Raw genomic sequence first — 54,345 nt, 5'->3', positions numbered from 1 at the left:
GAGGCCATCGCAGCCCACGACCCGGTGGCGGCCCGGCTGCATGCGAACGAACACCTGATCCGCGGGGAACAGCGGCTGGTCGAGGGCGGCGTCATCGACGGCCGGCGTCGCCAGGCCGCCATCCGGTCGGCGCGCACCGTCCCCCCCGCACCCATCCGAAAAGCAAAGCACTGAAGGAGACTGCAATGAAACTGATGATCACCGGCGGCGGCGGCTTCGTGGGGGCCCGCCTCGCACGCACGCTGCTCGCACGAGGCACCCTGGCCGGCCAGCGCATCGAGCGCATGGTGCTGACCGATATCGCGCCACCGCCGGCCGACCTGCTGGCCGACCCGCGGGTCGAGGCCCGCACCGGTCCGCTGCTGGCCCAGACGGAAGCGCTGCGCGAAGAAGCCTTCGACGGCATCTTCCACCTCGCCTCGGCCGTGTCGGGCGAATGCGAGCTCGACTTCGATCTCGGCCTGCGATCGAACCTCGACAGCACGCGGGCGCTGCTCGATGCATTGCGGGCCCGCGTGAACGGCGGCGGCAAGGTCGCGCGGCTGGTGTTCTCGAGTTCGGTCGCGGTCTTCGGACCCGACCCCGCCGTGCCGCTGCCCGCCCTCGTGGCCGACGACACGCTGCCGACGCCGCAGACCTCCTACGGCACGCAGAAGCTGATCTGCGAGCACCTGGTCGCCGACTACACGCGCAAGGGCTATGTCGACGGCCGCGCCGCACGCCTCATGACCGTCACCGTGCGGCCTGGCCGGCCCAACGGCGCGGCCTCGTCCTTCTTCAGCGGCATCATCCGCGAGCCGCTCGCGGGCGTGGAGGCGATCTGCCCGGTGTCGCCCGATGTGTCGCACCCGATGTCCTCGCCGACGCGCACGGTCGACGGCCTGATCGCGGTCTACGAAGCCAGCCGCGAGGCCTTCTGCGGCCGCACCGCGCTGAACCTGCCGGGGCTCAACGTGCGCGTGGCCGACATGCTCGACGCCCTCGAACAGGTGGCGGGCCCCAAGGTGCGCGCCCTGGTGCGCTTCGAGCGCGACGAGCGCATCGCGGGTATCGTCGCCAACTGGCCCGGTGGCGCGACCGCCGCCCGCGCCGCGCGCCTGGGCCTGCTGCCGCACGAGAATTTCGCCGAGATCATCCGGCAGTACATCGACGACTGCGCCGCCCTGCCCGATGCTGACCAGACCTTGAAGGGAATGTCCTGATGAAAGCCCCCACGAAGAAGCGAAGCAAGCCGGCGAAACCGAAGGCCCTCGCGCTGCGCTCCCAGGCCTGGTTCGACAACCCGGCCAACGCCGACATGACCGCGCTCTACCTCGAGCGCACCATGAACTTCGGACTCGGCTTCGACGAGCTGCAATCGGGCCGGCCGATCATCGGCATCGCCCAGACCGGCTCGGACATCGCGCCGTGCAACCGCCATCACCTGGTGCTTGCCGAGCGGGTGCGCGAGGGCATCCGCGACGCCGGCGGCATCGCCTTCGAGTTCCCGATCCACCCGATCCAGGAGACCTGCAAGCGCCCCACCGCGGCGCTCGACCGCAACCTGCAATACCTCTCGCTGGTCGAGGTGCTGTACGGCTACCCGATCGACGGCGTGGTGCTGACCACGGGCTGCGACAAGACCACGCCGGCCCAGCTGATGGCGGCCGCCACGGTCGACATTCCGGCGATCGCGCTCAACTCGGGGCCGATGCTCAACGGCTGGTACAAGGGCGAACGCACGGGCTCGGGGACGATCGTCTGGCGCGCGCGCGAGATGATGGCCGCGGGCGAGATCGGCTACCAGGAATTCCTGAAGCTGGTCGCCTCCTCGGCCCCGTCGACCGGCCACTGCAACACGATGGGCACGGCCTCGACCATGAACTCGCTGGCCGAAGCGCTGGGCATGACGCTGCCGGGCAGCGCCGCCATTCCGGCGCCCTACCGCGACCGGCAGGAGATGGCCTACCTCACGGGCAAGCGCATCGTCGAGATGGTGCGCGAGAACCTGAAGCCTTCCGACATCCTCACGCGCGCCGCCTTCGAGAACGCGATCGTCGTCAACTCGGCGCTCGGCGGCTCGACCAACGCGCCGGTGCACCTGAACGCCATCGCACGCCACATCGGCGTCGAGCTGAGCACCGACGACTGGGAAAAGATCGGCTACAAGATCCCGCTGATCGTCAACCTGCAGCCCGCGGGCGAGTACCTCGGCGAGGACTACTACCACGCCGGCGGCGTGCCCGCGGTGGTCGCCGAGCTGATCGCCAAGGGCAAGATCCAGCCGGCGCTCACGGCCAACGGCAAGACCCTGATCGAGAACTGCGAAGGCAAGTTCACCAGCGACCGCAAGGTGATCTTTCCCTACGCCAAGCCGATGAAGAAGAACGCCGGATTCCTGAATCTCAAGGGCAACCTGTTCGACTCCGCGATCATGAAGACCAGCGTGATCACGCCCGAATTCCATGCCCGCTACCTCGAGGATCCGAACGACCCGATGGCCTTCGAGGGCACGGCCGTGGTCTTCGACGGCCCCGAGGACTACCACCACCGGATCGACGACCCGAAGATGAAGATCGGCCCCCACAGCGTGCTGTTCATGCGCGGCGTCGGCCCGGTCGGCTATCCCGGCGCGGCCGAGGTGGTCAACATGCGCGCGCCCTCGTACCTGCTCAAGAAGGGCATCACCGCCCTGCCCTGCGTCGGCGACGGGCGCCAGTCGGGCACCTCGGGCTCGCCCTCGATCCTCAACGCCTCGCCCGAGGCCGCGACCGGCGGCGGGCTGGCGCTGGTGAAGACCGGCGACCGCGTGCGCATCGACCTCAAGAAGCGCACCGCGAACATGCTGGTGTCCGACGAGGAACTGGAAAAGCGACGCGCCGCACTGGCCGCGGCCGGCGGCTACAAGTTCCCTGCAAGCCAGACGCCGTGGCAGGAGATCCAGCGCGGCATCGTCGACGAACTGTCCGAAGGCATGGTGCTCAAGCCGGCGGTCAAGTACCAGAAGATCCACGCGACCTTCGGCATCCCAAGAGATAACCATTGACCACCCCCAGGTTGCCCGCACTTCGTGTCGGGCGCCCACCCCCTCGCCGGGGGCAATACCAGCGGCCCGGCAAAGCCGGTTCCGCGGTATTCCTGGAAGGGAATGCGCTGCTTACTTCGAGCCGGGGGGGAATGCGGCGAACATCTTGTCGAGCGCGGCTTGCAACAGGGCATTCATCTTCGCGGGATCTTCCTGCACCGTGCCGCTCGCGGTGCCGCGCCACGCCGAACGCTTGGTCTGCGCATTGACCATGTCGACCACCAGCGTGCCGACCTCGAAGGTCTCGGCCGGCATCGCGCTGTTGGGTGCCGGCGGACCGAATCCGCCCCAGCCGAGGTAGCCGACTCGCGTGTAGTAGCTCTTGAGGTTTTCCTTCTCCGACGCCGTGACATGCGCCGACACATGGATGTCGCCGTTGGGCGCCAGCTTCCAGCCCCTGGCCTGCAGCCGGGAATCGATACCGTCGACGATGCGCTGCTGCATCAGCGGCGTGCCGCCGTCGGGCCGCGCCACCCAGCTGTAGGTGCGCACGCCCGAAAAGTTCGCGGCCGGGTCGACATCGATCTTGACCGCGGGGCCGCCGACGCTCGCGCAGGCCGAGAGCAGCAGCGCGAAAGCCAGTGCAGCGAAACGTCCGATCATGTTGACTCCAATGCGTGTGTGAGAGGGATCCGAAAGCTGCATCAGTTTAGCGGCCCCTCGCGCCCGTCCCGGCTCAGGCCCGGCTGAAAAGCAGCACCGAGTTCGTGCCACCGAAAGCGAAGGAGTTGCTGATGGCGGCTTGCAGTTCCGGCGCGGCCGAGTTGCCGGGCGTCACCAGGTTCAGGCTGCAGGCTGGATCGATCGTCTCGCAGTGCATGCTCGGCGGCAGCTCGCGCCGCTGCAGGGCCAACACCGTCACCACGGCTTCGAGTGCGCCCGCGGCGCCGAGCAGGTGGCCGTGCAGCGCCTTGGTCGCACTGACGCGCAGTCGATCGAGGTCCCCGCCCCAGACCTCGGCCAGCGCGTCGCGCTCGACCACGTCGCCGATGCGCGTGGCCGTGCCGTGGGCATTGCAGTAGCCGATGTCGCGGGGCTGCAGTCCGGCCTGCCGCAGCGCCTGGCGCAGCGCGCGCGCCTGGCCGGCGGCATCGGGCTTGGTCAGATGCGTCGCGTCGCAGCTCAGGCCCCATCCGGCCAGCTCGGCATAGACCCGCGCGCCGCGCCGGCGGGCGCGCTCGGCCGATTCGAGCACCAGGAATGCGGCGCCCTCGCCGAGCGCGAAGCCGCTGCGGTCGCTCGCGAAGGGCCGGATCGCCGTCGCCTCTTCGCCGGCTCTGACGCCGGCCAGCGTCTGCATCGCCTGCCAGGCGAGCACCACGCCCGGCACGACGAGCGCCTCGCTGCCGCCGGCGATCGCGAGGTCGACGTCGCCGCGCTGCACCGCCTTGGCGGCCTCGGCAATGGCCACCGACGAGGAGGCGCAAGCCACCGAATAGGTCAACACCGGCCCCTGGACGCGTTGGCGCATCGCCACGTGCGAGGCCGGCGCGCTCGGCATGAAGGCCGGGATGGTCAGCGGCGGCACGCGTCCGCCGCCGCGGTACGCGGCTTCGAGCGCGGCGGCGCCGCCCATGCCGCAGCCCGCGAAGACGCCGAGGCGTTCGGGATCCAGCTCGCCGATCGCCCCGGCATCGCGCATCGCCAGGTCGGCGGCGGCCACCGCGAGCTGGCTCACGCGGTCCACGCCCGCGAGCTGCAGCTTGGTGAACCAGCGGGATTCATCGAAGGCCACCCGGGCCGCGACCGCCGCCTTGGGCAGTTCGGGAAAAACCGGCTCGAGTGCCGAGTCTCCCCGCACCAGCGCCGCGAACAAGCGGCCATGGTCGTCGCCGTGGGGTGCCACGACGCCCAGGCCTGTGACGGCAACCGCGCTCACGTGGTCTGGGTCGCCCTGACCTTGTCGACCACGGCCGCGAGCGCGGCCAGCGTGTCGATGTTCGGGTCGTCGTCGGGCATCGTGATCGAGAAGCGGTCTTCGATCGCGAACACGAACTCGACCAGGGCCAGCGAATCGAAGCCTTTCTCGCGCATCGAGGCATGCGGGTCGAGGGCCGACGCCTCGATGCCGTACTTCTCGTGGATCAGGTCCTGCAATTCCTTCAGCGAACTCATCGTGCGGTGTCCGTCGTCATTCTGGCCGTCGACGCTCCCTGCGAACGGCAATGTTGTGGATGTCGTCGGCCCGCAGGAATCAGTTCCTCCTGGCACGGCCGCCGAACCGGCCCGCGGGCAGTGACGCCTCATGATATCCGCTCCAGCCGGGCGAAATCGCGCCGGCACGCGGCCGCCAGCGCAGCGAAGGCAGCGCGAACGCGACGCCGAGCAGCGCGCCGGCCACCACGTCCAGCACCACGTGCTGCTTGATCGCCAGCGTCGACCAGGCGATGGCCGCGAACCACAGTGCATTGGCCACGCGCAGGGCCATCGGCGCGCCTGCCTGGCGCAGGAAGTGCTCGATCCAGAGGGCCGTGAAGATCGCGATCGCCACGTGCATCGACGGGCAGGCGTTGCCCGCGGCGTCGACGCCCTGCAGGATCGCGAAGCCGGGGAAGTCCGTCGGCGGCAGCGTGATCGGCGGGATCTGCGTCGGCCAGAAATAGAAGAAGCCGAGCCCGGTCAGGCACAGGCCGCCGGCCCACAGCCCGTACACCACCAGTTCCTTGAACGTGAGCTGGAGTCCGGGCGCGACCCCCACGTACAGCCAGAGCGAGAAATAGGCGACGATCGCTTGTGGCTGAAACGGGATCAGGTGGTCGATCGCGGTCAACGGCATCGCCGAAACCGGACTCGCGGGCTGGCGCAGCAGATGGAAGTAGCCGATGAAGAAGAGCCAGGTGAACGCGGTGGTGCCGATCACCTTGAGGACGAAATGCCTGCGGATCCGAAGCCAGACCTCTTCTTTCCAAGTCTCGAAGGGGCGAGGCGCCAGGCGCAGGTCGTTGGATGGATTCATGGGGCTCGACGTTGGAGCCGATTCTCTCATCAGCGCCGGCGGCGAGAGCCTGTCGGCCAGGCGCTACAGGATCAGAAGAGCCCTGAAGTCGTTGACGTTGGTGTGGGTCGGCCCGGTCACCAGCAGATCGCCGATGGCGTCGAAGTAGCCGTAGGCGTCGTTGCGGTCGAGGTGGCTGGCGAGCTTGGCGCCGGCCGCCTCGGCACGACGCAGCGTGTCGGGCGTGACGAGGGCGCCGGCATTGTCCTCGACGCCGTCGATGCCGTCGGTGTCGGCGGCCAGCGCCCAGACGCCTTCGCAGCCGGCCAGCGCACCCGCGAGCCCCATGCAGAATTCGCCCGCGCGGCCGCCGCGGCCCTTGGCCTGGCCGGGCTGCCGCGGCCGGATCGTGACCGTGGTTTCGCCGCCCGACAGGATCACGCAGGGCTTCGCGAACGGCGCGCCGCGCAGCGCCACCGCACGCGCCAGGGCGCCGTGCACCTTGCCCACTTCGCGCGATTCGCCTTCCATTTCGTCGCTGAGGACGTGGGCTGCGATGCCGCCGGCACGCGCCGCGGCCGCGGCCGCCTCGAGCGACTGCTGGGGTGCCGCGATCACGTGCGTCACGTGCCCCTCGAACGCCGCGTCGCCGGGCTTGGGCGTCTCGAGCGCGCCGCTCTCGAGTCGGGCCCGCACCGGCGCCGGCACCTCGATCCGGTAGCGGTCGAGGATCGCCAGCGCGTCGGCGCAGCTGCTCGCGTCGGGCACGGTGGGGCCGCTGGCGATCACGGCCGGATCGTCGCCGGGCACATCGCTGATGGTGAGCGTCACGACCTTCGCCGGGGCGCAGGCGGCCGCGAGCCGGCCGCCCTTGATGCGCGACAGGTGCTTGCGCACGCAGTTCATCTCGCCGATGTGGGCGCCCGATTCGAGCAGCTGGGTGTTGATGCGCTGCTTGTCGGCCAGCGTGAGTCCTTCGGCCGGCAGGGTCAGCAGCGACGAGCCGCCGCCCGAAATGAGGCACAGCACCAGGTCATCGGCGGTCAGGCCTTGGGCCAGCGCGAGGATCCGTTGCGCGGCATCCAGCCCCGCCTGATCGGGCACGGGATGCGCGGCCTCGACCAGCTCGATCCGGGAGGCCAAGCCTTCGGGTCGCGGCGGAATGTGACCGTAGCGCGTGACCACCAGGCCCGACAGCGGCGCTTCCGCCGGCCACAGCGCCTCCAGCGCCTGCACCATCGAGCCGCCGGCCTTGCCGGCGCCGAGCACCAGCGTGCGCCCCTTCGGCGGCTTGGGCAGATACGCCCCCATGCTCGCCAGCGGCAGCGCACGCTCGACCGCGACGCGGTAGAGATGCTCCAGGAACTCGCGCGGCGCGGCATGCGCGTCAGGGATTTGTTGCAGCTTCGATGTGTTCATACGTCACCTTGACCGGACATTGTCTCCATCTCCGCCCGCTCGCCCCAGGCGAGCCGGGCCCTTCGTGAAACACCGCGGATCTGGCTTTGCCAGGCCGCCGGTGTTGCCCCCGGCAGGGGGTGGGCGGCTACACGCAGTGAGCCAACCTGGGGGCGAGCTACTTGGTACTGGCCCCGCCTTCGAACCACTTGCCGAGCAGGGCGCGCTCGGCGTCCGTGATGCCGGTCGAATTGTTCATCGGCATGATCTTGGTGACCACCGCCTGCTGGTACACCCCCTGCGCATGCGCGGCGACCTGGTCCGGGGTGTCGAGGCGCACGTTCTTCATCTGCACCTGGGCGCCATGGCACATGTAGCAACGCTGCTCGAGCACTTTCTGCACCTCGCCGAACGACACCTTCTGCACGGCCGCGCCGGCCGCGGGCGCCGCGACGGGCTCGGGCTTCATCCAGACGATGGTGAGGCCGAGCACCGCGATGCCGAACAGCGCGTACGGAATCGGATTGCGCGCGTTGCCGAGCTTGAAGCGGTGGCGCACCACGAAGAACTGCCGGATCGCCGCGCCGCCGAGCATGATCAGCAGCAGCACGATCCAGTTGTACTTGTGGGTGTAGGTGAAGCTGTAGTGGTTGCTCAGCATCGCGAACAGCACCGGCAGCGTGAAGTAGGTGTTGTGCACGCTGCGCTGCTTGCCGCGCTGGCCGTGCACCGGGTCCACCGGCTTGCCTTCGCGCAGCGCCTGCACGTTCTTGCGCTGGCCCGGGATGATCCAGAAGAACACGTTGCCGCTCATGGTCGTCGCCATCATCGCGCCGACCAGCAGGAAGGCCGCGCGGCCCGCGAACCACTGGCAGGCCAGCCAGGTCGCGAAGGCGATGAACACGGCGATCAGCACGCCGACGATGGTGTCGCCGTTCTTGCGCCGGCCGAACAGCTGGCAGATGCCGTCGTAGACCATCCAGAAGACCACGAAGAAGGCCAGCGCAACGCCGATCGCGGCGCCGGGCTGCCAGTCCATCTTGGACTTGTCGATCAGGTAGGTGCTCGCGTTCCACAGATAGGACATCGTGAACAGCGCGAAGCCCGTGAGCCACGTCGAGTAGCTCTCCCAGTACGACCAGTGAAGGTGGTCCGGCAGCCGCTTGGGCGCCAGCGCGTACTTCTGCATGTTGTAGAAACCGCCGCCATGCACCGCCCACTGCTCGCCGCCGACGCCCTTGTCCAGCGATTCCTGGTCCTGCGGCTTCTCCAGGCTGTTGTCCAGCATCACGAAGTAGAAGGAGGCGCCGATCCAGGCGACGGCGGTGATGACGTGGACCCAGCGCAACAGCAGGTTGGCCCAGTCGAGGTAGTAGCTTTCCATTTGCTCTCAACCTTGTCGGCGCGTGGGGGCGCCGCGGTGCCTGCTCACCACTGCGGGCGCTGTAAGCAGAGAAAGTGCCGCGAACGCAGACCCGGGTCGAGGTCTCGCTCCGCTGCGGCTTGTGGACTGAAGTGTATACACTATTAAGCGCTGACTTGTGGGTTTTTGCATCGCTCGGCGTGCTGGAAAACCCTGAGCGCGCTCATGCCATCGAGAGCGATTGCAACAACTGTGCCGCCACGGCCACGGCGATCACCTCGGGCTCCTTCCCGCCGATGCCGGGAACGCCGATCGGGCAGGTCACGCGGGCCATCTCCTCGGCGGTGAAGCCGCGCGCCTCCAGCCGATGGCGGAAGGTCGCCCACTTCGTCTTGCTGCCGATCAGGCCGATGTAGGGCAGGTCGTCGCGCTCGCGCAGCCGCTTGAGGCAGGCGATCACGATGTCGAGGTCCTCGGCATGGCTGAAGCTCATGATCAGCACGCGCGAGCCCGGCGCGAGTTGGGCCACCGCGTGCTGCACGGGCTCGGAATGCTCGGTTTCGATCTGCGCCGGGAGTTCGGAAGGGAACACGCCGTCGCGGCTGTCGATCCATCGCACCGCGAACGGCAGCGTCGCGAGCAGCCGTGCCAGCGCCGCGCCCACGTGGCCGCCGCCGAACAGCGCGACGGGCTCCAGGTGTGCGAGCAGTTCGGCCTGGAGCGCCTGCGCATCGGCTGCCGCAACGCGGCGGTACGACAGGTACACCACGCCGCCGCAGCACTGGCCCAGGCTCGGCCCCAGCGGATAGCGCCGCACGCCCTCGATGGCCGGGCCGCCGGCCAGCCAGGCCCGCGCCTCGTCGGTGGCCTGAAACTCGAGCTGGCCGCCGCCGATGGTGGCCGTGAGCCCATCGGCCCAGACCGCCATCCAGGTGCCGGCCTCGCGCGGCGCGGAGCCCTCGGTCGAGACGACCTGCACCAGCACCGCGCTTTCGCGCTGCAGGCGCGCGAGCAGTTCGTCGACCGCGCCGCTCATCGCGCGACCTCCCTGGGATCGGCCCGATACCTCCGGTTGCGCAGCACCCGGCCGGGCACGGTATAAACCCGCCGATGCGAATTCAGTCCTTGCCGCGCCGCCTCGCCCTGGCGGCCGCCCTCCTCACCAGCCTCTGGCTCGCCGGCTGCAGCACCACGCCGACCGGTGCGGTCCCGGGCCAGCTCAGCAACGCCAAGCCCGAGCCGGGCGACAACAGCCGCGGCAAGCCGCGTGCGTCCAGCGCCGCCACGGCGCGCGACTACCGCAAGGACGCCGCCCGCCATGTCTACGAAATCAACAAGGCACGCATCTATGGCGGTAAGCTGCCGCCGTTGCTCTACGCGGTCGGCACGCTGCAGGTCAACCTCGATGCCGACGGCAAGGTGCTGTCGATGCACTGGATGCGAGCGCCCGCACACGCCCCCGAAGTGATCGCGGAGATCGAGCGCACCGTGCTCGTGGCCGCGCCCTACCCGGCCGCCACGCGGCTGGGCAAGGTGACCTGGACCGACACCTGGCTGTGGGACGAAGGCGGTCGTTTTCAACTGGACACACTCAGCGAAGGCCAGTTGTAGCGTCAGGACCCACGGTAGGTCGAGTACGACCACGGGCTCACCAACAAAGGCACGTGGTAGTGCTGGTCGGTGTGCGCGACGCCGAAGTCCAGCGCCACGCGGTTCAGGAAGTTCGGCTCGGGCAGCGTCACGCCGCGGGCCTTGAAATAGCCCGCCACATCGAACACCAGCCGGTAGGTCCCGGCCTTCAGCGTGCTGTTGTCATAGAGCGGGCCGTCGCTGCGGCCGTCCGCGTTCAGCGTGAAGCGCCTGACCAGCGTGGCGCGTGCGTCCTCCGCGGTGCCGTCGGTGGTGAAGAGAGCGACCTCCATGCCGCCGGCCGGGCAGCCGTGCATCGTGTCCAGTACGTGAGTGCTCAGGCCCATGAATCTACTCCTTCGGTGCATTCGGGAAATTACGGTCGACAAAAGTGTATACAGTTATCGGCTTTGGGTCTATCATGGAAAACATGGACTCGACCACCACCCGCGCGATCGTCGACGCACTCACCAAGGCCATTGTGGAGCACCGGCTCCAGCCGGGCAGCAAGCTGGCCGAGCAGAAGCTCGCAGACCACTTCGGCGTCTCGCGCACGCTGGTGCGGCAGGCACTGTTCCAGCTGTCGCAGAACAAGCTGATCCGGCTCGAGCCCGCGCGTGGCGCCTTCGTGGCGGCACCCGCGGTCGACGAGGCCAAGCAGGTGTTCGCGGTGCGCCGCATGCTCGAGGCCGAGATGACGCGCGCCTTCGTTCGCAACGTCACGCCGGCCAAGATCAAGGCGCTCAGGGAGCACGTCGCACTCGAGAAGGCCGCCGTCTCGGGCGAGGACATCTCGGGCCGCACCGAGCTGCTCGGCGACTTCCACGTGCGCATGGCCGAGCTCATGGGCAACACGGTGCTGGCGCAGATCCTCGGCGAGCTGATCTCGCGCTGCGCACTGATCACGCTGATGTACCAGAGCGCGACCGCGGCCGAACACTCGAACGACGAGCACGCCGACATCGTGAAAGCCCTCGCCGCCAAGGACGAGGAACGCGCCGTGCGCCTCATGACCGAGCACCTGGACCACGTCGAGGCCAACCTCACCTTCGACCGCAAGGTTCCCACCCACGACATCTCCCTGGCACTGGCGTGACCCCATGAGCCTTTACGACACGACCCTCCCCTACCCGCGCGACCTCGTCGGCTACGGCCGCAACCCGCCGCATGCGCAATGGCCCGGCCGCGCCCGCATCGCGGTCCAGTTCGTCCTCAACTACGAAGAGGGCGGCGAGAACTGCGTGCTGCACGGCGACGCCGGCTCCGAGCAGTTCCTGTCCGAGATGTTCAACCCCGCGAGCTACCCCGAGCGCCACATCAGCATGGAGGGGATCTACGAATACGGCTCGCGCGCGGGCGTCTGGCGCATCTTGCGCGAGTTCGAGAAGCGCGGCCTGCCGCTGACCGTGTTCGGCGTCGGCATGGCGCTCGAGCGCTACCCCGAACTCGCCGCCGCCTTCAAGGAACTGGGCCACGAGATCGCCTGCCACGGCTGGCGCTGGATCCACTACCAGAACCTCGACGAGGACACGGAGCGCGAGCACATGCGCCTGGGCATGGAGGCCATCGAGAAGCTCACCGGCCAGCGCGCGCTCGGCTGGTACACCGGCCGCGACAGCCCGCGCACGCGGCGCCTGGTGGCCGACTACGGCGGCTTCGAATACGACAGCGACTACTACGGCGACGACCTGCCCTTCTGGATGAAGGTGCAGAAGACCGACGGCCAGGTGGTGCCGCAACTGATCGTGCCCTACACGCTCGACTGCAACGACATGCGCTTCGCGCTGCCGCAGGGCTATTCGCACGCCGACCCGTTCTTCCAGTACATGAAGGACAGCTTCGACGCGCTCTACGCCGAAGGCGACGAGGCGCCGAAGATGATGAGCATCGGCATGCACTGCCGCCTGCTGGGACGGCCCGGGCGCATCGTGGCGCTGCAGCGCTTCCTCGATCACATCGCCGCGCACGACCGGGTCTGGGTCTGCACCCGGCTCGACATCGCGCGGCACTGGAAGGCGACGCACCCCTACGCCGCCTCGCAAGGAGACTGACATGGCGCTCACCATCGACCAACTCAACGCGGCCTCGGCCGATGAAGCCGTCGCACTGCTCGACGGCGTCTACGAGCATTCGCCGTGGATTGCCGCGCGCGCGCTCGTCTCGCGCCCGTTCCGCTCGCTGCCGCACCTGAAGCATGCGCTGGTGCAGGCCGTGACCCACGCCTCGCGCGAAGAGCAGCTCGGCCTGATCCGCGCCCACCCCGAACTCGCGGGCAAGGCCATGGTCAGCAAGAGCCTGACCGCCGAATCGACCAACGAGCAGAACAGGGCCGGCCTGACCGACTGCACGCCCGAGGAATTCGCGAAGATCCAGCAGCTCAACGCCGACTACAACACCAAGTTCGGCTTCCCGTTCATCCTCGCGGTGCGCGGCCCGCGCGGCACCGGTCTCCTGAAGCGCGAGATCATCGACACCTTCGAGCGCCGGCTGCACCACCACCCGGCCTTCGAACTCGGCGAGGCGCTGCGCAACATCCACCGCATCGCCGAGATCCGCCTGGACGACAAGTTCGATGCCGACCCGACGATCGGCAACGTGGTCTGGGACTGGCAGGAGAAGCTCGCCGCCCACACCGACCCGGGCTACGCCGAGAAGGGCCAGCTCACGGTCACCTACCTGACCGACGCGCACCGCGCCTGCGCAGCCCAGATCGCCCAGGACATGCGCGAGGCCGGCTTCGACAGCGTGCAGATCGATGCCGTGGGCAACGTGGTCGGCCGCTACGAGGGCGCCACGCCCGGCGCCCGCGCGCTGCTCACGGGCTCGCACTACGACACGGTGCGCAACGGCGGCAAGTACGACGGCCGGCTCGGCATCTTCGTGCCGATGGCCTGCGTGCGCGAACTCAAGCGGCAGAACCGCCGCCTGCCGTTCGCTTTCGAGGTCGTGGGCTTCGCCGAAGAGGAAGGCCAGCGCTACAAGGCCACCTTCCTCGGCTCCGGCGCGCTGATCGGCCACTTCGATCCGGCATGGCTCGACCAGAAGGACGCCGACGGCATCACGATGCGCGAGGCGCGGCGCCACGCGGGCCTCGAGGACGAAGACATCCCGAAGCTGCAGCGCGATCCCTCGAAGTACCTGGGCTTCGTCGAAGTCCACATCGAACAGGGCCCGGTGCTGACCGAGCTCGACCTGCCGCTCGGCATCGTGACCTCGATCAACGGCAGCGTTCGCTACGTGGGCGAGGTCATCGGCATGGCCAGCCACGCCGGCACCACGCCCATGGACCGCCGCCGCGATGCCGCGGCAGCCGTGGCCGAGCTGATCCTGTTCGCCGAGCAGCGCGCCGCGAAGGACGGGGATTCGGTGGCCACCGTCGGCATGCTCGAAGTGCCGAGCGGCTCGATCAATGTGGTGCCCGGGCGCTGCAAGTTCAGCCTCGACCTGCGGGCGCCGAACAACGCGCAGCGCGATGCGCTCGCGACCGACGTCGTCGATGCGCTGAAGGAAATCTGCGAGCGCCGCGGCGTGCGCCACACGCTCGAGGAAACGATGCGCGCGGCAGCGGCACCCAGCGCGCCCGAATGGCAGCAGCGCTGGGAGATGGCGGTCGACACGCTCGGCGTGCCGCTGTTCCGCATGCCCAGCGGCGCCGGCCACGACGCGATGAAGCTGCACGAGGTGATGCCGCAAGCCATGCTCTTCGTGCGCGGCATCAATTCGGGCATCAGCCACAACCCGCTCGAATCGAGCACCAACGACGACATGCAGCTGGCGGTCCAGGCTTTCCAGCTGCTGCTCGACAACCTCGCCACCGACCTGGCCCACTGACATGACCGACTACAAGCAACTCGACGCCTGGATCGACGCCCACTTCGACGAGGAAGTCCGCTTCCTGCAGGAACTGGTGCGCGTGCCCACCGACACGCCGCCGGGCAACAACGCACCGCACGCCGAACGCACGGCGGAACTGATCCAGGCCTTCGGCTTCGAGGCCGAGAAATACGCCGTGCCCGCACAGGAAGTGAAGGACTATGGCCTCGAATCCATCACCAACCTGATCGTGCGCCGCAAGTACGGCGAAACCGGCGACCGCAAGGAGGGAGAACGACCCAGGCAAGGCTTGGTCGTGGCCCTCAACGCCCACGGCGACGTGGTGCCGCCCGGCGAAGGCTGGACGCACGACCCCTACGGCGGCGAGATCGACGGCGGCAGCCTCTACGGCCGGGCCGCCGCGGTCAGCAAGAGCGACTTCGCGAGCTTCACCTTCGCAGTGCGAGCGCTCGAGGCGGTCGCCAGGCCGAACCGGGGCAGCGTCGAACTGCACTTCACCTACGACGAGGAATTCGGCGGCATCCTGGGCCCGGGCTGGCTGCTCAAGCAGGGCCTGACCAAGCCCGACCTGATGATCGCGGCCGGCTTCAGCTACGAGGTGGTCACGGCGCACAACGGCTGCCTGCAGATGGAAGTCACGGTGCACGGCAAGATGGCGCATGCCGCGATCCCGACCAGCGGCGTCGATGCGCTGCAGGGCGCGGTCCGCATCCTGAATGCGCTCTATGCGCAGAACACGCTCTACCAGCAGGTGACGTCGAAGGTCGAGGGCATCACGCACCCCTACCTCAACGTCGGCCGCATCGAGGGCGGCACCAACACCAACGTCGTGCCCGGCAAGGTGGTCTTCAAGCTCGATCGCCGGATGATCCCCGAGGAAAACCCGGTCGAGGTCGAAGCCAGCATCCGCAAGGTCATCGCCGACGCGGCTGCAGGCATGCCCGGCATCACGGTCGACATCAAGCGCATGCTGCTGGCCAATTCGATGAAGCCGCTGGCCGGCAACAAGCCGCTGGTCGATGCGATCCAGAAGCACGGCCAGGAACTCTTCGGCGAACCGATCAAGGCCATGGGCACGCCGCTCTACACCGACGTGCGGCTGTACGGCGAGGCCGGCATCCCGGGCGTGATCTACGGCGCCGGCCCGCGCACCGTGCTCGAGTCGCACGCCAAGCGCAGCGACGAACGCGTGGTGCTCGAAGACCTGCGGCGCGCCACCAAGGTCATCGCGCGGACCTTGAGCGACCTGCTGGCCTGATACGGCGCCAGCCTCCGGGCGCAGCGCCGGGCCACTCGCCCGGCCTTCTCATATCGGCAAGGAGCGTGAGGCCATTGCTTGAGCCGATCACGCGTCGCCGATAGACTCGGGCCCATGCAAACCCCCGTCCAGCTCCTCAACCACGCTGCCTTCGCAGTCCTGCCGCTTGCGGCGGACCGCGCGCATGCGCAGTTCCTGGCGAGCACGGCGGGTTTCCAGCCGACGCCCGCAGATTCCTAAGCCCGGCGGTCCGCTCCTCTCCCTTTTCAGCGCAGACCTTTCGACCGCCGGGCACCAGCCTCGCGCGGCAGTGGCCGTCGCCCGTCCGATCGGGCAGGCCGCATTCGACTGGAGTGCGTTTCATGCAGGCAACGATTCACGGCGAGCGCACGCTCACCGACCATGACTTCGTCCGGCTCAGCAAGCTGCTGGACGGCAAGCTGCCCCCGGGCCTCGCCGACCTCATCGGCGCGGCCGAGGTGCTTCCCTCTCGCGACCTTCCCGCGGACATCGTCTCGATGTACTCGCAGGTCGAGATCGTCGACCTTCTCACCCAACGCCGCCAGACGCTGACCGTCTGCTATCCCGGCGACGCCGAGCCTGGCGCCGGCTACATCTCGGTGCTCTCGCCGGTCGGTAGCGCCTTGCTCGGACTGAAGGCCGGGGCGGTCGCACGCTGGCAGACGCCGAGCGGCGAGGAAGGCAGCGCCGAGATCGTCGCCGTGCTGTTCCAGCCCGAACACAGCGGCACCCTCGGCTAGAAGGCCCCGGCTCCGTCACTGCGTGCACTCTCTGCCCCCAGGAAGGCGGCAGGCAGGCCGAGGCACGCGCTCGTCACTCGCGAAGAGGAGATCTCTGCAATGAACATCCGATCCATCCTGGCCATCACCGACTTTTCGCTGCAGGCCAACCAGGCCGTCGAACGCGCGGCCCAGCTCGCGGTCGAACACCGCGCCACGCTCAAGCTGATGGTTTTCGCCGCCAAGGGCGGCGCCGAGCCCGTCCACGCGGCCAGCCGGCTGGCGCACGCCGCCAAGGACCTGGCCGGCCGGCTCGGCATCACCGTGCGCACGGTGAACCAGAGCGCGAACAGCCTCGCGGATGTGGCGCAGGAAGCCAGCTGCGCCGACCTGCTGGTGCTCGGCCATGGCCGCGAGCGCACGCTCTCCGCCTTGCTGCGCGGCCAGACCGCCGAGCGTCTGGCGCGCCTTTGCCGCTGCCCGATCCTGGTCAGCAAGCTGCTGCCTCGGCAACGCTACCGAAGGATCCTGGTCGCCGTGAACTTCACGCCGGCATCGAAGAACCTGGTCAAGCTGGCCTGGATGCTGGACGACGACGCCGAGGTCGAGCTGTTCCATGCCATCAGCACCCTCAACGAGGCGAAACTGCGCTCCGCCGAAGTGTCCCACCAGGCCATCAAGGCCTACAGGCACGAATGCATGCGCCATGCGCGCGACCGCATCTTCTGGCTCACCGATTCGTTCGACGCCCGCCGCAACCGCGTGATGTCGGCCATCGGCCACGGCGACCCCGCCCGGCAGGCCGCGATCCAGCAAGACTACGTGGGCGCCGATCTGCTGGTGGTCGGCAAGGGCAGCAACTCGCCGATCGCGGACTTCGTCTTCGGCAGCGTGGCGCAGCGCGTGCTGTGCTGGGCGAGCAGCGATGTCCTGATCGTGCCCGACGATTTCCAGGCCTCGACACGCGCCGCGGCCAAGCAGCGGATCGAGGCCGAGCGCGCCTTCGCTCCGGCCGCCGGGAGGATCTCGTGAGCGATGCGCGCCTGCTCACGATGGACGAGGCCCAGCTCCTGTCGCGGGCGGCCGAACACTGGCTGCGGCTCGGCGAAGTGGAGCTCAACCCCGGAGAGCAGGCCCTGGCGCTGCTGTCGCAGGCCACCTTGCGCCCCCGCGGGTGCACGCGCGACGACATCGCCGGCCTCAACTGGACGCTGCAGATCGAGCCGGCGGATGGCAGGGAAGTGCGCGAGTTCACGCTGGTCTGCCCGCGCGACGCCGACGTCTCGCAGCGCCGCGTCTCGGTCCTGACGCCGCTGGGGCTGAGCTTCATCGGCCAGACCGTCGGCGCCGTGGCCCGGCTCCCTCACGCCACGGGCGGCACGAGCGCGGTTCGCATCCTCGGCGTCCGGCGCTGCAGCGAGCTCGGGCGCGATCCGGAAGACCCGGAGCTGCGTGATGTGCGCTGAGGAACGACTGGCCCTGTACCCCCTCAGGCAGTCRCTGCTGCCGGGCGCGGAGGCGCTGGCCATCTTCGCGCAGCGTGGAACGGTGGACTGGCTCTCGCGGCCCGACCGCTACCTGATCGTGTGCGAAGGCCGCGGCGGACGCATCTATGCGGCCAACGAGTGTGCGCTGACGGAGGCTCAAGAGGTCATCCGGGACGTTCATGGCGCGCTGGTCGTGTTGCGCAGGCCCGAGGTCCACAGCTTGCGCGACAGTGACGGCGCATGGGTCGAACCCCTGATGTTCCTGCGCCTGAAGGCACCGTCCGCCTACACGGGCCTCATCGTCGAGGACCTGGAGCGCCGCGGCGTGAAGATCGAGGAACGGGACCTGCAGCGCCACGATGTGGTCGTGCGCGCGGAAGGCTGGCTTCAGGATCTCATGGGCTATCCGCAGGCATTGCGCAAGCTCACGAACGGCTCAGCGACGAGCTGGATCTGGCTGCTGCGCTACGCAACCAGGAATGCGTGGAAGGCTGCGCCAGATCCGCCAGTTGCACTTCGATCGACCGATTGAGTTCGTCGAGGCGCTCCGCCAGCAGGGCCAGTCCGGCGGTCGGCGACGACACGTGGTCGCCCCGGCACGCGAGTTCGAGCGCGTCGCATGCCTGAACAACCCGCTCGGCATGGACCATCCGTGCCGCGCCCTTGATCCTGTGCGCCATGGAAGCCGCTTCGGGGAGCTCGCCCGACTCGACGTGTTCGACGATCTGCCGCAGGTCGCCGAGGTTGGATCGCAGCAGCGCTTCGAGGAATCTCGCTTCGATCCGGGCATCGCCGTCGGACAGGCTGCGCAGCGCCAGCGGGTCGAACGGCCTCCCGGCCGGTGCTTGCGGCGGCGGCGCGGATGGCGGCGTCGCGAGATCCGCGCGCAGGTGCCGATGGAGCGCGGCGGACAGGCCGTCGAGGCTGAAGGGCTTCATCAGGCATTCGTCCATCCCCACTTCCAGGGCGCGGCGCCTTTCCTCCTCCTGCACATGGGCCGTGCATCCCAGTACCGGACAGCGCGGCAGATGCCGCTCGCGCTCGAGTTCACGGATGGCCGTAGCCAACGCGTAGCCATCCATGACCGGCATCGAGCAATCGGTGATGACGAGGTCGAAGCCGCCATCGCGCCAGAGTTCCAGCGCGGTCTCGCCGTTTTCGGCCAGTTCGCAGTCCAGGCCCAGGTGATCCAGCTGGCGGCGCAGCAGCAGCCGATTGGCCGGATGGTCGTCGACCGCCAGGACCTTGCCGCGCCAGCGCCAGGGGCGCCCGGGCTCGCCGTCGTCGCGGATGGCCGGCAGCGCTTCGGCCAGCGGCGCAGGCACGACCACCAGGTCGAACGCCACCCGGATGCAGGTTCCCTGCCCGCGCTGGCTGCGAACCTCGATCGTGCCGCCCATCTTCCGGCACAGCCTCTGCACGATGGGCAGGCCGAGCCCCGTTCCGCCGATGGCACGCGGCCCGGCGGCCTCGGCCTGGAAGAAGGGCCGGAACAGGTTCGCCACATCCTCGGACGCGATGCCGATGCCGGAGTCCTCGACCTCGAGCACGATCGACTCGGTATCCCCCGTTCGATTCGCGCGGCGCAGGCGCAGTGTGACGCCGCCGGTATCTGTGTACTTGATGGCGTTGCTGACCAGGTTGTTGACGATCTGCCTGAAGCGCGTCGCATCGGCCACATGCCATTCGCCGACCGCCGGATCCACGTCGAGTGCTATGGCCAGGCCGCGCTGCCGCGCCATGCCCCCGAACACCTTGGCCACCTCTTCGAGGATCGGTCGCAGCCGTGTCGGCGCCAGCACGATTTCCAGACCCCCGGCCTCGATCTTCGAGATGTCCAGGATGTCGTCGATCAGCCCGAGCAGGGATTGCGCCGAGCTGCACGCCAGGTCGACCGATTCCCGGTCCTTCGCGTTCAACCGGCCCTCGCGCACCAGCAGTTCGAGCAGGCCCAGCACCGCGTTCATCGGCGTGCGGATCTCATGGCTCATGGTGGCGAGGAAGTTGGACTTGGCCCGGTTCGCCTCCTGGGCCTGGGCCAGGGCCGTTTCGATCTGCTCGATCAGGTGCTGACGCTCGGTGATGTCGATCGCACCGGCGATCAGCGCGGGCGCCGCAGCGCCCTCTTTCAGCGAAATGGGCGCCGCCCAATGGAGAATGCGCCGTGTCTGGCCGTCGAGAAACACGTCGACGTCCTCGCTGATGGTGCCATGGTCGGCCAGAAGGCCAAGGTAGCGCTCGTGCAGCAGGTTCATATGCTCCGGATCGACGTAGTCGAGCCCGCTTTCGGACACGGTCTTGCGTTCCATCGCCTCGCGCGTGGTGCCGAAGAGTTTCTCGTAGGCGGCGTTGCAGAAGATCTGCCGCGCCTCGGCGTCGCGCACGCAGATGGCGTACGGGATGCCCTCGAGCGTCGCTTGCTGGAAGGCGAGCTGGTCGCTCAGTTCGGCCTTCGCGGCCAACCGGCGGTCCATCTCGATCCGCAAAGATCGGTTCCGGATCGTGCTCAGGACGAGGCACAGCGCGAAGCCCACGGCGAACGCATAGAACCAGAGGCAGTGATCCTCCGTATGGCCGAAGATCATTTCGGCCCCTCAGGAAATGAGATGGTGAGCGCGGGTGAAATCGACCAATTCGACCAGCGTGGAAATCCTGAGCTTCTCGAAGATGCGCGTCTTGTAACTGCTGATCGTCTTGTTGCTGATCAGCAGCGTTTCTGCAATTTCCTTGTTGCTCATGCCGCGCGCGAGGTATTGCAGCACCGTCAGCTCCCGGTCGGACAGCGTCCTGATCAAGGCGTCGGGAGTGGAGGGCGAATTGGGATCGGCCTGCGAGGACAGCGCCGACGAGGGGAACATGCTATAGCCGGCCAGCACCGTTTGAGCGGCCTGCACCACCGTCGCCATGTTTTCGTTCTTGCTCATGAAGCCATTGGCGCCCGCCTGCACCGTGCGGGCGGCGAAAATGGATTCCTGTTGCGCAGACAGCACCAGCAGCTTGGTTGCGGGCTGGGATTTCCGCACGCGCTCGATCAGGTCCAGGCCGCTGAGCCGAGGCAGATCGAGATCGAGAATGACCAGGTCCGGACGTTGATCGCGAATGACAGCCAGCGCCGTGGGGCCGTCGCCGGCCTCGCCGACGACCTGGAAGTCGCCGCGGGCCTCGAGCGCGGAGCGGACCGCGAGCCGGATGGCCGGGTGATCGTCGACAACGATGACTGTATGCATTTTGGTTCCCTTGCTTTGAGTTTGGACCGTCTGACGGCTATTGCGCGAGGATGACTTTTTGATCGAATGCCATTCAACTCTCGCTTTCGGTTCGATTTTAAGTCGCTTCCAAACACAATACGGAAAACATCAACATCGAGAAAGCCTGATATTCCATTAGTTTGCAAAGAAATCCACACATGGATGGCTTTGATATTCATTTGAATTTCAGAACTTTCTTATTGTGTTTTTGGAAAATTCCCACAAATATAAAAGTAATTGAAATCAATTCGACAAACCAAATTATTAATCTGGTTTTGTCAGAAATCACAACAACGCCATGCGGAGCAGGCTTCTTTCCTTTTATTTGGGGTCACTTTCCTCGCACGCCCGGATGGCGCCTTCCCAGCCAGCCTCCTCGGGTCAGGGCGAAAGGCCGTGCAAATAGGTGAAGGTGCAATGTCGCGAGATCGCCGCTTTCGCGCAGCAGTGCGCGCCGACCGACTGCAGTTCGGCCTGAGTGCAGTGGGAGTTGCCGCTGGCGGACGCGCTCGGGCAAGAGGGTGCGCGCGGCGTGTCGGTCGCCCTCGCAAAGGCGCGCGCGGGTCGGGCCGAACGGTTCGCCCAGCGCGCCGCCCGCCATGGCGCCTTCGGCAGCGGTTGAGCGGCGGGGGACCTGGCACGCCGGCCGGCGCCGCCCGGCGCGCGGGTGCGGCTCGTCGCAGTCGAGCCGCCCCAAGGCAGACTGCCCCGCGGGGCAGCGTCTACGCGGAGTGGCGGGGTGCGAGGGCGCTCAGCCCGCGCGGCGGGCGCCCTGCACCTGGTAGCCGTTCTGATAGATGCCGATCACCAGGCCACTGACGGCGTCGGATGGCCGGGCGGTGACGAATCGGTTGCCACCGGCCTGATACACGACGATGGTGCATGCCGCGCTCCTGCTCAGGGTGCGCGCCACGCCGCTGGCCTGGCTGGCTGTCTGATAGGTGTTCATGGGGTGGCTCCTTTCTGAATGGGGTTCGCCGGTCGGCGAGTCACGAGCGCGCGGCGGCCAGCAGACCGTCGATCGCGAGCACCACGCCCTCCCGGGCGTCCTGCGAAGGCACGCCTTCGAGCAGCATGTTGCGCACGAGGCCCAAGGTGTTGATGAGCTCCGCCTCCATCTCGGTCAGCAAGGGAATGACCTCGAAATCGGGGTACTTGCCCTTGGCGCCCATCGGTCTTCCGGGACCTGAGAGGTCGACGTCATAGCCTTCGCTGATTGCCTGTTTCTGGGTCTTCATGGCTCGCCAACATGGATTGGGGTTGCGGTGGTCGGACCGCGAGAGCGGCGCCGGATCAATGTAATACATTGTGCCTAGTTACTTCCAAAGTAACAAGATGATTCATAACTTTCTTCTACATTTTTTCATCGGCACTGCAAGCTGGCCCGCGAGTTGCATCAGCTCGCGGAGCGCGGGTTTTCCGCCATACAACCCGGCAACTGGGTTGTATACAGTTTCGCGTACAGAACAGTGGACGGTGCGCGATGCTGCATCGCCCGCGCCCGTGGTCCTTTCCTCCCGCCGCCCCCAGGAGATCTCGTCATGACGGCTGTTGCCTCCCCTGCCATCCATCCCGTCGACCAGCGCCTGCCCACGGGCAAGCTCGCGGCCCTCGGCCTGCAGCACGTGCTCGTGATGTACGCCGGTGCCGTGGCGGTGCCGCTGATCGTCGGCCGCGCGCTCAAGCTCACGCCGCAGGAGGTCGCGCTGCTGATCTCGGCCGACCTGTTCTGCTGCGGCATCGCGACGCTGATCCAGGCGCTCGGCGCGACCCAGTGGTTCGGCATCAAGCTGCCGGTGATGATGGGGGTGACCTTCGCATCGGTCGCGCCGATGGTCGCGATCTCCAACGCCAACCCGGGCCAGGCCGGCGCGCAGCTGCTGTTCGGCGCCATCATCGGCGCCGGCATCATCTCGATAGGGATCGCGCCGATGGTCTCGCGGATGCTGCGCTTCTTCCCGCCGGTGGTCACCGGCACCATCATCGCGGTGATCGGCATCAGCCTGATGCGCGTGGGCATCAACTGGATCTTCGGCAACCCGGTCGGGCCGACCGCGCCGGCGCTGGTCGACCCGGTCTACGCCAAGTGGCTGGCCGACGTCACCTCGCCGGGCTCGGCCGTGCCGCCCTTGCCCAAGGGCCTGTCGATCGTGCCCTCGGTGCCGAACCCCCGCTACGCCGATCTGGGCGGCCTCGCCATCGCAGCGCTGGTGCTGGTGTCGATCCTCCTGATCGTCAAGTACGCCAAGGGCTTCATCGCCAACATCTCGGTGCTGCTGGGCATCGTGATCGGTGCCGTGGTCGCCACCGTCTTCGGCTTCATGACCTTCGAGAAGGTCGGCAGCGCCGCGTGGTTCGACATCGTGCTGCCCTTCCACTTCGGCCTGCCGAAGTTCGACCCGGTGCTGATCCTCACGATGTCGCTGATCATGATCGTGGTGATGATCGAATCGACCGGCATGTTCCTGGCGCTCGGCGAGATGACCGACCGCAAGATCAGCCAGCAGGACCTGGCCCGCGGCCTGCGAACCGACGGCCTCGGGACCCTGATCGGCGGCGTCTTCAACACCTTCCCCTACACCAGCTTCTCGCAGAACGTCGGGCTGGTGGCGGTCACGGGCATCAAGAGCCGCTATGTCTGCGTGGCCGGCGGCGTGATCCTGATCGTGCTGGGCCTGCTGCCGAAGATGGCGGCGCTCGTCGAGTCGCTGCCCACGGTGGTGCTGGGCGGTGCCGGGCTGGTGATGTTCGGCATGGTCGCGGCCACCGGCATCCGCATCCTCTCGGGCGTGGACTTCAAGACCAACCGGCACAACGCGATGATCGTCGCGGTGTCGATCGGCGTCGGCATGATCCCGCTGCTGGCACCCAACTTCAAGCAATGGATGCCGCACGCGATCCACTCGCTGGTGGAGTCGGGCATCCTGCTGGCCTCGGTCTGCGCAGTGCTGCTGAACCTGTTCCTGAATGGGGCCAAGCACGACGAAGCGGCGATCGTCGCCGCGGCGAAACAAGCCGAAGCGCATTAGGCTCGCCCCCAGGTCGGGCTCACTGCGTGTAGCCCTCCCACCCCCTACCGGGGGCAACACCAGCGGCCCGGCAGAGCCGGTTCCGCGGTGTTTCACCAACGGGCCTGGCTGCGCCGGCCGGGCCCCGGTCGGGGCCGCTAGCCGAGAAGGAGGGCGTCGTCGGAGACCTGCTCGCCGCGCACCTTCTCGAACATCGCGAGCAGGTGCTGCACATCCATTCCCTCGCGCTCCTCGCCGCTGACGTCGAGCACCACCTGACCCTGATGCAGCATCACGGTGCGGTCGCCGACGTCGAGCGCCTGGCGCATGCTGTGCGTGACCATCATGGTGGTCAGCCGGTTCTCGGCGACGATGCGCGCGGTCAGCCGCAGCACGAAGTCGGCGGTGCGCGGATCGAGCGCGGCCGTGTGCTCGTCGAGCAGCAGGATCCGCGAAGGCTGCAGCGACGCCATGAGCAGGCTCACCGCCTGCCGCTGGCCGCCCGACAGCAGGCCGATGCGGTCGCCGAGCCGGTTTTCGAGGCCCAGTCCCAGGATGGCAAGCCGCTCGCGGAAGCCTGCGCGCATCGAGTCCCGGACCGCACGGCCCAGCCCGCGGCGCGCACCGCGCATCTGCGCCAGCGCCATGTTCTCCTCGATGGTCAGGTCCTCGCAGGTGCCCGCCATCGGGTCCTGGAAGACGCGCGCCACCTGGCTGGCGCGCTGCCACACCGGCTGCCGCGTGACGTCGACGCCGTCGATCGCGATCCGGCCGCTGTCCACCGGCATGTCGCCGGAGATCGCGTTGAGGAAGGTCGACTTGCCGGCACCGTTGGAGCCGATCACCGTGACGAACTGGCCGGCCGGGATTTCGAGCGACATGCCGCGCAAGGCACGCGTCTCGATCGGCGTGCCGGCATTGAAGGTCATCTGCAGGTCTTTGGCTTGCAGCATGTCAACTCGCCTTTCTGCCGAACCAGCGGCGCTTGAACTGGGGAATCACCAGGGCGACGGCCACCAGCAGCGCCGTGACCAGGTTCAGGTCCTGCGCCTGCAGGCCGATGAAGTCGCTGTTGAGCGCCAGCGCGATGAAGAATCGGTAGACGATGGCGCCGACGATCACCGCCAGCGTCACCAGCACCAGACGGCGCGAAGGCAGGATGCTCTCGCCGACGATCACCGCCGCGAGGCCGATCACGATCGTGCCGATGCCCATCGAGATGTCGGCGCCGCCCTGGGTCTGCGCGAACAACGCGCCGCCCAGGGCCACCAGGGCATTCGACAACGCCATGCCGCACAGGATCATGGTGCCGGTCGCCACGCCTTGCGAACGGGCCATGCGCGGATTGGAGCCGGTGGAACGGATCGCCAGGCCGGTCTGGGTCGTGAAGAACCAGTCCAGCAGCAGCTTGGCCAGCAGCACCACCACGGCCAGGATGACCGGCCGCGCGATGTAGTCGCCGATCCAGTCGGGCTGCAGCACGGTGAACACGGTCGCTTCGGTGATCAGCGGCACATTGGGCTTGCCCATGATGCGCAGGTTGATCGAATAGAGCGCGATCATCACCAGGATGCTGGCCAGCAGATCCATGATCTTCAGCCGCACGTTCAGCCAACCGGTCACGAGGCCGGCACAGGCGCCCGCGACGGTTGCGATCGCGGTCGCCGAAAAGGGATCGAGGCCGTGCGAGATCAGCACCGCGGCCACCGCCCCGCCGAGCGGGAAGCTGCCGTCGACCGTCAGGTCGGGAAAGCGCAGCAGCCGGAAGGAGATGAAGACACCGAGCGCCACCAGGCTGAAAATCAGACCGATTTCCAGCGCGCCGAACAATGAAAACAAGGACATGGAATTGAAGCGGTCGGTTGGGCTGATGGCCCGACGCTGCCGCCTCCGACACGCCGCGAGGCGTGACGGGGCAGCGGCTCAGGCCGTGCGAGGCAAGCGCCTTACTTCACCACGTGCGCGGCCGACGCCATGAGCGCGCTCGACAACTTGGCGCCCTGCTTGGCCGCCGCGCCCGGATTGACGTACAGCTCGAGCTTGGAGGTGGTCTCGGAAGCGATCGCGCCCGGCGCCTCGCCCTTCAGGATCCGCACCACGATCTGGCCGGTCTGCACGCCCAGGTCGTAGTAGCTGATGCCCAGCGCCGCGATCGCGCCGCGCTTGACGCTGTCGGTGTCGGAGGCCACGAGCGGAATCTTCGCGTCGTTGCCGACCTTGACCAGCGCCTCGTAGGCCGACACCACGTTGTTGTCGGTGTTGGTGTAGATCACGTCGACCTTGCCGATCAGGCTGCGCGCCGACGAGCCGACGTCGACGGTGCGCGGCGCGGCCGCTTCCACCAGCGTCATGCCGCGCTTGGCCAGCAGTTCCTTCAGCTCCTTGACGACCACCACCGAATTGGCCTCGCCCGGGTTGTAGACCATGCCGACCCGCTTGGCGGCCGGCACCACCTGCTGGATCAGGTCGACCTGCTTGTCGAGTGCCAGCACGTCCGACACGCCGGTCACGTTGGTGCCGCTCGGCTTCATCGACGGCACGAGCTGGGCCGCCACCGGATCGGTCACGCCCGAGTAGACGACGGGCATCGTCTTGGTCGCTGCCACCACGGCCTGCGCCGAGGGCGTCGCGATGGCGACGATCGCATCGGGCTGGTCGCCGACGAATTTGCGCGCGATCTGCGCCGCCGTGCCGGTGTTGCCCTGGGCGCTCTGATACTGCCACTTGAGGTTCTTGCCGGCCTCGAAGCCCGCTTGCTTGAGCGCGTCCTTGACACCGTCGCGGATCGAATCGAGTGCCGGGTGTTCGACGATGGCCGTGACCGCGACCGACTTTTGCTGCGCCTGCGCGGGCGTGACGAACAGCGCCATGGCCGCGGCCATGGCACCTGCGGTCAGAAGAAACTTGTTTCCGATCGACATGGAAATCCTCCGTTGAGTCTCTGGTATTTGCGAATTCCCAGGGAGGACAGGAGCGGCTGGCCAATGGGCTACACCCGCCGCGGCGCGGCCGCGAGTCCCTCCCCGAAGGCGCGCAGTCTAACTGCTCGACTTCAGAACGGCAGCAGCCACGGCACCAGCGCGACGCTCACGACCAGCACCAGCAGCACCAGCGGCAGGCCGACGCGCACGAAATCCATGAAGCTGTAGTCGCCCGGCCCGACCACCAGCGTGTTGACCGGCGACGAGACCGGCGTCACGAAGGCGGCCGAGGCGGCCAGCGCCACGGTCATCGCGAACGGATACGGCGAGGCCTGCAGCTCCTTGGCAATGGCCAGGGCGACCGGCGCCATCAGCACCGCGGTCGCGGTGTTGGAGATGAACATGCCGAGCACCGCCGTGACCGCGAAGATCACGGCCAGCACGGTGCGCGGTCCGGCGTCGCCGACGATGCCCATCAGCATCTGGGCCGCGAGATCGACGCCGCCGGTGCGTTGCAGAGCGAGCGAGAACGGCAGCATGCCGACGATCAGCACCAGGCTCGGCCAATGGATCGCGCGGTAGGCGCTGCGCAGGTCGACGCAGCCGCAAAGGCCCATCAGCAGGCAGCCGATCAGCGCCGCCTGCACATTGGGCAGCCAGCCGCTGACCATCAGCACCACGACCAGCGCGAGCGAGAGCAATGCGAATGGCGCGCGCGAGGCGGCCGGCGACACCTCGTCGAACTCCGAGGGCAGGTTGAAGATGATCAGGTGCATGTCCGACCGGAGCCTGCGGATCGCGTTCCAGATGCCGACCACCAGCAGCGTGTCGCCGGCCTTCAGCGGCTCGTCGAGGATGTCGTCGTGCTCGGCCGACCGGCCATGCTTCAGGCCGATGACCGAGACGTCGTGGTTGGCGCGCAGGCCGGCCTCGACGACGGTCTTGCCGATCAGGCCCGAACCCGGCGGAATCAGCACCTCGGCCATGCCGATGTCCTGCGCATGCGCGGAGAAATAGGCGCCGGCCAGCGGCAGCCGCTCGAGCGCGAAACGTCGGCCCAGGCCGTCGAGATCGGCGGACGGCCGCGAGACGTCGAAGAACAGCACGTCGCCGGTCTCGATCGGCGTTCCGGGCGGCAGCAGGTCCTTCGCGAAACGGCGCTGGCGCTCGATGGCCAGCAGGTTCACGCCCGGCATGGCGCCCGCTTCGAGCGCTTCGAAGACGTGGCCGGCGGCGGCCGATCCGGGCAGCACCCGGAACCGGTGCCCGCGCTCGGCCAACGCGTATTCGTCGATCCACTGGCCGAGCCCCGCCCTCTGGCCGGCGGGCAAGGCCGGGGCCTTCGATCCGCCAAGCCAGCGCCGCACCCCCAGCATGTAGGCGATGGCGACGACCAGCACCGGCAAACCGAAGGGCGTGAAGCTGAAGAACTGGAAGCCTTCGAAACCCTTGCGCACCAGCTCGGCGTGAATCACCAGGTTGGGCGCGGTCGCCACCAGGGTCATCATGCCGCTGATCAGCGCCGCGATGGACAGCGGCATCATCAGCCGCCCGGCCGCCACGCCGGTGTTGCGCGCAATGCGCAGCACGATCGGCACGAAGATCGCGACCACGCCGGTCGAGCTCATCACCGAGCCGACGCCGGCCACGATCACCATCAGCAGCACGATCAACCGCGCCTCGTTGCCGCCGGCCCGCGCCACCAGCAGATCGCCGAGCCGCTGCGCAACCCCGGTGCGCAGCAGCCCCTCGCCGATCACGAACAGCATCGCGATCAGCACGATGTTGGGGTCCGCGAAACCGGCCAGCGACTCCTGCATGCTGATCACGCCGGTGAACGGCAGCGCCGCCATCATGAGCAGCGCGACCACGTCGGTGCGGGGGCGGCCGATCGCGAACATCGCCACGGCGCTGGCCAGCAGCGCAAGGACAAGGCCGAGCTGAGGGCTCATGGGGTCAGATCATCGCCAGCGGCTTCTTGCGCCGCGGGGCCGGATGAAGACGGTCGATCTCGGCCAGGACGTCCGGGTCCAGCGCCAGCGCGGCCGCCGCGAGGTTGTCGCGCAGATGGGCCTCGCGCACCGCCTTCGGAATCGCGGCCACGCCGGGCTGCGCCAGCACCCACGCCAGTGCGAGCTGCGCCGCGCCGACGCCGAGCCGCCGGGCGATCTTCTGCAGGCCGGCATCGGCGGCCAGCGCGCCCTGGTCGATCGGGCTGTAGGCCATCAGCGGCATGCCGCGCTCGCGCTGCCAGGGCAGCAGGCTGAACTCGGGACCGCGCTCGGCCGCCGAGTAATAGACCTGGTTGGCGGCACAGTCGCTGCCCAGGGCGGCGAGTTCCTCCAGGTCGTCGGTGTCGAAGTTGCTGACGCCCCAGCGATGGATCCGCCCCCGCGCCACCAGCGCGCGCAGCGCTTCGCAGGTCTCGGCCAATGGATGCTCCCCGCGCCAGTGCAGCAGGTAGAGGTCGACGTGGTCGAGGCCCAGCCGCGCGAGGCTGCGCGCACAGGCCGCCGGCGTGCCGCTGCGGCTGGCGTTGTGCGGATAGACCTTGCTGACGATGAACAGCTCCTCGCGCCTCACGTCGCCCGCGCGCAGCGCCTCGGCCACGGCCTGGCCCACCACCTCCTCGGCACCGCCTTCGCCGTACATCTCTGCGGTATCGATGAGCCGGTAGCCCATCTCGATGGCGGCGCGAACCGCCGCGACTTCCGCAACGCGGTGGCCGGCGGACTCGCCCATCTTCCAGGTGCCGAGGCCGAGCGCGGGCATCCGCCCGGCGCCGGGCAGTTCCAGATATCGCATGGGATCTCCTTCTCGATCTTGGGCGGGATCGCATCCCGCCCGCCACGATGCTAACCAAGCCGCGATCGCCGAGGCACTGGACGATCCATCCAATATGTCGGACACTTACTCCAACATGACGGAACAAACAGCCAGCCTGAACGACCGCATCGCCGCGCGGGTGCGCGAACTGCGCGCGGCGCGCGGCCTGTCGCTCGACGCGCTGGCCACGCACTGCGGGGTCAGCCGCTCGATGATCTCGCTGATCGAGCGCGGCGAAAGCAGTCCCACGGCCGTGCTGCTGGAAAAGCTCGCCACCGGCCTCGGCGTCGCGCTGGCATCGCTGTTCGAGCCGCCGCAAGCGAGCGACGACCCTGTCGCGCGGCTGGCCGACCAGCCCTTGTGGCGCGATCCGCATTCGGGCTACGTGCGCCGCAACGTTTCGCCCGCCGGCGGGTCGTCGCCGATCCAGATCGTCGAGGTGGCCTTCCCAGCGAAGGCGCGGGTGGCCTACGAGAGCGGCGCCCGCGAACCCCGCATCCACCAGCAGGTGTGGGTGCTGGAGAACACGATCGAAGTCACGGTCGGCGACGCGACCCATCGGCTCGAGGCCGGCGACTGCCTGGCCCACGTGCTGGACCGCCCCGTGAGCTACCACAACCCGACGCGCAGCCTCACGCGCTACGCCGTCGTGATCGCCTCCCTGCCCTCCGCCTGGAGATGAAATGACGACCGACGCCAAGACACGCGCTCGCAGCATCCGCCGCCTTGAAACGGTCTCCGACGCGCAGCTGCGCGCCCTGTCCGAACTGCTGATCGATGGCGTCGAGGGCGGCGCCTCGGTGAGCTTCATGCATCCGTTGCCGCTGCCCGAGGCGATGGCGTTCTGGCGCCGTGTCGCCGAGGGGGTCGCGCAGGGCGAACGCGCCCTGCTGGTGGCCGAGGATGCCGACGGCATCGTCGGCACCGTGCAACTGGTGCTGGCCCAGCCGGACAACCAGCCGCACCGCGCGGACCTGTCGAAGATGCTCGTCCACCGCCGCGCGCGACGCCAGGGCTGGGGCGAGGCGCTCATGAGCGCGGCCGAACGGATGGGGCGCGAATGCGGCAAGTCGCTGCTGGTGCTCGACACCTCCAGCGACGCCGCCGAACGCCTGTACGAGCGGCTCGGCTGGCAACGCGTCGGCGTGATTCCGGGCTATGCGCTGCTGCCGCAGGGCGGGCTCTGCGCCACGACCTACTTCTACCGGCAGCTGGAAGCCGGGGAGAACGCTCGCCGCAGCGACGTGTCGTGAGCGCGAAGCCTCAGCTTTTCCCGCGGAGAAGCTCCGCCTTCTGCGCCAGTTCCGCGGCCGCGACGACCTGCTGAACCGACAACGGCCCGGTCAGCTCGACCTCGCCGGCAAGAACGCTTGCCAGCGCGGCTCGCCCCGCATCGCCGGCCAACCAGGCAAACGCCGACGTGATCGATCCAGCGCCGAACGTCGCGCGAAGCGCCTTCGACGCGGCACGGCTCACCTGGGCAAACGCTTCGTGGTCCGCCGCAGCCGAAGCCGCACGAACGACCAGGCAGCAGGCTGCGAGCTTGTCGGCTTCAGTGCGCAAGCGACGGGCCTTGCCTTCGCTCTGGGCCGCGCGCTCCGTCTCCAGCGACGCCGACGCAGGATCCGCAGGAGAGAGGGGCAGGTTCTTTTCAAGCGGCATGGCAGCGTTCATTTTCAAGGAGCCGCAGATTGTCGCCGCAGCGCTGCCGGCCGGCGTCGTGCGAGACGGGCATCACTGCGCCCCATCGACGCTAGCGACCGCCTTCCATCTCCGCGCTGTACTTCCCTTCGCTGGCCAGGCCATTGAGCCGTGCCCGCTTGCGCAGCGCGTCCTGGCAGGCGCGCGCATGGGCGGGCTGCCCCTGCCACGCCTGCAGCGCTGGATCCTGCAGTGCACGCCCGTAGGAGAAGCTGAGCTGCCAGGGCTGCGGGCCCAGGCGATTGAGCGCGTCCAGGTTGGCAGTCGCCTCGACGGGCGACTGCCCGCCGGACAGGAAGTTGATACCCGGGACCGCCGCCGGCACCGCGCGCCGCAGCACGCGAAGGGTCTGCGCCGCCACCTCCTCGGGACCGGCCTGCTGCGCATGCGCCTTGCCAGGCACCACCATGCTGGGCTTCAGCAGGATGTGCTCGAGCACCACACGATGGCGGCGCAAGGCCCCGAACACCTCGTGCAGCACCTCCTGCGTGACCTCTGCGCAGCGCGCCAGGCTGTGGTCGCCGTCGATCAGGACCTCCGGCTCGACGATCGGCACCACCCCCTGCGACTGGCAGATCGCCGCATAGCGCGCGAGCGCCTCGGCGTTGGCCTCGATCGCCATCCGGCTCGGCAGCGTGCCGGAGACGTTGTAGACGGCGCGCCATTTCGCGAAGCGCGCGCCCTGCGCCACGTAGGCTTCGAGGCGCTGGGCGAGTCCGTCGAGTCCCTGCGTGATCTCTTCGCCAGGCGCGAATGCCAGCGGACCCTTGCCGGCGTCGACCTTGATGCCCGGCACGATGCCTTGCCGCGCGGCCAGGGCCGCGAGCGGCTCGCCGTCGTCCGCACTCTGGCCCAGGGTCTCCTCGTACAGGATGACGCCGCTGATGGACTCGCCGAGCCCGGGCGTCGACAGGAGCAGGCTGCGGTAGGCACGCCGGTTCTCCTGCGTCGACTCGACGCCGATCGCCTTGAAGCGCTTGGCGATGGTGGGACCGCTCTCGTCGGCGGCAAGGATTCCCTTGCCCCTGCGAACCAGCGCTTCCACGGTGGCCTGGAGATCATTGGAAGTGGACATGGCGGATCCTTCGTTCGAGCGGGCCAGTCTCCTGCTTCGAGGCGCTGGAGCGCAAGCCCATGCCGGGCGTGATGTCTTGGTCGAGGTCGATCACCCTTCGTCCGGCCCCACGTCCGGGATGCATGTAATATCGACAGCGCTCCGGGGTGCACACGACAGTGCTGAGATTCAAACCCGCGAACTTGAACCGGTTAATGCCGGCGGAAGAAGAGCCATCACTTTGACCCTCGGGGATTCCCGCCGTGGTCGAAGTGGCCTTCGGAGCACCCGTTTCACGGTCACGAAGAAGTCCTCATGAACCAGACCCCTGCAGATCGACCCGCGGCCACAGGTGCGGCCAGCGAAGTGGTCGCCGACGTCCTCGCCTTCATCGCGCAGGACGGGTGCACCGACGACGAGTTCGATCGGCTGGCGCTGCGCCTGTTCGCCCACCAGTACGGCAACAACCCGGCGTACCGGCGCTTCTGCCAGCGGCGCGGCGCGACCCCGCGCAATGTGAAGCGCTGGAGCGACATCCCGGCCGTGCCGATCGACGCCTTCAAGGAACTGGACCTGCGCTGCGAGGCACCGGCCGCGACGGACCGGGTCTTCATGACCAGCGGCACGACCCGCAGCGAGGTGAAGGGCCGTCACTTTCATCCGACGCTGGCGGTCTACGACCGTTCGATGACGCGCAACTTCTCGCGCCGGTTCATGCAGGGCAGCGGCCCGATGCGCATGGGCATCCTGTTCCCCACCGAAACCGTGCTGCCCAATTCCTCGCTGGCCCACTACCTTGCGCTCGCCCTGAATGAATTCGGCACCGAGGAGAGCCGCTACTTCGTGAGCCCGAACGGGCTGGACATTCCCGCCCTGTGCGATGCGCTGGCGGACGCCGAACGCCGCGGCTTGCCCTACGCCCTGCTCGGCGCGAGCTACAGCTTCGTGCACCTGATCGACGAACTCCAGCAGCGCGGACTGTCGTTCCGCCTGCCGACGGGCAGCCGCGTCCTGGACACCGGCGGCTACAAGAGGCAGTCGCGCGAATTGCCGCTCGACGCCTTCTATGCGGCGTTGTCCGCGCTGCTCGGCATCGAACGGTCGCAGTGCATCAACATGTATGGCATGACCGAGCTCAGCACGCAGTTCTACGACGCGGGCAATGCGTCGGTGCCGTCGGTGAAGTCGGGGCCGCACTGGATCCGCTCTCGCCTGGTCGACCCGCTGACGGGCCGTGACGTCGCCCGCGGCGAGCGCGGCATCCTGGTCCATTGCGATCTCGCCAACTTCAATTCCGTGACCACCATCCTGACCGAGGACGTCGGCCTGGCAGCCGACGGCGGCTTCCTGCTGCTGGGCCGCGCCGAGGGCGCGCAAGCCAAGGGCTGTTCGCTGGCGGTGGAGGAATTCATCCGGGCGGCCGCGGCGTGACGACACTGCACGCAACCGCCGGCTACCTGCCCGGCCTGGCGCCGGCGCAAGTGCAGTGGCAGCCCCTGGTCTTCGAATCGGGCGCCACGCGGCTCGAAGTCGCCGTGCCCGTGCTGAGCCCGCAACAGATGACTGCGCTCGCCTTGCGGGTCAGGCAGGCCAGCCGCCTGCATCTGAAGACGATGACCGTGTCGCAGATCGTGGCCGTGGTGGATCGCGCGATCGCCCGCCTGCTCGACCCGGCCGACCCCTTCCGCATGCAGGCCGACCAGTTGCTGCCGATCGTCAGCGGCTACGACGCCGAGATGGTCCGCCTGGGCCTCACGGCCTTCTTCAAGACCTTTCGCGCGCCGCAACTGCACCGCTTCGTCGCCGAAGATTTCGCCAACCCCAAGCTGCTGGACGAATTCCAGCCGCGCCCCAAGGGCGGCGCGGCCAAGGCCTTCGGGCCGGATCTGCTGGTCCACAGCTGGGCCGGCAACGTGCCGGCGTTGCCGCTGTGGAGCCTGGTCTGCGGATTGCTGGTGAAGGCCGGCAACATCGGCAAGCTGCCGAGCGCGGAGCCGCTGTTTGCGGGCCTGTTCGCGCGGCTGCTGGCCGAGGTCCACCCGCCGCTGGCCGACTGCCTGGCGGTGGTGTGGTGGAAAGGCGGCGAAGAGGAACAGGCGTCGGCCCTCTACGCCGAGGCGGACACGGTGCTCGCCTATGGCGGCAACGACTCGCTGGAAGAGATCCGCCGTCGGCTGCCGGTCACGACGCGCTTCCTGCCGTACGGCCACAAGCTGGGCTTCGGCCTGGTCGGGGCCGCGGCCCTCGACACCCTGCGCGCGCCGGTGACGGCACGCCTGGCCGCCTGGGACGTGATGCGCTACGACCAGCAAGGCTGCTATTCGCCCCATGTCTTCTACGTGGAGCGCGGCGGCAGGGTGTCGCCGCGCGAATTCGCGCAGTACCTCGCCAGCGAGCTCGCCAATCTGCAGAACCGCTTTCCGCGCCAGGCCCTGGCGCTGGAGGACTCGGCCGCGATCGCCGGATGGCGGCAAGCCATCGAGCTGCAGTCGATGTCGGCGGGCGGCAATCCGGCCGGCGAGCTGATCGGCGAGGACGGCGCGGCCTGGGGCGTCGCCTACGCCGATGAAGCGCGGGCCCTGGCCCCCACGGCCCTGAACCGGAGCATCCAGGTCATCGCGGTCGACGCGCTGGAACAGGTGATCGCACTGGTGGAAGCGCACCAGCCCTTCCTGCAGACCGTGGGCGTGGCGGCAGAACCGGCCGAACTGTTCCAGCTGTCGGAGTTGCTGGGCGCCGCCGGCGTGACCCGCATCACGGCCATCGGCTCGATGACCTCGCCGGAGTCGGGCTGGCATCACGACGGCCGGTTCAACCTGCTGGACCTGGTGCGGATGGTCGATATCGAGCAGTCGGCGGAACAGGCGGCCGACAAGCTGGCGCCCTATGCGGACTAGGAGTCGGCCGTGAGCTTCCTCGACATCGACAAGGTGGGCTTCACCTACCCCGGCTGGCCGCCGGTGGTGCGCAGCGTCGACTGGACCGTCGCCGAAGGCGAGTTCCATTGCCTGGTCGGGCGCAGCGGCTGCGGCAAGACGACCCTGCTCAAGCTCGCCGCGGGCCTGCTGCATCCCCACACGGGCAGCATCCGGCTGCAGGGCAAGGAGGTGGTCGCGCCCGGCCCGCGACTCGGCTTCGTGTTCCAGTCGCCCACCCTGCTCGAGTGGCATCGCGTGATCGACAACGTGCTGCTGCCGGTGTCGCTGCAACACAAGCCCACCGCACAGGAGATCGACAAGGCGCAGCAGTTGCTGACGCTGCTGGGCCTGTCGGCCCATGCGCAGCATTACCCCCGGCAGCTGTCGGGTGGCCAGCAGAGCCGCGTGGCCCTGGCGCGCGCATTGATCCTCGAGCCGGCGTTGCTGCTGCTGGACGAGCCCTTTGCCGCGCTGGACGCGATCACGCGCGGCGAACTGCAGGACGACCTGCTGCAGATGTGCCGCCTGCGCCGCACCACCGTCCTGTTCGTGACGCACGACATCGCCGAGGCGGTGTATCTGGGCGACCGGGTCGCGGTGATGGACCGCGGCCGGATCGTCCAGGACATCCGCGTCGCGCTGAGCAAACCCCGCGCGCCGGCGATACGGTACGGCGCGGCCTTCAACCTGCATTGCGAGCAAGTGCGCGATGCGATGGACCTGGCGACGGCATGAAGTCGACCTCCGCACGCATCCGGCTCTGTTCCTGCGCCCTGCTGCTCGCCTTGCTCGCTGGCTGGGAGCTGGCGTCGCGCGCCTCCGGCGTTTCGGCCCTGGTCCTGCCGGCGCCTTCGGCGGTGCTGAAGTCGCTCTGGATGGGCCTGTCCACCGGCTACCTGTGGCCCCACATCCGCACGACCGGCCTCGAGCTGGTGCTCGGGCTGTCCGCCGGCTGCCTGATCGGTTTCGCGAGCGGCGTGGTGATGGCCGAGTCGGCGCTGCTGCAGCGCGTGCTCAAGCCCTATGTCGTGATCAGCCAGGTCATCCCCAAACTGGCGCTGGCGCCGCTTTTTATCGTGTGGTTCGGCTTCGGCATGACCTCGACAGTGGTGATGACGGCGCTCATCTGCTTCTTTCCGTTGATGGAAAACACCGTGACCAGCCTGCAGCAGGTCGACCCGCAACGGCTGGAACTGTTCCGGATGCTGGGCGCCACGCGGCGCCAGACCCTGCTGCGCCTGAAGCTGCCGGCCGGCCTGCCCGGCATCCTGGCGGGCCTGCGGGTGGCGGTGGTGCTCGCGCTGGTCGGCGCGGTGGTCGGCGAGTTCATCGGCGCCAGCCAGGGGCTCGGCGCGCTGATCATCGCCTCGCAGGGAATGATGGACACGCCGCTGATGTTCGCCGTGCTGGTGGTCATCGCCGCGCTCGGCCTGCTGCTCTACCAAATCACGCTCGCAGTCGAGAAACGACTGCTGCGGCCCTACACCCGAACTTCCTGAGGGGAAACGACCTTGAACAAACCCACCGCACGCCGCCGCGCACTGCTGGCAACCGCAGCGCTTTTCACTTTGGCCGCTGCCGGCGGAGCGAACGCCGGCGACCCACTCGAAAAGATCACCGTGGCCGGCTGGAGCAAGCCGATCACCGAAATCACGCACCTGCTGGTCGAGCCCGACAAGGGCATCTTCAAGGCCAGCGGGATCGATCTGGCCTACGTGCCGGGCGCCGGCGGCGGCGACGCGATCCGCAACATCCTCACGGGCCAGGCGGACGTGGCCTTCACCGATCCGGGCGCGTTCTTCTCGGCCCTCGACAAGGGCGAGAAGCTGCGGGCGATCTACGACATCTACCCGCAGAGCGTCTTCAACGTGGTCTCGCTCAAGTCCGCCAACATCACCCGGCCGGCCGACCTCAAGGGCAAGAAGATCGGTGTCTACAGCCTGTCCAGCGGCACCCGCCAGAACCTGCTGGTGCTGCTGCACCAGGCCGGGCTGTCCGAATCCGACGTCACCATCGTCGTCACCGGGCTGCTGAACTTCGCGCCGCTGCTGCAAGGCCAGGTCGATGCCACCGCTGCCACCGACACCGGCTTGCTGGTGGGCAAGCGCAAGGGGATCGGCGACGTCAACGTGATGGAGGTGCGCAACTACCTGAACGTGTCGAGCGACCTGTTCGTGGTCCGGGAACAGGTCTACCAGCAGAAGAAGCCGTTGCTCAAGCGGTTCCTGAAGGCCTATCGCGAGAGCGCGGCCTGGATGATCGCCAACCCCGAGGAAGCGGCCGGCCTGGCCATGAAATACGCCATCGACGGCACCGACCGCCCCACCAACCTGGAAGTGATCCGCCTGCGCAATGCCGCCACCGTGTCGCCCATCACCGCAAAGAACGGTCTTGGCGCCTTCGACCTGGAGTCGCTGCAGAAGGCCGCGGATGCCTACCGCAAACTCGGCCTGATCGAGCGCGACATCAAGGTCTCCGACGTCGTCGGCACGGACCTGCTGCCCGCGCGATGAAGGCGGACGCCATGAAGTTCGACGGCAAGGTGGTGCTGGTGACCGGTGCGAGCCGCGGCATCGGCGCCGCGATCGCGCAGGCCTTCGCCAGCGAAGGCGCGACGGTGCTGGTCAACCACCTGAGCAACGACGCCGCGGCCGCCGAGGTGGTCGCGCACTGCAAGGCGGCCGGTGGCGACGCCTGGGCGGTGAAGGCCGACGTCAACTCGGCAACGGCCGTGCAGGCCATGGTGGCACAGGCCCTGGACGAGATGGGTCGCATCGATGTGGTGGTCAACAACGCCTTCCGGCCGTATTCATTCGACCCGCAGCGCCGTACCTTGTTCGACGACATGGCGTGGGCGGACTACCAGGGGCAGTTCGATGGCGCCGTCGGCAGCGCATACAACGTCTGCCGGGCGGTGCTGCCGCACTTCAGGCAACGCGCCCAGGGCAGCATCGTCAACATCGTCAGCGACCTGGTCGAACGGCCGGTGATTCCGTACCACGACTACACGACCGCCAAGTCGGCGCTGGTCGGCTTCAGCCGCAACCTGGCCGCCGAACTGGGGCCGCTCGGCATCCGAGTCAACTGCGTCGCCCCTGGCCTGGTCTACCCGACGCAGGCCAGCAGCGCGACCCGGGAAGAGTTCMGCGAGTCGCTGATCGCCGCCACCCCGCTGCGACGGATCGCGCGGCCCGAGGACGTTGCCGGCCCGGTGCTGTTTCTCGCTTCCGAATGGAGCCGCTTCATGACGGGCCAGGTGCTGTTCGTCGACGGCGGCCTGGTCATGAAATGAAGATTTCCGGCAGGCATCAATACACGCCGAGCGCCAGTCCCGCGGCCAGCGCGGCGCCGAGCTCCCGGCATTGCGCGAGGTCTTCGGCGCCGATCTGCTTGGGCCGCAAGATGGCCTCGGGCGTCTGCGCGTGGGTGCACACGATCAAGGTCGGCGCGACGCAGCGTAGCCGCCAGCCGGTGGCAATGCGGTCGATCTGCCGCGCGGCGTTCTGGCCGTCGCTGCCGGCGCACACCAGCGTGGCGTAGGGCCGGCCGTTCACGCGGTCGAGCGCGGCGTAGTAGCAGCGGTCGAAGAAGTCCTTCATCAGGCCGGCCATCGCGGCGAGGTTTTCGGGCGTGGCGAACACGTAGCCGTCAGCGTCCAGCACATCGTCGGGCCGGACCTCCGGCGCATGCAGAAGACGCACACGCACGTCGGGTTCGTCGCGCGCGCCTTCGGCGGCGGCCTGCGCCATCTGCGCGGTGCCGCCGGTCATGGAGTGATAGACCACGAGCAGCGTCTTGGGAGTCATGCCGCCCAGCATAGCGGTCCCGCCCGAAGACGGGCGAACACAGTCGTCCTTATCCCTGGCGTAGGTCTCCCGGATGCACATTCATTCCATTGCCCTGGGTGGCATCAGGTAGAGCGTCATGGCAAAGATCAGATAGACCATCAGTATCAACACACCGACGAACCACGCCGAGCGCCCACTGTTGGTGACCAACACCGCCGTGAGGGTGGCGATGATCACCATCACCACGGCGCCCGGCCAGAACTGAAGATCCATGGGCGTCGGCGCGATGAAGTAGCTCAGCAGTACCAGCGCCGGCGCCACGAAAAGCGCGATCTGCGACGCACTGCCCAAGGCAATGCCAACGCTCAGGTCGAGGCGGTTCTTGCGCGCGCCGGAAAAAGCCGAACTCATTTCCGCGGCCCCTCCCACCAGCGACACGACGATGAAGCCCACGAACGCGGGAGTCATTCCGAACGCATCGGCCGCCTTCTGCACCGACTCGACGAAGACTTCGCTGACCAGCGCCACGAGCACCGTCACGCCGGCCAGGGTGGCCAGGGCCAGCCCGATGGGCCAGGGCGATTCGCCGTCGTCATCATGTGCCGTGCTGGCAAACAACTCGCGGTGCGTCTTCAGCGAGAACAGCATGCCCAGTGCGTAGGCCACGATGAGCAACACCGCCAAGCCCGCGCTCAGCGTCTGCGTGAACGCAGCCGTCGCCGAGTCGGCCGTGATCATCGCCGAAGGAATCAGCAACGCGACCGTGGCCAGGAAGAGCAGGCCGGCCTGCATCCGGGCGCTGACCCGGTTGAATTCCTGAACGTGGTGCTTGAGTCCGCCGAGCAGGAACGACGCGCCCAACATGAACAGCGTGTTGGTGACGATCGCGCCGGCAATGGACGCCTTCACCAGCATGATTTGTCCAGCCCTCAAGGCAGTGAGTGCAATGACCAGTTCGGTCAGGTTTCCCAGGGTGGCGTTGAGCAGCCCGCCCGCGGCATCGCCCGTCTTGGCCGCCACGGATTCAGTGGCGTGACTCAGCAACGCCGCCAGCGGCACGATGGCGAGCACGGACAGCACGAAGAGCAAGGTGTGGGCTTCGGGCTTGAGCCTTGCGGTCACGAATACCACCGGCACGAACGCCAGCAGCCACAGCAGTGGGTTGTGGCGGATTTCCCGGAAAAGTGGTCTCATGGGCGCGCCTGGCCGATTGTTGATATCGCCCTGATCCAGGTCAGATCTGGTGCCTGGCGGCCGAAGCGCCGCAAGAGATCAAAGGTCGAGTTTGCTGACCTTGGTGCCGTCGAGGCTGAGGTTGGCCATCAGGCCGGCATTGCTCAGGGCATATCCCACGACGGGTTGCTGCATCGTCTGAGTATCGACGGCCGCAGAGGCGCCAACCTTGATCATGGTGACCGAGGCATCGGCGCCGGCGGTCCAGCCCTTGCTTGCACGAAACTTGTCCAGCGACTCCTGGGTCATGAAGAGCACGTAGACGGCCTTGGAGTCGGCGCCGGCCAGCAGGCCGACCGATGCCGCGGTGGTGCTGTAGTAGCCATCGGTCCTGCCGCCGACGCGCAGCGCACCCTGGCCGTAGGAGCCGCCCACGCCCAGCCCGGCCGAGACCACCGAGGGGAACACCAGCACCCCCTTGGCCTTTCCCGTCATCTCACGCGAGCCCGGCGCCTGGGCGTAGAGCTTGGACAGTGCACTGTCGACCGATGCGTCGATGCTGGTGCGCTTGGCCGCTGGATCGCCGCCCGAGGGGGAGGTGGTGCTACATGCCGCTGCGAGCACGGCCAGAAGTCCGCCTGCCAAGAAAGATCGCTTGTCCATGACACTTCTCCTGCAGTTGCTTGGCGGGCCATTGTGCGCCCCTGATCGAAAGGGTCAAGCCACCGGGCCTTCGCCTGAGTGAACATCAAGAACAGTTGCACGCCGCGCACGGGCAACGCGCCAAGTCACATCAAGGCGCATCCACCTTGCTCCAGGTCGAGTCCGGGTTGAAAGTCTTCATCTCTCGCGCGATCGCAGCGCTGCCTGGTCCCAGGTCGCTCTGGTAGAGCACGCCCTCGTGACTGATCATGAAACTGGTCACGCCGGTGTCCCCGTACCGAACCGGCCAGGCGACCAGGGCGAAGCCGGCGCGCATGCGATTGCCGATGATGTAGTCGTAGGCGCCGCCCGGTGCATCCTTGCCCTGTGCACTCAGGATCTTGTAGTGGTAGCCGTGGTAGCCCTCGCCGGCCTTCACGTCGCCGAAACGCGGTCCCAACGGACTCTCGCCCTGTGCGTCCTCGGTCCAGTACAGGCCGTCACGCTGCCCCGGTGTGCTCGCGAACTTGCGCGCGTACGAGAGCACGCCGTCGCCGTCGCGATCGCGCTGGGCATATTCCCTTTGCGCGTCGACGTAGGCCAGCACCGCCTGCATGGCGGCCAGTTCGTTGCGGCCGATGCGCCGCGTGCGCATCTCGTCTGCGCCCGCTCGCGGATCGAAGCGCCAGGTGCCACCCTTCATGACCAGTGGAATGGGCAACGTCCAGCCGCCGTCGCCGACGGCCAGCACGGCCTTGTCCTGGCCGGACGCCACGACCTGGTGCGCCTTGTCCCAGGCGGCGAGAAAGGCTTGCAGGTCGGCACGGCCGATCTCGTCGGTCGGCACGAAGCGCTTCCAATCGGCCCCCAGCACCTTGCGAAGCGCCACGGAGTCATCGCGGGACACAGCATCGTGGAAGGCCTGGGCGGCCGCCTCGGCGCTGGGATAGGGCTGCTGTGCCCCTGCGCGGCCGGGGACCAGCAGGGGCGCAACGGCAATCAGCGCGGCGGCTGCGAGCCGTGCAGAGGTTCGGCAATTGGGCGTGTGCATGGAGTGCTCCTTTGTCTATCGGCGGCCTCCGCGGCCGCCACCACGCCCTCCGCCGCCTGCGCGGCCCCCGCCACCGCTGTAGCCACCGCTATATCCACCGCGGCTGCCTCCACCGCTGAACCCGCTGCCGCCATAGCTGCCGCGACCGCCCGAGTGCTGCGACATCTGCCGGCTGGCGTTGCCGCGGTCCATCTGCTGGCGCGCTTGCCCGGCATCGCCGATGCCGCTGAAGGCGTTCTCACCACCTGCGCCGCCGCGCGCGCCTACGCGCGACAGGCCCTCGTTGCCGCCGAACCCTCCTTGGCCTCGCGCGGCTGCGTCGGCGCGCTGGCGGGTGGCCGGATCGTTGCGCAACTGATCGCGTCCGGCGCCCGGGTCCATGCCGCGTTGCTGCAGGGCCGACTGCGCCTGCTGCCGCTGTGCGTCGCGCCCGCGGAAGTCGGCGCGATTCTCCGCACCCGGCATGTTCTTGCCGAACTGCTGCTGGCTTCGGCTGTCGCGGTAGGGCACGCCGCGCCGGTTCTGCGCGTTGTGCTGGAAGCGGGTCTGATTGGCGTTGAGTTGCCGGTTGGTGTTGATGCTGTTGTAGCGGTTCGTGTTGATATTGACGTCGCCACCGCCCCAATTGCAATTGCCCCAGAGTGCACCCACGGCCGCCACCCCTATTCCGAAGGCGATGCCCGTGGCCAGTGCCGCGCCGGGGTAGTACCCGGGGTAGTACATCGCCGGCGGGTACCAGTAGTACGGCGGGTAGGCGGGATAGGGCCAGGTGCCGTACACCACCGCCGGGTTGTAGAGGGGGACGTAGACGGTCTGCGGGTTGGCCGGCTCGATGGTGATCGCCTCTTGCTGGACGGTCACAGTCTGCTGCTCGGTCGTCTTCAGGTTGCCGCTGTCGCGCGCCCGGGCACGCAGTCGCTGGGCGGAGTCGAGCACGTCCTTCGATGACGCAAGGAAGGCGTCGCCCAGGTTCTGCACCCAGTCGGGCTTGTCGCCCATGGTCTGCAGCACCTGCGGGAAAGCCACCAGCGATTTCACGCTCGGATCCCAAGGCTGATTCTCGACGGCGCGCACGGCGGCGTCTCCGGATTGCTGAGGATTGGCCTTCGACCACTTCGCGGCGTCAGCCACGTCGGCGGGATAGGTCGACGCCATCAGCACCTGCGACAACAGCGAATCCGGATACAGCGCGATGGGAGCCATCATCTGGTCGATCTGGGCCTGATTGAATGTGCCGTCCGCCGCGGGGGCCGTGGGCACCGTCGTGGCGGTGCCCGAAGGTCTTGGTGTGGTGGTCGTCGTGGTGGTGGTCGTGACGGTCGCTGGTTGCTGCACCGCAACCGGCACGGGATAGGCGCATCCGCCGAGCAGCGCCGCGAGTGCCAATGCGGATGGAAGCAAAGGCGCGGGAGACCGGCGCATGCCGATGCGCGCCGCTCCAACAGGGGGCGCCGGAATGAAAGGAAGCTCGGGGGCGTCAGGCCGTCCACTCCTCATATTCATCTCCTGTCGTTGGGCAGGTCGGCCAGGCCTGCGATCACGGCAAGCGGGGGCCAAGTGCTGCGTTGTACCCTGAGATTTCGCTTTCGTCGAGGTGTTGCATCTCGACCGCGTCCTGGCACTCTGTTCCAATCGGAACGATCCGTCGCCGAGTCATCACCGCACCCATCTGGACATTTCGACGATGCGCTTGCTGCCGCGCGCTCTTCTTCATGTGCTTGCCGTCGGCGCCTCGGCGGGAGTGGACGCACAGGTCTCCTCCGAGCCATTGCAGCCGGACGTGGCTGTCTCTCCACAGACGGTGAAGGACCCCGCGCGGCAAGGTCGCGGACGGTTCTTCGATCCTGAGAGCGGACAGTTCGACTTGAGCAGCTTCCTCGAGAACCCCCGGGGTTTCCTGCCGATCCCGATCGTCGTGACGGAGCCTGCCGTCGGCTACGGAGGCGGCGCCGCCGGAATGTTCCTGCGGCCACGAAAGGAAGCCGGCGACGAAGGGTGGGCGCGCCCTGACATCTCCGGCATCGGGGCGTTCGCCACAGAGAACGGGACGAAGGGTGCGTTCGCAGGTGACGCGAGCCGCTGGATGGACGGGCGCTTGCGCACGCTGGTCGGTGCCGCGACGGGCCAGGTCAATCTGGATTTCTACGGCCTTGGCCCCGGCCTCCCATCATTGAACCAGAAGGTGCGCTACTCGCTGCAGTTCTCCGGCGCCGTCGCGCAGGCCAACTGGCAGCTGGCGCCCAAGTCGCCGTGGGCGATCGGGATGCGCTACGTGTTTGCCGATGTGGATCCGAAGCTTCGTGAGGAGCCTCAGCCTCCCGGTCTCGCCGAAACTGCCCGCGTCAAGATTTCCGCGCCGACCGCCATCCTCGAATACGACACGAGGGACAACATTTTCACGCCCACACGTGGCGTCTACGCCGAAACGTCCTGGCTCGCATCACGCGAAGCCTTGGGTTCGACCGATGATTTCGAGCGGTTCCAGCAGGTCGTGATGGGCTGGCAGCCGCTGGCGCATGGCGTCACGCTCGGCGCGCGCGGAAACTATGCATGGTCTTCCAACGGCACCCCGTTCTTCCTGCGGCCGTTCGTCCAACTGCGTGGCGTCCCCGCAATGCGATACCAGGGCGATCAAGTGGCCTCCCTCGAAGTGGAAGCGCGCTGGCGGTTGATCGACCGTTGGAGCGGCGTCGCATTCGCCGGGGGAGGAACAACACGAAGCACCGGTGACAATTTTTCCACCACCCAGAACGTGGGCAGCGGCGGCGTCGGTTTTCGCTACGAGCTGGCTCGCAAGTTCGGGCTGGATGTGGGCATCGACGTGGCCCACAGTCCGGGAACCACGGCCGTGTATCTGGTGATAGGCAATAGCTGGTTCAGGCCTTGAGGCGAGCATCGGGGGCGCAGGCAGAACGCCACCGACAGCGGTGGTGCGATGCTTCACCACAAACGATCGTCGAATGCGGCGCGAGAGAAGCGACGGCTCCCTCCATGGCGGCGATCGGCCTTTTCTTCCAGCACAACCGAGGCGCTCAACGCATCCGCCACGTCGGTGAGCTTTTTCAATGCGGCATCGAATTGCCGAATCTCGGCGGGGGACAGCGCCTTGAGCACCATGTTGTTGAACTTCACCGACTGCGGAAACAGCTCGTCGTGAATGCTTCGACCGCTGGCGGTCAGCGAAACCTCCCAGCGCCGCTTGTCGGTGGGCACCGCCTGGCGCGACATCAGCTTCTTCTCGGTCAGGTCGGCAATGTGCCGAGAGATTCTCGCGCGGCTGAGATGGGCGCGTTGCGCCAGCGCCGACGGGGACATGGCGTCCTGCGACGCAAGGATGCAGATCAGTCGCCATTCGCGCCGGGTGATGCCGTAGCGGCCTTCGCACAGCCTTGTCACCATCGAGCCGCTGCTCGCCATCAGGCGGTTGAGCTTGTAGTTCAGGAGGTCTTCGACGACGACGGGCTGGGCGAACGACATGACGGCAAGGCCTTCGCACGGAACCTCGAACCGATTCCGAACGGATAGTTGTATAGAAGAACTACCGCATCGACTCCTAGACTCGCCCGCACATCCATACCGAAAGGGCGATCAGTGACGATTCAGCAGCTTGAGCGGGGCGCCAGGATAGCGGGCTCCGACGTGTTTGATTTAAGCACATCGTGGCGGGGCTACCGCATCAACAAGATGTGCAATGCGCTGTCGCAGGCGCACCAGCGCGACGCCTACGCGCAGGACGAAGAGGCCTTCATGGCGGCCTATTCGCTGACCGACGCCGAAAAGGAGCTGGTGCGCAGGCGCGACTTCCCGGGCCTGCTGGCCGCCGGCGGCAACATCTACTTTCTGATCAAGCTGGGCGTGGTGACGCGCAACGGGCTCTACCACATGGGCGCTCAGATGCGCGGCGAGAGCTACGAGCAATTCCTGTCCACCCGCAACCAGAGAGAGGCCGTCTGATGGGACACATCGTTGCGGGCATCGGGACTTCCCACGTGCCTTCCATCGGCGGCGCCTACGACCGGGGTCGCGACACCACGCCGGCCTGGAAGCCGCTCTTCGACGCCTACGTGCCGGTGCGTGCCTGGCTGCGGGAGATGAAGATCGATGTCGCCATCATGGTCTACAACGATCACGGCGCCGACTTCTTCTTCGACAAGTACCCGACCTTTGCCGTCGGCTGCGCGGACAGCTACGGCATCGCCGACGAAGGCTTCGGCGTGCGGCCTCTGCCTGCAATTCCGGGCGACCTGGAGTTCTCGCAACACCTGTGTCGTTCGCTGGTGTACGACGAATTCGACATCACCGTCTGCCAGGAAATGCGCGTGGAGCACGGCTTTCTGGTGCCGATGCACCTGTGCTTCGAGCATGGCGACAGCTGGCCCGTGCCCACCATCCCGATCGCCGTGAACGTGCTGCAGCATCCACTGCCGACTGCGCGCCGCTGCCATCGCTTGGGGCAGGCGATCCGGCGCGCCGTCGCATCCTTCGAGCCCGACATCCGCGTGGCGATCATCGGCACCGGCGGCATGTCGCACCAGCTGACCGGCAGCGAGTTCGGTGCCATGCACCGCGACAACGATCTGGATTTCCTGGATCGCATCGAGTCCGATCCCGAAAGCCTGCTGCAGCTCACGCACCAGGAACTGATGGAGAAGTTCGGCGTCGAGGGAATCGAGCTGATCATGTGGCTTGTCATGCGCGGCGCGCTGTCGGGCAAGGTGCGGCGGATGCACCGCAACTACTACGCACCGATGACGACCGGCATGGGCCTGATCACGCTGGAGGAGCAGGCATGAACCGGACACAGGTAGGTATCGTCGGAGCGGGTCCGGCGGGGTTGATGCTCTCGCACATGCTTCATCTGGAAGGCATCGAATCGGTCATCGTCGAACGCGCCGGGCGCGAGCATGTGCAGGGTCGCCTGCGCGCCGGCGTGCTGGAACACGGCACCGTCGAGATGCTCAGGGAGTTCGGCCTCGGAGATCGCATCGCGAGCGTGGGCCTGGAGCAGCACGCGATCGATTTCCGCTTCGGCGGCGCATCGCATCGCATCGATTTCCACCAGGCCACGGGAGGGCGCCGCGCGTGGGTGTATCCGCAGCATGAGGTCGTTGCCGACCTGATGGCCGCGCGGCTGCGCTCGGGCGCCGAAATGCTCTTCGACACGCCGGTCGAGCGCATCGAAGGCATCGACACGCCCCAACCCGTGCTGCATTTCCAGCGGGACGGCTCGCCTCGCGAACTGCGTTGCGATTTCGTGGTCGGCTGTGACGGATTTCGCGGCATCAGCCGCAGCGCGATGCCTCCCGGCGTGCTCAAGGGGTACGACCGCGTGTACCCGTTCGGCTGGCTGGGCATCCTCTCGGAATCGGCACCTGCAACGAACGAAGTGGTCTGGGGCTGCGACGAAGGCGGATTCGCGATGCAGAGCATCCGCTCTCCGAGCGTGACGCGCCTGTATCTTCAATGCGCACCGGACGAACACCCGGACAACTGGTCCGACGACCGCATCTGGTCCGAGTTGCACAAGCGCCTGGACGTGCCCGGCATGCCTCCCATCAACGAGGGGCGGATCACCCAGAAGGGCGTGACCGCAATGCGCAGCTTCCAGTCCGAACCGATGCAGCACGGCCGCCTGTTCCTGGCCGGCGATTCGGCGCACATCGTGCCGCCCACCGGCGCCAAGGGGCTGAACTCCGCGATGGCCGATGTCAAGGTACTGGGCCGGGCGCTGACGGCGTACTACAAGCGTTCGGACGACGGCGCGCTGGGACGCTATTCGCAGACCTGCCTGAAGCGCATGTGGCTGGTGCATCGCTTCGCTGCCGGGCTGTGCACCATGGTTCATCAGTTCTCCGGCGACAGCGATTTCACGCGGCGCCTGAAACGCGCAGACCTCGACTACATGACCGGCACCCCCGCCGGACGCCTTCAGTTCTCCGAGAACTTCACCGGCCTGCCCGTAGAGGCATGAACGGAATCCGACCATGCAGAAACCCGTTCAACGACGCACCCGCCGCCATGCCTTGGCCACGCTGTCCGCCATCGCCATGCTTGCCGGTGCCGCGCCCGCCGCGTTGGCGCAATCGCCCGCGCCCTGGCCGAGCAAGCCAATCCGCCTCATCGTCAACTTTCCCCCCGGAAGCTCGCCGGACGTCGTGGGGCGGGCGATCGCCATCCCGCTGTACGAGGCGCTCGGGCAACCGGTCGTGGTAGAGAACAAGGTCGGCGCGAGCGGCAACATCGGTGCCGACGCGGTGGCCAAGGCGGCCCCCGACGGCTACACGGTGCTCATGTCGGCCGGGAGCACCGTGGCGATCAATCCTCACATCTACGACAAGCTGTCCTTCGCGCCCATGAAGGACCTGGTGCCGGTGGCGGGCGCTTCGCGCATGGTGCTGTTTCTGGTCGTCCGGCCCGAGATCCCGGTCAGGAATGTCGCGGAGTTCATTGCCTATGCCAAGGCCAATCCGGGCAAGCTCTCGTATGGTTCGGCAGGCAACGGCACCGGCCCGCATCTCGCGGCCGAGATGTTGAACAGCCAGGCCGGCATCTCCACGGTCCACGTGCCCTACAAGGGCGCAGCGCCGGCGCTGCAGGACCTTCTGGGTGGACAGGTCGACTACTACTTCGACCCCGGCATCGCCATCAGCCAGGTGCGTGCGGGCAAGCTGAGGATGATCGGCGTGGCCGGGATGAAGCGCTCGGCGCTGTTCCCGGACGTGCCCACGCTCGACGAGGCCGGGCTGAAGGGCCTGGACGCCGGCACCACGCATGGCTTCTATGTCCCGGCCGGCACGCCGCCCGAGATCGTCGGCCGCTTGAATCGGGAGATCGACAAGGCGCTGGCGACGCCGGCCGTGCGAGCGGTGATCGACAGTCTCGGCGCCGAACCCACGCCGGTCAGTCCGGCGGAGTTTCGCACGGTGCTGAGCGACGACAGCAAGCGCTACGCGGCGATCATCAAGGCGCGCCATATCAAGGCGGACTGAGCAGGCCGGCCGGCACCGGCGCTCCGACAGGGCCGTCAGCCCAGCCTCAATCGCTCCGCGCCATAGCGCGCCACCGCGGCGGCCTCCAGGCGCCGGCCGCAGAGCCCGATGTAGCCGTCGGGCCGCAGCAGATAGAACGCGGGCTGCGGGATGTGGTGGCGCTCCAGTTCGGCATCGTTCGCGGCGCCCGCCGGCAGGACATGGACGTGCAGCAGGCGGCCGAAGTCCGGCAACGGCTCGGCCGGCAAGGCCTGTCCGAACACGATCAGGTGGAAGTGCGTGTCTTCCAGTCGCTCGAACACATCCTCGACGGGTCCGTTGGCATCGAAGCGCAGCTGCAGCCACGGAAAGCGATCGCCCGCATGCGGGGCCTCGGCCGGGAGTTCGCCCAGCGAGGTCGCCAGCGGCCCTTCGCGGTAGTGGATGCCGATCTGCGAAACGGTGCGAAACGCCATCTGCTGCACCCGCTCGCGGCCCATCGCGAAGGCGGCGAAGCGGGCCAGCACGCGCGTGCGAACCAGGCCAGCGATCGGTGCGTCGGAGACCGCCAGCCTGAAACCGCGGTCGGTGGTTTCGAGCAGGCGCCGCGCGACCGGGAGGCGCTCGGCCTCGTAGGAGTCGAGCAGCGTGTCGCCGGCCTCGCCCTCGATCACCAGGGCGAGCTTCCATGCCAGGTTGTAGGCATCCTGCAGGCCGGTGTTCATCCCCTGCGCGCCCACCGGGCTGTGGACGTGGGCCGCGTCACCGAGCAGGAAGCAGCGGCGATCGCGGAAGCGCGATGCGCTGCGGTGGTGGATGCGGTAGGTGGAGAACCAGCTGCAGGCCTGAAAGGACAGGCCGGCGCCGGCCTCGGCGTGCAGCGAGGGAACCACCTCCTCGAAACGCGCGTCGTCCTTGCCGCGCAGCTCGGGCGGCAGGATGCCGACGATGCGCCAGTGGTTCTTGCCGCGCATCGGGAAGAGCAGGTGGAAGCCGCTCTTCCACAGATACACGTTGACCTCGTCCGGCACCATGCCGCCCGTCATCTCGACGTCGGCGACGAAGAACACGTGCTCGTAGGGCGCGCCGGGGAAGCCGATGCCGTTCAGCTCGCGCACCGCGCTGCGCGCGCCGTCGCAGCCGGCCACCCAGGTGGCGTCGACACGGCGGGTCGTGCCGTCGGCGTCGCGCAGCGTCGCCGTCACGTGGCCGGGCTCCTGCGCGAGCGCGACCATCTCGGTGTTCCACTGCACCGCCAGGTCCCAGTCCTTCAACCTGTGGCCCATGAGCCGCTCGTTGTCGTCCTGGCCGAGGATCAGGATGTAGGGGTACGGCGTCACGTGCCTGCCGGCCTCGCTCAGTGGCACGCGCGCCATCATCTGCCCCTCGGCCCACAGGTTGGCGCCCGTGCCGCGCTTGCCGAGCTCGATGGCGCGCTCGGCGATGCCGAGATGGGCGTAGATCTCCAGCGTGCGCGCCTGGACGCCGAGCGCGCGGGTCTGCTGCGAGGGCCCCGCGTGCCGGTCGACGATCAGCGGGCGAATTCCGCGCCGGCCGAGCTGGTTGGCAAGCATCAGTCCGGTGGGTCCGGCGCCGACGATCAGGACATCGCAATCCATGGCGGTCTCCTCTACTCTTGCTGATTCATCTGGCGAGATAGCCATCGAGCGCCCGAAGGTCGCGGTCGCGCCCACCCTCCGCTTTCATCGAGACACCAACTCGTCCACCATGGCGCGCATCCGCTGCCAATGCGAACCCTCCCAGAAGACGCGCCGGCATGTATCGCAGGTGCTGAAACGCTGGTAGCGCTCGCGCACCATCCACGGCAAGGTCGAGGCGACCAACGACTTGTCGATCTCGTGCAAGGGCGTGTTGCATTCCAGGCATCGCGTGAACGGCCGCGCGCCACGCGCAAGGTCGAGTCGATCAAAGACCTCGCGCAACTGTTGCGCAGACCGCAACGCATGCACGTAGCATCCATGCGTGATGCCCCGGCGCTTGAGCAGCTCTCGATCTCTCGTCAGCACGATGCGTCCTTGCGCGCCGGCGATTCGCTCGATCTCCTCGTCGCGGAATTGGTTGTCGTACAGCGTGTCGAACCCGGTCATGCGCAGCAGGTGCGCGAGGCCTCCCAGGTGCGCGTCCGCGACGAAGCAGGTCACGCGCAATGCGCGCTCGCGAACGCGCAGCAGCGGCGTGATGTCGAGGGCTTCGAACTGCGGAAAGACTGCGACCCGGTCGCCGTCGTGCAGCAAGGTCTCGAAGCCGACCGACCCGCCGTTGACCAGCACCAGTTCGACCTCGGTATGCGGAACGCCGAGCGCCTCGATCATGTGCTTGGTGGTCGCCATGCGCGCGCACGGGCAGGAGAACTCGCGCCCTCGCCGCTCACGCGCCAGGAAGTCGTTCAGTTCCTCGTAGAAGCGGAAGGTCGCCGTGACCATCACTGCCGGTCAGCGCGCCCGTCAGGCGCCTTCAGAGCTCCGGGGTCCTGGAGAAGCTCCCGTGCGGCTGGGCACGCATCAGCGCATGGAACTGCTCGTGCGACATCCGCAGCAGCCGCTCGTGATCGCCTCCTTCCATGTAGACGACGTCATTGGATTCGAGTTCGTCATCGACGATGGTCGGCATCCCCCATGCCATTCCGACTGGCGGTATCGCGCCGGGGTCGCAGTCATCGAACAGCGCTGCGATACGGGCCTCGCCGGCCAGCTTCAGCCTGTGGCGACCGACGAAGCGCGAAAACTCGCCGAGCATGACCATCCTGTCGGCGGGAACAACGGCCATCACGCAGCCGTCTTCGTCCTCGAGGATGACCGATTTGGCCAGTTGGCCCGGGCTGACGTTGGCGCAGCGGGCGGTCTCCAGGCTGCTATGGCTGTGTCCGTGCATGGAGACCTCATAGCGTGCGCCACGCTGGTCGAGATAGCTGGACAGATGGGAAGGAATGGACATGGCAATCCTCCTTGCGCGCAAACACGGCAGGGTCGCCGTCCCGTGAGTTTGCTCCCGCCGGCGCCGGATCGCAAATCCGTCGTGTTCCAGGAACGCGTCCGCCCGGGGCGGGCGCGAATATCGGTCAACCCCCGCCCACCCTGTACGGCGGGATGCCTCAAGGTGCATGCATCGCACCTTGTACGGTGCCCGACGCAAATGGTTACCAACGCCAGGGTCGACCAAGCGGGCCGCACCTGTCACGCGGGCGTGGGCGGACCGCTACGTGGCGCCTGGCCGGAATGCTCTGCCGCGGCGAAAGCCCGGGCGGCGCCGGAGGGTTCGGCGGCCGCACGCCGTTCGATGGGCACGGCGCGCTGGATGTGGCGGTCGTTGAGCAGGAAGTGCGAGAGTGCCGGGATGAGCACGAGGGCGCCGACCATGTTCCAGAGGAACATGAAGGTCAGCAGAATTCCCATGTCGGCCTGGAACTTGATGGGCGAGAAAGCCCAGGTGACGACGCCGGCGGCCAGCGTCACCCCTACCAGCGCGACGACGCGTCCGGCTGTTCAAACACGGTGGATAGCCATCTTCGTCGCATCAACGGCAAGCTGAGCGTGAAGAACCGCATGCAGGCTGTGACGCGGGCGCGCGAACTGGGATTGATCTAGGGCCTGTTCACCCTGCCGACGCTAGCGCTTGGACAGGCCGGCGGCATGCCCATGCACACCTTCCCTAAAGGGCAGTAGACGGCGGGTTCGCAGGCAGTCAGAGTACTTGTTGCCCCACGGTGAGCATCGGCATCGCTGTCGATCCAGCGGTCGTCGATGACGAAAGCCTGCGTCCATCACTTGGTGACCCTTGCGACAGGATCGGCGCAATGGCTCATTCAGGGGGCCCGCAAAGCGGACCTTCGAGGACTTTCTGGCAAGTCACGTGGGTCTCAACCAGTTCTGGAATATTTGAATGAACCTCAATCTGAAAAGAATCAGTCATCGGCTTGGCTACGCCTTGCTGGCGGCTTCGGCGCTGCTGGGATCCCATCGCGTTGCACTGGCCCAAGAGGCATCCGCGCCAGCCGCAGCACCCACGAAGGCGTTCAAGGACGAACGCGCCCTCGGCCTGCTCAAGGCCATGAGTGACACGCTGGCCGGTGCAAGAACCCTTGGTTTCAAGATACGGGGTATCGTCCCGACGCCCTCTCCGACCGGGCAATACGTCAGCCTGTTCGCTTCTTCGCGCGTGGTGATGCAACGGCCCGACAAGCTGTTCGTGGCAGCGCGTGGAGATCTGTTTCCGAGCGACATCGTCTACGACGGCAAGACGGTGACCGCCATAGGCGTGGACCGCAAGTTCTATGCGCAACGCGAGGCGGCGGGCGGCGCCATCGAAGCGCTCATGACAAGCGAGCAGCCGGGGTCCGACGCCACGAGGCCGTTTCTGGATATTCTCGTTCCGGACCCCTATGTGTTCCTGACGAAAGATCTTTTGAGCGCGTTCTGGGTCGGTCAGTCGATCGTCGGCGGAGTCAAGACGGATCACCTGGCATTCACTGCCGAGGGACTGGACTGGGAAGTCTGGATCGGTGCCAAGGACAAGCTGCCGCGCCTGATGGTCGTTTCCTACCGGAGCGGCGATCGCCAGCCGACGTTCACCGTGGAGTTCTCCGATTGGAAGCTCGACGCACCCGTTGCGTCGCAGACATTCAACGCGTCAATCCCCAAGGGTGCGGCGAAGATCGAGTTCAAGCAGACCGATCAGGTCAAGTGATCACGCAAAGGGCAATGTGATGAAGCAAATCAAGACTTTCGTCTTCAGCGTCGCGATCGTGGCAGGCACGCTCGCTCCCTTGTCTTCTGCGAATGCATGGGTCGCCGCTGCGGGCGGCTGGCGCGGCGGAGCGGTTGCGGTCGGCGGCGCGCACCGTCCCTACGATCATCCCTATTACCGCCCCTCCGGCTGCTACGGCTGCGGTGCCGCCGCCGGTGCGGTCGCCGGAATGGCGGTGGGCGCCGCGGTCGCGACAGCGGCACGCCCCGCCACGGTCGTGGTCCAACAGCCCGCGACCATCGTGGTCCCGCAGCCCGCCTATGTGGTCCACCCCAGTTTGCCGATCGGCACCCAGGTGTCGCAGGTGCCTGGTGGAGCGAGGGACATGGTCGTCAACGGGACCCACTACTACCAGGTCGGCCAGACCTGGTACAAGCCCTATTTCGGATCCAGCGGCGTCTACTACGAAGTCGTGCCGGCGCCATAGCTCAGCCCTTCGCCTTGTGCTTGTCCGGCTTGTCCTTGTGCGCCTCGTTGCTGCCGTCGAGCACCAGCTGATGCGGATCGAGCTGGCGCTTCTGCAGGTCGCGCAGCAGGCCCGCATCGCTCAGGTCGATCTTGTGCGAGGACTCCCA

At 67.6% G+C, this 54,345-nt stretch carries 58 protein-coding genes, 1 pseudogene and 1 riboswitch (1 of these 60 only partly in view); of the genes and pseudogenes, 30 read left to right on the top strand and 29 right to left on the bottom strand.

Annotated features, from left to right (window positions below; translation table 11 throughout):
- The 3 genes in view from AB4Z46_RS22065 to AB4Z46_RS22055 are tightly spaced (at most 11 nt apart) and all read left to right on the top strand, a layout consistent with a single transcriptional unit that may run on beyond the window.
- Window positions 1-174: the end of a FadR/GntR family transcriptional regulator gene (locus AB4Z46_RS22065; protein ID WP_442285680.1), read on the top strand. Its footprint begins 627 nt before the window's first position; 174 of the gene's 801 nt are visible here — the last part of the coding sequence; its start codon lies off the left edge, out of view; its stop codon occupies window positions 172-174.
- An 11-nt stretch (window positions 175-185) separates the two neighbouring features.
- Window positions 186-1,202, top strand: coding sequence for a D-erythronate dehydrogenase (denD, locus tag AB4Z46_RS22060; RefSeq protein ID WP_442285679.1), 1,017 nt, complete (start codon window positions 186-188; stop codon window positions 1,200-1,202).
- The gene (locus AB4Z46_RS22055; protein WP_442285678.1) at window positions 1,202-3,025 is read left to right on the top strand and encodes an IlvD/Edd family dehydratase; all 1,824 of its coding nucleotides are present in this window, start codon (window positions 1,202-1,204) and stop codon (window positions 3,023-3,025) included. Before denD ends, AB4Z46_RS22055 begins: the two co-directional genes overlap by 1 nt.
- A 111-nt stretch (window positions 3,026-3,136) precedes the next feature.
- Here AB4Z46_RS22055 and AB4Z46_RS22050 read toward each other — a convergent pair whose 3' ends face one another.
- The 7 genes from AB4Z46_RS22050 to xdhC all read right to left on the bottom strand — a co-directional run bounded on the left by AB4Z46_RS22050 (window position 3,137) and on the right by xdhC (window position 9,796).
- Complete coding sequence (locus AB4Z46_RS22050) at window positions 3,137-3,667, bottom strand: DUF4136 domain-containing protein (RefSeq protein ID WP_442285677.1); 531 nt, start codon at window positions 3,665-3,667, stop codon at window positions 3,137-3,139.
- A 73-nt stretch (window positions 3,668-3,740) separates the two neighbouring features.
- Window positions 3,741-4,943, bottom strand: a complete 1,203-nt coding sequence (locus tag AB4Z46_RS22045) for a beta-ketoacyl-[acyl-carrier-protein] synthase family protein (protein ID WP_442285676.1) — start codon at window positions 4,941-4,943, stop codon at window positions 3,741-3,743.
- Window positions 4,940-5,179 (bottom strand): acyl carrier protein, encoded by a 240-nt coding sequence (locus tag AB4Z46_RS22040; protein WP_442285675.1) that lies wholly within the window; start codon window positions 5,177-5,179, stop codon window positions 4,940-4,942. Before AB4Z46_RS22040 ends, AB4Z46_RS22045 begins: the two co-directional genes overlap by 4 nt.
- Before the next feature lie 79 nt (window positions 5,180-5,258).
- Complete coding sequence (locus tag AB4Z46_RS22035) at window positions 5,259-6,020, bottom strand: phosphatase PAP2 family protein (protein ID WP_442285674.1); 762 nt, start codon at window positions 6,018-6,020, stop codon at window positions 5,259-5,261.
- A gap of 63 nt (window positions 6,021-6,083) precedes the next feature.
- The gene (locus AB4Z46_RS22030; protein WP_442285673.1) at window positions 6,084-7,418 is read right to left on the bottom strand and encodes a glycerate kinase type-2 family protein; all 1,335 of its coding nucleotides are present in this window, start codon (window positions 7,416-7,418) and stop codon (window positions 6,084-6,086) included.
- A 157-nt stretch (window positions 7,419-7,575) separates the two neighbouring features.
- Window positions 7,576-8,781, bottom strand: a complete 1,206-nt coding sequence (locus AB4Z46_RS22025) for a urate hydroxylase PuuD (protein WP_442285672.1) — start codon at window positions 8,779-8,781, stop codon at window positions 7,576-7,578.
- A 202-nt stretch (window positions 8,782-8,983) separates the two neighbouring features.
- Window positions 8,984-9,796 (bottom strand): xanthine dehydrogenase accessory protein XdhC, encoded by an 813-nt coding sequence (gene xdhC, locus AB4Z46_RS22020; RefSeq protein WP_442285671.1) that lies wholly within the window; start codon window positions 9,794-9,796, stop codon window positions 8,984-8,986.
- 74 nt (window positions 9,797-9,870) lie between these two features.
- Between xdhC and AB4Z46_RS22015 the strand changes: the two genes are divergently transcribed.
- Window positions 9,871-10,371 (top strand): hypothetical protein, encoded by a 501-nt coding sequence (locus AB4Z46_RS22015; RefSeq protein ID WP_442285670.1) that lies wholly within the window; start codon window positions 9,871-9,873, stop codon window positions 10,369-10,371.
- 2 nt (window positions 10,372-10,373) lie between these two features.
- On the opposite strand, the gene uraH is transcribed toward AB4Z46_RS22015, so the two are convergent.
- Entirely contained in the window at window positions 10,374-10,736 is a 363-nt protein-coding gene (gene uraH / locus AB4Z46_RS22010; RefSeq protein WP_442285669.1) for a hydroxyisourate hydrolase, read from the bottom strand.
- A gap of 74 nt (window positions 10,737-10,810) precedes the next feature.
- Between uraH and AB4Z46_RS22005 the strand changes: the two genes are divergently transcribed.
- The 9 genes from AB4Z46_RS22005 to AB4Z46_RS21965 all read left to right on the top strand — a co-directional run bounded on the left by AB4Z46_RS22005 (window position 10,811) and on the right by AB4Z46_RS21965 (window position 18,240).
- On the top strand, window positions 10,811-11,485 hold the full coding sequence (locus tag AB4Z46_RS22005) for a GntR family transcriptional regulator (protein WP_442285668.1): 675 nt from the start codon (window positions 10,811-10,813) through the stop codon (window positions 11,483-11,485).
- Window positions 11,486-11,489: 4 nt separating this feature from the next.
- Window positions 11,490-12,440 (top strand): allantoinase PuuE, encoded by a 951-nt coding sequence (gene puuE, locus AB4Z46_RS22000; RefSeq protein WP_442285667.1) that lies wholly within the window; start codon window positions 11,490-11,492, stop codon window positions 12,438-12,440.
- Between the two features lies 1 nt (window position 12,441).
- A complete protein-coding gene (uraD, locus tag AB4Z46_RS21995; protein WP_442285666.1) occupies window positions 12,442-14,220 on the top strand; it encodes a 2-oxo-4-hydroxy-4-carboxy-5-ureidoimidazoline decarboxylase in 1,779 nt (592 codons plus the stop codon).
- Between the two features lies 1 nt (window position 14,221).
- The gene (locus tag AB4Z46_RS21990; protein ID WP_442285665.1) at window positions 14,222-15,481 is read left to right on the top strand and encodes a M20 family metallopeptidase; all 1,260 of its coding nucleotides are present in this window, start codon (window positions 14,222-14,224) and stop codon (window positions 15,479-15,481) included.
- Window positions 15,482-15,595: 114 nt separating this feature from the next.
- Complete coding sequence (locus tag AB4Z46_RS21985; protein WP_442285664.1) at window positions 15,596-15,721, top strand: hypothetical protein; 126 nt, start codon at window positions 15,596-15,598, stop codon at window positions 15,719-15,721.
- A 122-nt stretch (window positions 15,722-15,843) separates the two neighbouring features.
- Complete coding sequence (locus AB4Z46_RS21980) at window positions 15,844-16,242, top strand: GreA/GreB family elongation factor (protein ID WP_442285663.1); 399 nt, start codon at window positions 15,844-15,846, stop codon at window positions 16,240-16,242.
- Window positions 16,243-16,341: 99 nt separating this feature from the next.
- Window positions 16,342-17,253, top strand: a complete 912-nt coding sequence (locus AB4Z46_RS21975) for a universal stress protein (RefSeq protein WP_442285662.1) — start codon at window positions 16,342-16,344, stop codon at window positions 17,251-17,253.
- A complete protein-coding gene (locus AB4Z46_RS21970) occupies window positions 17,250-17,687 on the top strand; it encodes a GreA/GreB family elongation factor (protein ID WP_442285661.1) in 438 nt (145 codons plus the stop codon). Before AB4Z46_RS21975 ends, AB4Z46_RS21970 begins: the two co-directional genes overlap by 4 nt.
- The gene (locus AB4Z46_RS21965) at window positions 17,677-18,240 is read left to right on the top strand and encodes a hypothetical protein (RefSeq protein WP_442285660.1); all 564 of its coding nucleotides are present in this window, start codon (window positions 17,677-17,679) and stop codon (window positions 18,238-18,240) included. Before AB4Z46_RS21970 ends, AB4Z46_RS21965 begins: the two co-directional genes overlap by 11 nt.
- Here AB4Z46_RS21965 and AB4Z46_RS21960 read toward each other — a convergent pair.
- Both AB4Z46_RS21960 and AB4Z46_RS21955 read right to left on the bottom strand, forming a co-directional pair.
- Complete coding sequence (locus AB4Z46_RS21960; protein WP_442285659.1) at window positions 18,134-20,293, bottom strand: ATP-binding protein; 2,160 nt, start codon at window positions 20,291-20,293, stop codon at window positions 18,134-18,136. The genes AB4Z46_RS21965 and AB4Z46_RS21960 overlap by 107 nt on opposite strands.
- Before the next feature lie 9 nt (window positions 20,294-20,302).
- Entirely contained in the window at window positions 20,303-20,935 is a 633-nt protein-coding gene (locus AB4Z46_RS21955; protein WP_442285658.1) for a response regulator, read from the bottom strand.
- Window positions 20,936-21,114: 179 nt separating this feature from the next.
- Here AB4Z46_RS21955 and AB4Z46_RS21950 point away from each other — a divergent pair, with 179 nt between their 5' ends.
- Window positions 21,115-21,366, top strand: coding sequence for a hypothetical protein (locus tag AB4Z46_RS21950; protein ID WP_442285657.1), 252 nt, complete (start codon window positions 21,115-21,117; stop codon window positions 21,364-21,366).
- 341 nt (window positions 21,367-21,707) lie between these two features.
- Here AB4Z46_RS21950 and AB4Z46_RS21945 read toward each other — a convergent pair whose 3' ends face one another.
- Together AB4Z46_RS21945 and AB4Z46_RS21940 are read right to left on the bottom strand one after the other, a co-directional pair.
- Window positions 21,708-21,905, bottom strand: a complete 198-nt coding sequence (locus tag AB4Z46_RS21945) for a hypothetical protein (RefSeq protein ID WP_442285656.1) — start codon at window positions 21,903-21,905, stop codon at window positions 21,708-21,710.
- Window positions 21,906-21,945: 40 nt separating this feature from the next.
- Window positions 21,946-22,194 (bottom strand): hypothetical protein, encoded by a 249-nt coding sequence (locus tag AB4Z46_RS21940; protein WP_442285655.1) that lies wholly within the window; start codon window positions 22,192-22,194, stop codon window positions 21,946-21,948.
- Window positions 22,195-22,497: 303 nt separating this feature from the next.
- On the opposite strand from AB4Z46_RS21940, the gene AB4Z46_RS21935 reads away from it, so the two are divergent.
- Entirely contained in the window at window positions 22,498-23,985 is a 1,488-nt protein-coding gene (locus AB4Z46_RS21935) for a nucleobase:cation symporter-2 family protein (RefSeq protein WP_442285654.1), read from the top strand.
- 137 nt (window positions 23,986-24,122) lie between these two features.
- On the opposite strand, the gene AB4Z46_RS21930 is transcribed toward AB4Z46_RS21935, so the two are convergent.
- From AB4Z46_RS21930 to AB4Z46_RS21910, 5 genes are all read right to left on the bottom strand, one after another.
- Window positions 24,123-24,917: an ABC transporter ATP-binding protein gene (locus AB4Z46_RS21930; RefSeq protein ID WP_442285653.1), complete on the bottom strand. Its 795-nt coding sequence runs from the start codon at window positions 24,915-24,917 to the stop codon at window positions 24,123-24,125.
- A 1-nt stretch (window position 24,918) separates the two neighbouring features.
- Entirely contained in the window at window positions 24,919-25,809 is an 891-nt protein-coding gene (locus AB4Z46_RS21925; RefSeq protein ID WP_442285652.1) for an ABC transporter permease, read from the bottom strand.
- 101 nt (window positions 25,810-25,910) lie between these two features.
- Window positions 25,911-26,885, bottom strand: a complete 975-nt coding sequence (locus tag AB4Z46_RS21920) for an ABC transporter substrate-binding protein (protein WP_442285651.1) — start codon at window positions 26,883-26,885, stop codon at window positions 25,911-25,913.
- A 131-nt stretch (window positions 26,886-27,016) separates the two neighbouring features.
- Entirely contained in the window at window positions 27,017-28,837 is a 1,821-nt protein-coding gene (locus tag AB4Z46_RS21915) for an SLC13 family permease (RefSeq protein WP_442285650.1), read from the bottom strand.
- A gap of 4 nt (window positions 28,838-28,841) precedes the next feature.
- Window positions 28,842-29,690 carry an aldo/keto reductase gene (locus AB4Z46_RS21910; RefSeq protein ID WP_442285649.1) on the bottom strand — a complete coding sequence of 283 codons (849 nt, stop codon included), beginning with the start codon at window positions 29,688-29,690 and terminating at the stop codon, window positions 28,842-28,844.
- Between the two features lie 115 nt (window positions 29,691-29,805).
- On the opposite strand from AB4Z46_RS21910, the gene AB4Z46_RS21905 reads away from it, so the two are divergent.
- Window positions 29,806-30,393, top strand: a complete 588-nt coding sequence (locus AB4Z46_RS21905) for a helix-turn-helix domain-containing protein (RefSeq protein ID WP_442285648.1) — start codon at window positions 29,806-29,808, stop codon at window positions 30,391-30,393.
- Between the two features lies 1 nt (window position 30,394).
- Window positions 30,395-30,964 (top strand): GNAT family N-acetyltransferase, encoded by a 570-nt coding sequence (locus AB4Z46_RS21900; RefSeq protein WP_442285647.1) that lies wholly within the window; start codon window positions 30,395-30,397, stop codon window positions 30,962-30,964.
- A gap of 10 nt (window positions 30,965-30,974) precedes the next feature.
- Here AB4Z46_RS21900 and AB4Z46_RS21895 read toward each other — a convergent pair whose 3' ends face one another.
- Window positions 30,975-31,385, bottom strand: coding sequence for a hypothetical protein (locus AB4Z46_RS21895; protein ID WP_442285646.1), 411 nt, complete (start codon window positions 31,383-31,385; stop codon window positions 30,975-30,977).
- 79 nt (window positions 31,386-31,464) lie between these two features.
- Window positions 31,465-32,487 carry a class I fructose-bisphosphate aldolase gene (locus tag AB4Z46_RS21890; RefSeq protein ID WP_442285645.1) on the bottom strand — a complete coding sequence of 341 codons (1,023 nt, stop codon included), beginning with the start codon at window positions 32,485-32,487 and terminating at the stop codon, window positions 31,465-31,467.
- A gap of 132 nt (window positions 32,488-32,619) precedes the next feature.
- A riboswitch (TPP riboswitch) is annotated at window positions 32,620-32,713 on the top strand.
- A 68-nt stretch (window positions 32,714-32,781) separates the two neighbouring features.
- On the opposite strand from AB4Z46_RS21890, the gene AB4Z46_RS21885 reads away from it, so the two are divergent.
- From AB4Z46_RS21885 to AB4Z46_RS21860, 6 genes are read left to right on the top strand one after another with little or no spacing between them, the layout of a single operon-like run.
- Entirely contained in the window at window positions 32,782-33,897 is a 1,116-nt protein-coding gene (locus AB4Z46_RS21885; protein WP_442285644.1) for a LuxE/PaaK family acyltransferase, read from the top strand.
- On the top strand, window positions 33,894-35,363 hold the full coding sequence (locus AB4Z46_RS21880; RefSeq protein ID WP_442285643.1) for an acyl-CoA reductase: 1,470 nt from the start codon (window positions 33,894-33,896) through the stop codon (window positions 35,361-35,363). The genes AB4Z46_RS21885 and AB4Z46_RS21880 overlap by 4 nt, the downstream gene beginning before the upstream one ends.
- 9 nt (window positions 35,364-35,372) lie before the next feature.
- Window positions 35,373-36,119 (top strand): ABC transporter ATP-binding protein, encoded by a 747-nt coding sequence (locus AB4Z46_RS21875; protein ID WP_442285642.1) that lies wholly within the window; start codon window positions 35,373-35,375, stop codon window positions 36,117-36,119.
- Complete coding sequence (locus AB4Z46_RS21870) at window positions 36,116-36,883, top strand: ABC transporter permease (protein WP_442285641.1); 768 nt, start codon at window positions 36,116-36,118, stop codon at window positions 36,881-36,883. The genes AB4Z46_RS21875 and AB4Z46_RS21870 overlap by 4 nt, the downstream gene beginning before the upstream one ends.
- Window positions 36,884-36,895: 12 nt before the next feature.
- Window positions 36,896-37,897 carry an ABC transporter substrate-binding protein gene (locus tag AB4Z46_RS21865; protein WP_442285640.1) on the top strand — a complete coding sequence of 334 codons (1,002 nt, stop codon included), beginning with the start codon at window positions 36,896-36,898 and terminating at the stop codon, window positions 37,895-37,897.
- Window positions 37,898-37,908: 11 nt separating this feature from the next.
- On the top strand, window positions 37,909-38,676 hold the full coding sequence (locus AB4Z46_RS21860) for an SDR family oxidoreductase (RefSeq protein WP_442285739.1): 768 nt from the start codon (window positions 37,909-37,911) through the stop codon (window positions 38,674-38,676).
- Window positions 38,677-38,692: 16 nt separating this feature from the next.
- Here AB4Z46_RS21860 and AB4Z46_RS21855 read toward each other — a convergent pair whose 3' ends face one another.
- The 5 genes from AB4Z46_RS21855 to AB4Z46_RS21835 all read right to left on the bottom strand — a co-directional run bounded on the left by AB4Z46_RS21855 (window position 38,693) and on the right by AB4Z46_RS21835 (window position 43,460).
- A complete protein-coding gene (locus AB4Z46_RS21855; RefSeq protein ID WP_442285639.1) occupies window positions 38,693-39,190 on the bottom strand; it encodes a flavodoxin family protein in 498 nt (165 codons plus the stop codon).
- A gap of 81 nt (window positions 39,191-39,271) precedes the next feature.
- Window positions 39,272-40,366: a calcium/proton exchanger gene (gene cax / locus AB4Z46_RS21850; protein WP_442285638.1), complete on the bottom strand. Its 1,095-nt coding sequence runs from the start codon at window positions 40,364-40,366 to the stop codon at window positions 39,272-39,274.
- A gap of 78 nt (window positions 40,367-40,444) precedes the next feature.
- Window positions 40,445-41,008, bottom strand: a complete 564-nt coding sequence (locus AB4Z46_RS21845) for a BPSL1445 family SYLF domain-containing lipoprotein (RefSeq protein WP_442285637.1) — start codon at window positions 41,006-41,008, stop codon at window positions 40,445-40,447.
- A 130-nt stretch (window positions 41,009-41,138) separates the two neighbouring features.
- On the bottom strand, window positions 41,139-42,038 hold the full coding sequence (locus tag AB4Z46_RS21840; RefSeq protein WP_442285636.1) for a DUF2950 domain-containing protein: 900 nt from the start codon (window positions 42,036-42,038) through the stop codon (window positions 41,139-41,141).
- 15 nt (window positions 42,039-42,053) lie between these two features.
- Window positions 42,054-43,460 carry a DUF3300 domain-containing protein gene (locus AB4Z46_RS21835; RefSeq protein WP_442285635.1) on the bottom strand — a complete coding sequence of 469 codons (1,407 nt, stop codon included), beginning with the start codon at window positions 43,458-43,460 and terminating at the stop codon, window positions 42,054-42,056.
- A 262-nt stretch (window positions 43,461-43,722) separates the two neighbouring features.
- Here AB4Z46_RS21835 and AB4Z46_RS21830 point away from each other — a divergent pair, with 262 nt between their 5' ends.
- Window positions 43,723-44,925: a hypothetical protein gene (locus AB4Z46_RS21830; protein ID WP_442285634.1), complete on the top strand. Its 1,203-nt coding sequence runs from the start codon at window positions 43,723-43,725 to the stop codon at window positions 44,923-44,925.
- Between the two features lie 53 nt (window positions 44,926-44,978).
- On the opposite strand, the gene AB4Z46_RS21825 is transcribed toward AB4Z46_RS21830, so the two are convergent.
- Entirely contained in the window at window positions 44,979-45,515 is a 537-nt protein-coding gene (locus AB4Z46_RS21825) for a MarR family winged helix-turn-helix transcriptional regulator (RefSeq protein WP_442285633.1), read from the bottom strand.
- A gap of 162 nt (window positions 45,516-45,677) precedes the next feature.
- Between AB4Z46_RS21825 and AB4Z46_RS21820 the strand changes: the two genes are divergently transcribed.
- Genes AB4Z46_RS21820 through AB4Z46_RS21805 form a run of 4 tightly spaced genes read left to right on the top strand, consistent with a single transcriptional unit; the run spans window position 45,678 to window position 49,027 of the window.
- Window positions 45,678-45,992, top strand: a complete 315-nt coding sequence (locus AB4Z46_RS21820) for a protocatechuate 3,4-dioxygenase (RefSeq protein WP_442285632.1) — start codon at window positions 45,678-45,680, stop codon at window positions 45,990-45,992.
- Window positions 45,992-46,831, top strand: a complete 840-nt coding sequence (locus tag AB4Z46_RS21815) for a class III extradiol dioxygenase family protein (RefSeq protein WP_442285631.1) — start codon at window positions 45,992-45,994, stop codon at window positions 46,829-46,831. Before AB4Z46_RS21820 ends, AB4Z46_RS21815 begins: the two co-directional genes overlap by 1 nt.
- The gene (locus AB4Z46_RS21810; protein ID WP_442285630.1) at window positions 46,828-48,009 is read left to right on the top strand and encodes a 4-hydroxybenzoate 3-monooxygenase; all 1,182 of its coding nucleotides are present in this window, start codon (window positions 46,828-46,830) and stop codon (window positions 48,007-48,009) included. Before AB4Z46_RS21815 ends, AB4Z46_RS21810 begins: the two co-directional genes overlap by 4 nt.
- Before the next feature lie 13 nt (window positions 48,010-48,022).
- A complete protein-coding gene (locus AB4Z46_RS21805) occupies window positions 48,023-49,027 on the top strand; it encodes a Bug family tripartite tricarboxylate transporter substrate binding protein (RefSeq protein ID WP_442285629.1) in 1,005 nt (334 codons plus the stop codon).
- Between the two features lie 35 nt (window positions 49,028-49,062).
- Here the strand turns inward: AB4Z46_RS21805 and AB4Z46_RS21800 are convergent, their stop codons facing one another.
- The 4 genes and pseudogenes from AB4Z46_RS21800 to AB4Z46_RS21785 all read right to left on the bottom strand — a co-directional run.
- Entirely contained in the window at window positions 49,063-50,625 is a 1,563-nt protein-coding gene (locus AB4Z46_RS21800; protein ID WP_442285628.1) for an FAD-dependent monooxygenase, read from the bottom strand.
- 84 nt (window positions 50,626-50,709) lie between these two features.
- Entirely contained in the window at window positions 50,710-51,450 is a 741-nt protein-coding gene (locus tag AB4Z46_RS21795) for a Mut7-C RNAse domain-containing protein (RefSeq protein ID WP_442285627.1), read from the bottom strand.
- Between the two features lie 31 nt (window positions 51,451-51,481).
- Complete coding sequence (locus AB4Z46_RS21790; RefSeq protein ID WP_442285626.1) at window positions 51,482-51,961, bottom strand: aminoacyl-tRNA deacylase; 480 nt, start codon at window positions 51,959-51,961, stop codon at window positions 51,482-51,484.
- A gap of 239 nt (window positions 51,962-52,200) precedes the next feature.
- Window positions 52,201-52,503: pseudogene (locus AB4Z46_RS21785) on the bottom strand (hypothetical protein); the annotation flags it as partial.
- A gap of 403 nt (window positions 52,504-52,906) precedes the next feature.
- Here AB4Z46_RS21785 and AB4Z46_RS21780 point away from each other — a divergent pair.
- Together AB4Z46_RS21780 and AB4Z46_RS21775 are read left to right on the top strand one after the other, a co-directional pair.
- The gene (locus AB4Z46_RS21780) at window positions 52,907-53,710 is read left to right on the top strand and encodes a DUF2092 domain-containing protein (protein ID WP_442285625.1); all 804 of its coding nucleotides are present in this window, start codon (window positions 52,907-52,909) and stop codon (window positions 53,708-53,710) included.
- 19 nt (window positions 53,711-53,729) lie between these two features.
- Complete coding sequence (locus AB4Z46_RS21775) at window positions 53,730-54,197, top strand: hypothetical protein (RefSeq protein WP_442285624.1); 468 nt, start codon at window positions 53,730-53,732, stop codon at window positions 54,195-54,197.
- Window positions 54,198-54,345 lie beyond the last annotated feature (148 nt).

This window comes from Variovorax sp. M-6 (genome assembly GCF_052114385.1).
Classification (GTDB): domain Bacteria; phylum Pseudomonadota; class Gammaproteobacteria; order Burkholderiales; family Burkholderiaceae_C; genus Variovorax.
Note: the sequence above shows the minus strand (reverse complement) of the source record. Positions and strands in the feature narration are given on the sequence as shown.

Excerpts from the sequence above, each read along its gene's own strand:
- denD (WP_442285679.1), top strand. The coding sequence starts at position 186 with ATGAAACTGATGATCACCGGCGGCGGCGGCTTCGTGGGGGCCCGCCTC.
- AB4Z46_RS22055 (WP_442285678.1), top strand. The coding sequence starts at position 1,202 with ATGAAAGCCCCCACGAAGAAGCGAAGCAAGCCGGCGAAACCGAAGGCC.
- AB4Z46_RS22050 (WP_442285677.1), bottom strand. The coding sequence starts at position 3,667 with ATGATCGGACGTTTCGCTGCACTGGCTTTCGCGCTGCTGCTCTCGGCC.
- AB4Z46_RS22040 (WP_442285675.1), bottom strand. The coding sequence starts at position 5,179 with ATGAGTTCGCTGAAGGAATTGCAGGACCTGATCCACGAGAAGTACGGC.
- AB4Z46_RS22035 (WP_442285674.1), bottom strand. The coding sequence starts at position 6,020 with ATGAATCCATCCAACGACCTGCGCCTGGCGCCTCGCCCCTTCGAGACT.
- AB4Z46_RS22030 (WP_442285673.1), bottom strand. The coding sequence starts at position 7,418 with ATGAACACATCGAAGCTGCAACAAATCCCTGACGCGCATGCCGCGCCG.
- AB4Z46_RS22025 (WP_442285672.1), bottom strand. The coding sequence starts at position 8,781 with ATGGAAAGCTACTACCTCGACTGGGCCAACCTGCTGTTGCGCTGGGTC.
- xdhC (WP_442285671.1), bottom strand. The coding sequence starts at position 9,796 with ATGAGCGGCGCGGTCGACGAACTGCTCGCGCGCCTGCAGCGCGAAAGC.
- AB4Z46_RS22015 (WP_442285670.1), top strand. The coding sequence starts at position 9,871 with ATGCGAATTCAGTCCTTGCCGCGCCGCCTCGCCCTGGCGGCCGCCCTC.
- uraH (WP_442285669.1), bottom strand. The coding sequence starts at position 10,736 with ATGGGCCTGAGCACTCACGTACTGGACACGATGCACGGCTGCCCGGCC.
- AB4Z46_RS22005 (WP_442285668.1), top strand. The coding sequence starts at position 10,811 with ATGGAAAACATGGACTCGACCACCACCCGCGCGATCGTCGACGCACTC.
- puuE (WP_442285667.1), top strand. The coding sequence starts at position 11,490 with ATGAGCCTTTACGACACGACCCTCCCCTACCCGCGCGACCTCGTCGGC.
- uraD (WP_442285666.1), top strand. The coding sequence starts at position 12,442 with ATGGCGCTCACCATCGACCAACTCAACGCGGCCTCGGCCGATGAAGCC.
- AB4Z46_RS21990 (WP_442285665.1), top strand. The coding sequence starts at position 14,222 with ATGACCGACTACAAGCAACTCGACGCCTGGATCGACGCCCACTTCGAC.
- AB4Z46_RS21985 (WP_442285664.1), top strand. The coding sequence starts at position 15,596 with ATGCAAACCCCCGTCCAGCTCCTCAACCACGCTGCCTTCGCAGTCCTG.
- AB4Z46_RS21980 (WP_442285663.1), top strand. The coding sequence starts at position 15,844 with ATGCAGGCAACGATTCACGGCGAGCGCACGCTCACCGACCATGACTTC.
- AB4Z46_RS21975 (WP_442285662.1), top strand. The coding sequence starts at position 16,342 with ATGAACATCCGATCCATCCTGGCCATCACCGACTTTTCGCTGCAGGCC.
- AB4Z46_RS21960 (WP_442285659.1), bottom strand. The coding sequence starts at position 20,293 with ATGATCTTCGGCCATACGGAGGATCACTGCCTCTGGTTCTATGCGTTC.
- AB4Z46_RS21955 (WP_442285658.1), bottom strand. The coding sequence starts at position 20,935 with ATGCATACAGTCATCGTTGTCGACGATCACCCGGCCATCCGGCTCGCG.
- AB4Z46_RS21950 (WP_442285657.1), top strand. The coding sequence starts at position 21,115 with ATGGATGGCTTTGATATTCATTTGAATTTCAGAACTTTCTTATTGTGT.
- AB4Z46_RS21945 (WP_442285656.1), bottom strand. The coding sequence starts at position 21,905 with ATGAACACCTATCAGACAGCCAGCCAGGCCAGCGGCGTGGCGCGCACC.
- AB4Z46_RS21940 (WP_442285655.1), bottom strand. The coding sequence starts at position 22,194 with ATGAAGACCCAGAAACAGGCAATCAGCGAAGGCTATGACGTCGACCTC.
- AB4Z46_RS21935 (WP_442285654.1), top strand. The coding sequence starts at position 22,498 with ATGACGGCTGTTGCCTCCCCTGCCATCCATCCCGTCGACCAGCGCCTG.
- AB4Z46_RS21930 (WP_442285653.1), bottom strand. The coding sequence starts at position 24,917 with ATGCTGCAAGCCAAAGACCTGCAGATGACCTTCAATGCCGGCACGCCG.
- AB4Z46_RS21925 (WP_442285652.1), bottom strand. The coding sequence starts at position 25,809 with ATGTCCTTGTTTTCATTGTTCGGCGCGCTGGAAATCGGTCTGATTTTC.
- AB4Z46_RS21920 (WP_442285651.1), bottom strand. The coding sequence starts at position 26,885 with ATGTCGATCGGAAACAAGTTTCTTCTGACCGCAGGTGCCATGGCCGCG.
- AB4Z46_RS21915 (WP_442285650.1), bottom strand. The coding sequence starts at position 28,837 with ATGAGCCCTCAGCTCGGCCTTGTCCTTGCGCTGCTGGCCAGCGCCGTG.
- AB4Z46_RS21910 (WP_442285649.1), bottom strand. The coding sequence starts at position 29,690 with ATGCGATATCTGGAACTGCCCGGCGCCGGGCGGATGCCCGCGCTCGGC.
- AB4Z46_RS21905 (WP_442285648.1), top strand. The coding sequence starts at position 29,806 with ATGACGGAACAAACAGCCAGCCTGAACGACCGCATCGCCGCGCGGGTG.
- AB4Z46_RS21900 (WP_442285647.1), top strand. The coding sequence starts at position 30,395 with ATGACGACCGACGCCAAGACACGCGCTCGCAGCATCCGCCGCCTTGAA.
- AB4Z46_RS21895 (WP_442285646.1), bottom strand. The coding sequence starts at position 31,385 with ATGAACGCTGCCATGCCGCTTGAAAAGAACCTGCCCCTCTCTCCTGCG.
- AB4Z46_RS21890 (WP_442285645.1), bottom strand. The coding sequence starts at position 32,487 with ATGTCCACTTCCAATGATCTCCAGGCCACCGTGGAAGCGCTGGTTCGC.
- AB4Z46_RS21885 (WP_442285644.1), top strand. The coding sequence starts at position 32,782 with ATGAACCAGACCCCTGCAGATCGACCCGCGGCCACAGGTGCGGCCAGC.
- AB4Z46_RS21870 (WP_442285641.1), top strand. The coding sequence starts at position 36,116 with ATGAAGTCGACCTCCGCACGCATCCGGCTCTGTTCCTGCGCCCTGCTG.
- AB4Z46_RS21855 (WP_442285639.1), bottom strand. The coding sequence starts at position 39,190 with ATGACTCCCAAGACGCTGCTCGTGGTCTATCACTCCATGACCGGCGGC.
- cax (WP_442285638.1), bottom strand. The coding sequence starts at position 40,366 with ATGAGACCACTTTTCCGGGAAATCCGCCACAACCCACTGCTGTGGCTG.
- AB4Z46_RS21845 (WP_442285637.1), bottom strand. The coding sequence starts at position 41,008 with ATGGACAAGCGATCTTTCTTGGCAGGCGGACTTCTGGCCGTGCTCGCA.
- AB4Z46_RS21840 (WP_442285636.1), bottom strand. The coding sequence starts at position 42,038 with ATGCACACGCCCAATTGCCGAACCTCTGCACGGCTCGCAGCCGCCGCG.
- AB4Z46_RS21835 (WP_442285635.1), bottom strand. The coding sequence starts at position 43,460 with ATGCGCCGGTCTCCCGCGCCTTTGCTTCCATCCGCATTGGCACTCGCG.
- AB4Z46_RS21830 (WP_442285634.1), top strand. The coding sequence starts at position 43,723 with ATGCGCTTGCTGCCGCGCGCTCTTCTTCATGTGCTTGCCGTCGGCGCC.
- AB4Z46_RS21825 (WP_442285633.1), bottom strand. The coding sequence starts at position 45,515 with ATGTCGTTCGCCCAGCCCGTCGTCGTCGAAGACCTCCTGAACTACAAG.
- AB4Z46_RS21815 (WP_442285631.1), top strand. The coding sequence starts at position 45,992 with ATGGGACACATCGTTGCGGGCATCGGGACTTCCCACGTGCCTTCCATC.
- AB4Z46_RS21810 (WP_442285630.1), top strand. The coding sequence starts at position 46,828 with ATGAACCGGACACAGGTAGGTATCGTCGGAGCGGGTCCGGCGGGGTTG.
- AB4Z46_RS21805 (WP_442285629.1), top strand. The coding sequence starts at position 48,023 with ATGCAGAAACCCGTTCAACGACGCACCCGCCGCCATGCCTTGGCCACG.
- AB4Z46_RS21800 (WP_442285628.1), bottom strand. The coding sequence starts at position 50,625 with ATGGATTGCGATGTCCTGATCGTCGGCGCCGGACCCACCGGACTGATG.
- AB4Z46_RS21795 (WP_442285627.1), bottom strand. The coding sequence starts at position 51,450 with ATGGTCACGGCGACCTTCCGCTTCTACGAGGAACTGAACGACTTCCTG.
- AB4Z46_RS21790 (WP_442285626.1), bottom strand. The coding sequence starts at position 51,961 with ATGTCCATTCCTTCCCATCTGTCCAGCTATCTCGACCAGCGTGGCGCA.
- AB4Z46_RS21780 (WP_442285625.1), top strand. The coding sequence starts at position 52,907 with ATGAACCTCAATCTGAAAAGAATCAGTCATCGGCTTGGCTACGCCTTG.
- AB4Z46_RS21775 (WP_442285624.1), top strand. The coding sequence starts at position 53,730 with ATGAAGCAAATCAAGACTTTCGTCTTCAGCGTCGCGATCGTGGCAGGC.